At 61.6% G+C, this 56,292-nt stretch carries 55 protein-coding genes (1 of these 55 cut by a window edge); 34 read left to right on the forward strand and 21 right to left on the reverse strand.

Translation table 11 applies throughout. From position 1 onward, the window contains the following. Window positions 1-438 (forward strand): hypothetical protein, encoded by a 438-nt coding sequence (locus ACSQ83_RS07060; protein WP_436227640.1) that lies wholly within the window; start codon window positions 1-3, stop codon window positions 436-438. Window positions 439-1,020: 582 nt separating this feature from the next. Here ACSQ83_RS07060 and ACSQ83_RS07065 read toward each other — a convergent pair. Both ACSQ83_RS07065 and ACSQ83_RS07070 read right to left on the reverse strand, forming a co-directional pair. After that, complete coding sequence (locus tag ACSQ83_RS07065; protein WP_436227641.1) at window positions 1,021-1,512, reverse strand: hypothetical protein; 492 nt, start codon at window positions 1,510-1,512, stop codon at window positions 1,021-1,023. 314 nt (window positions 1,513-1,826) lie between these two features. After that, the gene (locus ACSQ83_RS07070; protein ID WP_436227642.1) at window positions 1,827-2,507 is read right to left on the reverse strand and encodes a TetR/AcrR family transcriptional regulator; all 681 of its coding nucleotides are present in this window, start codon (window positions 2,505-2,507) and stop codon (window positions 1,827-1,829) included. Here ACSQ83_RS07070 and ACSQ83_RS07075 point away from each other — a divergent pair. The 5 genes from ACSQ83_RS07075 to ACSQ83_RS07095 all read left to right on the forward strand — a co-directional run bounded on the left by ACSQ83_RS07075 (window position 2,506) and on the right by ACSQ83_RS07095 (window position 6,567). Further along, window positions 2,506-3,750: an FAD-dependent oxidoreductase gene (locus ACSQ83_RS07075; protein ID WP_436227643.1), complete on the forward strand. Its 1,245-nt coding sequence runs from the start codon at window positions 2,506-2,508 to the stop codon at window positions 3,748-3,750. The genes ACSQ83_RS07070 and ACSQ83_RS07075 overlap by 2 nt on opposite strands. Window positions 3,751-4,022: 272 nt before the next feature. Then, window positions 4,023-4,334 (forward strand): BufA1 family periplasmic bufferin-type metallophore, encoded by a 312-nt coding sequence (locus tag ACSQ83_RS07080; protein WP_414966607.1) that lies wholly within the window; start codon window positions 4,023-4,025, stop codon window positions 4,332-4,334. A 32-nt stretch (window positions 4,335-4,366) separates the two neighbouring features. Beyond that, window positions 4,367-5,290 (forward strand): MNIO family bufferin maturase, encoded by a 924-nt coding sequence (bufB, locus tag ACSQ83_RS07085; protein ID WP_436227644.1) that lies wholly within the window; start codon window positions 4,367-4,369, stop codon window positions 5,288-5,290. After that, window positions 5,280-6,071, forward strand: a complete 792-nt coding sequence (locus tag ACSQ83_RS07090) for an HvfC/BufC family peptide modification chaperone (RefSeq protein WP_436227645.1) — start codon at window positions 5,280-5,282, stop codon at window positions 6,069-6,071. The genes bufB and ACSQ83_RS07090 overlap by 11 nt, the downstream gene beginning before the upstream one ends. Next, window positions 6,064-6,567 (forward strand): DoxX family protein, encoded by a 504-nt coding sequence (locus tag ACSQ83_RS07095; protein WP_436227646.1) that lies wholly within the window; start codon window positions 6,064-6,066, stop codon window positions 6,565-6,567. Before ACSQ83_RS07090 ends, ACSQ83_RS07095 begins: the two co-directional genes overlap by 8 nt. Window positions 6,568-6,589: 22 nt before the next feature. Here the strand turns inward: ACSQ83_RS07095 and ACSQ83_RS07100 are convergent, their stop codons facing one another. Beyond that, window positions 6,590-6,979, reverse strand: a complete 390-nt coding sequence (locus ACSQ83_RS07100) for a VOC family protein (RefSeq protein ID WP_436227647.1) — start codon at window positions 6,977-6,979, stop codon at window positions 6,590-6,592. A gap of 411 nt (window positions 6,980-7,390) precedes the next feature. On the opposite strand from ACSQ83_RS07100, the gene ACSQ83_RS07105 reads away from it, so the two are divergent. Further along, window positions 7,391-8,044 (forward strand): hypothetical protein, encoded by a 654-nt coding sequence (locus ACSQ83_RS07105; RefSeq protein WP_436227648.1) that lies wholly within the window; start codon window positions 7,391-7,393, stop codon window positions 8,042-8,044. Between the two features lie 191 nt (window positions 8,045-8,235). On the opposite strand, the gene ACSQ83_RS07110 is transcribed toward ACSQ83_RS07105, so the two are convergent. From ACSQ83_RS07110 to ACSQ83_RS07135, 6 genes are all read right to left on the reverse strand, one after another. Then, entirely contained in the window at window positions 8,236-9,699 is a 1,464-nt protein-coding gene (locus ACSQ83_RS07110) for an amidase (RefSeq protein ID WP_436227649.1), read from the reverse strand. A gap of 122 nt (window positions 9,700-9,821) precedes the next feature. After that, entirely contained in the window at window positions 9,822-10,805 is a 984-nt protein-coding gene (locus tag ACSQ83_RS07115; protein WP_414950563.1) for a LysR family transcriptional regulator, read from the reverse strand. Window positions 10,806-10,837: 32 nt separating this feature from the next. Then, window positions 10,838-11,608 carry a hypothetical protein gene (locus ACSQ83_RS07120; protein WP_436227650.1) on the reverse strand — a complete coding sequence of 257 codons (771 nt, stop codon included), beginning with the start codon at window positions 11,606-11,608 and terminating at the stop codon, window positions 10,838-10,840. Window positions 11,609-11,622: 14 nt separating this feature from the next. Further along, window positions 11,623-12,468, reverse strand: coding sequence for a substrate-binding domain-containing protein (locus ACSQ83_RS07125; RefSeq protein ID WP_436227693.1), 846 nt, complete (start codon window positions 12,466-12,468; stop codon window positions 11,623-11,625). Window positions 12,469-12,652: 184 nt separating this feature from the next. Beyond that, the gene (locus ACSQ83_RS07130; RefSeq protein ID WP_436227651.1) at window positions 12,653-13,066 is read right to left on the reverse strand and encodes a c-type cytochrome; all 414 of its coding nucleotides are present in this window, start codon (window positions 13,064-13,066) and stop codon (window positions 12,653-12,655) included. 198 nt (window positions 13,067-13,264) lie between these two features. Then, on the reverse strand, window positions 13,265-15,073 hold the full coding sequence (locus tag ACSQ83_RS07135; protein ID WP_414950560.1) for a methanol/ethanol family PQQ-dependent dehydrogenase: 1,809 nt from the start codon (window positions 15,071-15,073) through the stop codon (window positions 13,265-13,267). A gap of 537 nt (window positions 15,074-15,610) precedes the next feature. On the opposite strand from ACSQ83_RS07135, the gene ACSQ83_RS07140 reads away from it, so the two are divergent. The 9 genes from ACSQ83_RS07140 (at window position 15,611) to ACSQ83_RS07180 (ending at window position 23,552) form a co-directional block, all read left to right on the forward strand. Next, on the forward strand, window positions 15,611-16,003 hold the full coding sequence (locus tag ACSQ83_RS07140; protein ID WP_414950559.1) for a 4a-hydroxytetrahydrobiopterin dehydratase: 393 nt from the start codon (window positions 15,611-15,613) through the stop codon (window positions 16,001-16,003). A 102-nt stretch (window positions 16,004-16,105) separates the two neighbouring features. Further along, window positions 16,106-17,203, forward strand: a complete 1,098-nt coding sequence (locus ACSQ83_RS07145; RefSeq protein ID WP_436227652.1) for a beta-ribofuranosylaminobenzene 5'-phosphate synthase family protein — start codon at window positions 16,106-16,108, stop codon at window positions 17,201-17,203. Between the two features lie 47 nt (window positions 17,204-17,250). Beyond that, the gene (locus ACSQ83_RS07150; protein ID WP_414968081.1) at window positions 17,251-18,177 is read left to right on the forward strand and encodes an NAD(P)-dependent methylenetetrahydromethanopterin dehydrogenase; all 927 of its coding nucleotides are present in this window, start codon (window positions 17,251-17,253) and stop codon (window positions 18,175-18,177) included. 14 nt (window positions 18,178-18,191) lie between these two features. Continuing rightward, complete coding sequence (locus ACSQ83_RS07155) at window positions 18,192-19,397, forward strand: ATP-grasp domain-containing protein (protein ID WP_436227653.1); 1,206 nt, start codon at window positions 18,192-18,194, stop codon at window positions 19,395-19,397. Continuing rightward, complete coding sequence (mch, locus tag ACSQ83_RS07160) at window positions 19,360-20,418, forward strand: methenyltetrahydromethanopterin cyclohydrolase (protein WP_414950556.1); 1,059 nt, start codon at window positions 19,360-19,362, stop codon at window positions 20,416-20,418. The genes ACSQ83_RS07155 and mch overlap by 38 nt, the downstream gene beginning before the upstream one ends. Beyond that, window positions 20,415-21,389, forward strand: coding sequence for an ATP-grasp domain-containing protein (locus ACSQ83_RS07165; RefSeq protein ID WP_436227654.1), 975 nt, complete (start codon window positions 20,415-20,417; stop codon window positions 21,387-21,389). Before mch ends, ACSQ83_RS07165 begins: the two co-directional genes overlap by 4 nt. Continuing rightward, on the forward strand, window positions 21,376-22,272 hold the full coding sequence (locus ACSQ83_RS07170) for a triphosphoribosyl-dephospho-CoA synthase (protein WP_436227655.1): 897 nt from the start codon (window positions 21,376-21,378) through the stop codon (window positions 22,270-22,272). Before ACSQ83_RS07165 ends, ACSQ83_RS07170 begins: the two co-directional genes overlap by 14 nt. Before the next feature lie 172 nt (window positions 22,273-22,444). Beyond that, window positions 22,445-22,954: a formaldehyde-activating enzyme gene (gene fae, locus ACSQ83_RS07175; protein ID WP_414950553.1), complete on the forward strand. Its 510-nt coding sequence runs from the start codon at window positions 22,445-22,447 to the stop codon at window positions 22,952-22,954. Window positions 22,955-23,120: 166 nt separating this feature from the next. Continuing rightward, window positions 23,121-23,552, forward strand: coding sequence for a hypothetical protein (locus ACSQ83_RS07180; RefSeq protein WP_414950552.1), 432 nt, complete (start codon window positions 23,121-23,123; stop codon window positions 23,550-23,552). Window positions 23,553-23,618: 66 nt separating this feature from the next. Here the strand turns inward: ACSQ83_RS07180 and ACSQ83_RS07185 are convergent, their stop codons facing one another. Continuing rightward, window positions 23,619-24,155, reverse strand: coding sequence for a dihydroneopterin aldolase (locus tag ACSQ83_RS07185; protein WP_414968077.1), 537 nt, complete (start codon window positions 24,153-24,155; stop codon window positions 23,619-23,621). A gap of 419 nt (window positions 24,156-24,574) precedes the next feature. On the opposite strand from ACSQ83_RS07185, the gene ACSQ83_RS07190 reads away from it, so the two are divergent. From ACSQ83_RS07190 to ACSQ83_RS07200, 3 genes are read left to right on the forward strand one after another with little or no spacing between them, the layout of a single operon-like run. Continuing rightward, window positions 24,575-26,665, forward strand: coding sequence for a sigma-54-dependent Fis family transcriptional regulator (locus tag ACSQ83_RS07190; protein WP_414968076.1), 2,091 nt, complete (start codon window positions 24,575-24,577; stop codon window positions 26,663-26,665). Further along, complete coding sequence (locus ACSQ83_RS07195; RefSeq protein ID WP_436227656.1) at window positions 26,662-27,279, forward strand: flavoprotein; 618 nt, start codon at window positions 26,662-26,664, stop codon at window positions 27,277-27,279. Before ACSQ83_RS07190 ends, ACSQ83_RS07195 begins: the two co-directional genes overlap by 4 nt. Next, window positions 27,258-28,646, forward strand: coding sequence for a DUF6513 domain-containing protein (locus tag ACSQ83_RS07200; RefSeq protein ID WP_436227657.1), 1,389 nt, complete (start codon window positions 27,258-27,260; stop codon window positions 28,644-28,646). The genes ACSQ83_RS07195 and ACSQ83_RS07200 overlap by 22 nt, the downstream gene beginning before the upstream one ends. Before the next feature lie 1,043 nt (window positions 28,647-29,689). Here ACSQ83_RS07200 and fba read toward each other — a convergent pair. From fba to ACSQ83_RS07235, 7 genes are all read right to left on the reverse strand, one after another. Further along, window positions 29,690-30,724, reverse strand: a complete 1,035-nt coding sequence (gene fba / locus ACSQ83_RS07205) for a class II fructose-bisphosphate aldolase (RefSeq protein ID WP_414950546.1) — start codon at window positions 30,722-30,724, stop codon at window positions 29,690-29,692. Between the two features lie 52 nt (window positions 30,725-30,776). Continuing rightward, entirely contained in the window at window positions 30,777-32,840 is a 2,064-nt protein-coding gene (gene tkt, locus ACSQ83_RS07210; RefSeq protein WP_436227658.1) for a transketolase, read from the reverse strand. A gap of 45 nt (window positions 32,841-32,885) precedes the next feature. Further along, window positions 32,886-33,758 (reverse strand): phosphoribulokinase, encoded by an 873-nt coding sequence (locus ACSQ83_RS07215; protein WP_436227659.1) that lies wholly within the window; start codon window positions 33,756-33,758, stop codon window positions 32,886-32,888. Between the two features lie 46 nt (window positions 33,759-33,804). Then, window positions 33,805-34,905, reverse strand: coding sequence for a class 1 fructose-bisphosphatase (locus ACSQ83_RS07220; protein ID WP_414968069.1), 1,101 nt, complete (start codon window positions 34,903-34,905; stop codon window positions 33,805-33,807). 28 nt (window positions 34,906-34,933) lie between these two features. After that, window positions 34,934-35,827: a CbbX protein gene (cbbX, locus tag ACSQ83_RS07225; protein ID WP_414950689.1), complete on the reverse strand. Its 894-nt coding sequence runs from the start codon at window positions 35,825-35,827 to the stop codon at window positions 34,934-34,936. 128 nt (window positions 35,828-35,955) lie between these two features. Next, complete coding sequence (locus tag ACSQ83_RS07230) at window positions 35,956-36,369, reverse strand: ribulose bisphosphate carboxylase small subunit (protein WP_414968068.1); 414 nt, start codon at window positions 36,367-36,369, stop codon at window positions 35,956-35,958. 48 nt (window positions 36,370-36,417) lie between these two features. Then, window positions 36,418-37,908, reverse strand: a complete 1,491-nt coding sequence (locus ACSQ83_RS07235) for a form I ribulose bisphosphate carboxylase large subunit (protein WP_414950541.1) — start codon at window positions 37,906-37,908, stop codon at window positions 36,418-36,420. Between the two features lie 421 nt (window positions 37,909-38,329). Here ACSQ83_RS07235 and pqqA point away from each other — a divergent pair, with 421 nt between their 5' ends. From pqqA to ACSQ83_RS07250, 3 genes are all read left to right on the forward strand, one after another. Beyond that, the gene (gene pqqA, locus ACSQ83_RS07240) at window positions 38,330-38,404 is read left to right on the forward strand and encodes a pyrroloquinoline quinone precursor peptide PqqA (RefSeq protein WP_013342881.1); all 75 of its coding nucleotides are present in this window, start codon (window positions 38,330-38,332) and stop codon (window positions 38,402-38,404) included. A gap of 177 nt (window positions 38,405-38,581) precedes the next feature. Continuing rightward, complete coding sequence (locus ACSQ83_RS07245; RefSeq protein WP_436227660.1) at window positions 38,582-39,193, forward strand: DUF447 domain-containing protein; 612 nt, start codon at window positions 38,582-38,584, stop codon at window positions 39,191-39,193. 18 nt (window positions 39,194-39,211) lie between these two features. Then, a complete protein-coding gene (locus tag ACSQ83_RS07250) occupies window positions 39,212-39,904 on the forward strand; it encodes a (5-formylfuran-3-yl)methyl phosphate synthase (protein WP_414950539.1) in 693 nt (230 codons plus the stop codon). A 26-nt stretch (window positions 39,905-39,930) separates the two neighbouring features. Here ACSQ83_RS07250 and ACSQ83_RS07255 read toward each other — a convergent pair whose 3' ends face one another. From ACSQ83_RS07255 to ACSQ83_RS07265, 3 genes are read right to left on the reverse strand one after another with little or no spacing between them, the layout of a single operon-like run. Then, window positions 39,931-40,521 carry an amino acid kinase family protein gene (locus ACSQ83_RS07255; RefSeq protein WP_436227661.1) on the reverse strand — a complete coding sequence of 197 codons (591 nt, stop codon included), beginning with the start codon at window positions 40,519-40,521 and terminating at the stop codon, window positions 39,931-39,933. Between the two features lie 47 nt (window positions 40,522-40,568). Next, a complete protein-coding gene (locus tag ACSQ83_RS07260) occupies window positions 40,569-41,651 on the reverse strand; it encodes a hydantoinase/oxoprolinase family protein (RefSeq protein ID WP_436227662.1) in 1,083 nt (360 codons plus the stop codon). Then, a complete protein-coding gene (locus ACSQ83_RS07265; protein ID WP_436227663.1) occupies window positions 41,648-42,679 on the reverse strand; it encodes an ATP-grasp domain-containing protein in 1,032 nt (343 codons plus the stop codon). The genes ACSQ83_RS07260 and ACSQ83_RS07265 overlap by 4 nt, the downstream gene beginning before the upstream one ends. Window positions 42,680-42,699: 20 nt before the next feature. On the opposite strand from ACSQ83_RS07265, the gene ACSQ83_RS07270 reads away from it, so the two are divergent. From ACSQ83_RS07270 to ACSQ83_RS07320, 11 genes are all read left to right on the forward strand, one after another. Further along, window positions 42,700-43,467, forward strand: a complete 768-nt coding sequence (locus tag ACSQ83_RS07270) for a HisA/HisF-related TIM barrel protein (RefSeq protein WP_414968091.1) — start codon at window positions 42,700-42,702, stop codon at window positions 43,465-43,467. A 295-nt stretch (window positions 43,468-43,762) separates the two neighbouring features. Next, window positions 43,763-45,151, forward strand: coding sequence for a formylmethanofuran dehydrogenase (locus ACSQ83_RS07275; protein ID WP_436227664.1), 1,389 nt, complete (start codon window positions 43,763-43,765; stop codon window positions 45,149-45,151). Further along, window positions 45,148-46,839: a formylmethanofuran dehydrogenase subunit A gene (locus ACSQ83_RS07280; RefSeq protein ID WP_436227665.1), complete on the forward strand. Its 1,692-nt coding sequence runs from the start codon at window positions 45,148-45,150 to the stop codon at window positions 46,837-46,839. Before ACSQ83_RS07275 ends, ACSQ83_RS07280 begins: the two co-directional genes overlap by 4 nt. 68 nt (window positions 46,840-46,907) lie before the next feature. Beyond that, a complete protein-coding gene (gene fhcD, locus ACSQ83_RS07285) occupies window positions 46,908-47,849 on the forward strand; it encodes a formylmethanofuran--tetrahydromethanopterin N-formyltransferase (RefSeq protein WP_414968090.1) in 942 nt (313 codons plus the stop codon). Beyond that, the gene (locus ACSQ83_RS07290; RefSeq protein WP_436227666.1) at window positions 47,846-48,673 is read left to right on the forward strand and encodes a formylmethanofuran dehydrogenase subunit C; all 828 of its coding nucleotides are present in this window, start codon (window positions 47,846-47,848) and stop codon (window positions 48,671-48,673) included. Before fhcD ends, ACSQ83_RS07290 begins: the two co-directional genes overlap by 4 nt. Window positions 48,674-48,786: 113 nt before the next feature. Next, entirely contained in the window at window positions 48,787-49,353 is a 567-nt protein-coding gene (locus ACSQ83_RS07295; RefSeq protein ID WP_436227667.1) for a cytochrome b, read from the forward strand. A gap of 49 nt (window positions 49,354-49,402) precedes the next feature. Then, window positions 49,403-50,323: a pyrroloquinoline quinone biosynthesis protein PqqB gene (pqqB, locus tag ACSQ83_RS07300; RefSeq protein ID WP_436227668.1), complete on the forward strand. Its 921-nt coding sequence runs from the start codon at window positions 49,403-49,405 to the stop codon at window positions 50,321-50,323. A gap of 42 nt (window positions 50,324-50,365) precedes the next feature. Then, window positions 50,366-51,091, forward strand: a complete 726-nt coding sequence (gene pqqC, locus ACSQ83_RS07305) for a pyrroloquinoline-quinone synthase PqqC (RefSeq protein ID WP_436227669.1) — start codon at window positions 50,366-50,368, stop codon at window positions 51,089-51,091. Next, on the forward strand, window positions 51,088-51,363 hold the full coding sequence (gene pqqD, locus ACSQ83_RS07310) for a pyrroloquinoline quinone biosynthesis peptide chaperone PqqD (RefSeq protein WP_414950530.1): 276 nt from the start codon (window positions 51,088-51,090) through the stop codon (window positions 51,361-51,363). The genes pqqC and pqqD overlap by 4 nt, the downstream gene beginning before the upstream one ends. Then, window positions 51,360-52,568, forward strand: a complete 1,209-nt coding sequence (pqqE, locus tag ACSQ83_RS07315; RefSeq protein ID WP_436227670.1) for a pyrroloquinoline quinone biosynthesis protein PqqE — start codon at window positions 51,360-51,362, stop codon at window positions 52,566-52,568. The genes pqqD and pqqE overlap by 4 nt, the downstream gene beginning before the upstream one ends. Further along, window positions 52,565-53,263, forward strand: a complete 699-nt coding sequence (locus ACSQ83_RS07320) for a response regulator (RefSeq protein WP_414950528.1) — start codon at window positions 52,565-52,567, stop codon at window positions 53,261-53,263. Before pqqE ends, ACSQ83_RS07320 begins: the two co-directional genes overlap by 4 nt. Here ACSQ83_RS07320 and ACSQ83_RS07325 read toward each other — a convergent pair. Then, window positions 53,197-54,252: a histidine kinase gene (locus tag ACSQ83_RS07325; protein ID WP_414968059.1), complete on the reverse strand. Its 1,056-nt coding sequence runs from the start codon at window positions 54,250-54,252 to the stop codon at window positions 53,197-53,199. The two genes, ACSQ83_RS07320 and ACSQ83_RS07325, sit on opposite strands and share 67 nt — an antisense overlap. Window positions 54,253-54,459: 207 nt before the next feature. Here ACSQ83_RS07325 and ACSQ83_RS07330 point away from each other — a divergent pair, with 207 nt between their 5' ends. Continuing rightward, window positions 54,460-56,292, forward strand: the 5' portion of a protein-coding gene (locus ACSQ83_RS07330) for a TonB-dependent receptor (protein WP_436227671.1). 477 nt of this gene lie beyond the right edge of the window; only the first 1,833 of its 2,310 coding nucleotides appear in the window; the start codon lies at window positions 54,460-54,462; its stop codon lies beyond the right edge, outside the window.

Consider the following 56,292-nt stretch of genomic DNA (forward strand, 5'->3'; position numbering starts at 1 on the left):
ATGTCGAAATACATCAGGTATGCCGCACCGTTCGAATCACGCGTGCAGTCGCGTGAAAGATGGCGCAGGGCCTACATGAAGGTTCGTGTCAGCAGATGGCTGCTGTTGAGCATTGCATGTGCGGTCCTACTTGCGGCCATCGCCTTGTGGGGCTGGTGGGACCGGGCACCGGCCTGGGGGTATCCCGTGGCCGTAGCGGTATTTACGTGGCTCTATCTTGCAGGGGCGATAGCGCTGTCAGGAATCCGCGGCTGGCGGTCCTATGTCTCCACCATCATGTACATGGAAGCGATTGAAGACGGCCTGTGCAAGAACAGGCCGTTCACCTGGGAGGGACGCGGCCGGTGGTACAGGGAACACGGGTCACCCTGGCGGCTGCAACCCGTGCCGCAATCCATGCGGGTGCACCGGGGCGAAGAGGACCGGCCGATCTTTTGAGGCTGGAGCGGTCACAAAAATCACACCCTGTCGCTTCGGCTGAGAGCCTGATTCGGCTTGAGTTGCTCCAGGGGGCAAACGGAGTCGCTTGAGGGGCCAACGTCAGCCTTCCCCTAGTTCTTCACGGGAACCGTTTGCGTGCCAAGCCTGTTAGCGCGCAGGCATTGTTCCGGTGCGGTTAGGCATTCTGAGACTCGGACTCTCGGTTGTTCTCGTGCCGTTGCTTCGCATACTGCTGATGATGCCATCTGTCCCTTTCGTGAGGCCCGCGCTAGCTCGCACGTCGTCACCACCGCCAACAGCCGCGGCCGCCGGCGGCGGCATGCCGCCCACACCGTTGGCGCCTTGAACGAGCGCTCCGTTCCCGACGTTTGTCATGTCAGACCCTGTTTGTGCATAGGCCCCGCCTGACATAACGATAAGCAGCATTGAAAAATAAATATTCTTTGTCGCGATCATCATTTTTCAACTCCAAAAACTCGATGCCTTACGCATGAAATGAGAGCGTCAGAAAACGCCGCGATGTACGGCAATCTCAGTCCTTTCCCGCAGGAATGGAGACGTGATTACTCGACACTATGGCTAGCGGCGTCCCCCGCCGCCGTGGAAACCACCTCCTCTAATAAAGCCGCCTCCACCGTGAAAGCCGCCCCCTCCACGAAAGCCGCCGTGCGCTCCAACGTGGACGTGATCCATATGATGGAAGTGATGGAATCGATCGACGAAGACGAACGAACCGCCAAAGCCGAATGCCAAGGATGGCGCATAAAACCACGGGTCGTAGTAGGAATAGTACGGATACGGGGGCGGCGGGGAAACGTCGTCAATATCGACGCCCGCGTCTTGCTGCTGGATCTGCCAGGTGCCGTCGGGCTGCTTGCAGGCAAGACCCGATATGTTCTGCGTGGCACCATCGATAACCGCCGTGCCGTTGACCATGCGGCATGGGGGTGACACGGCCGACGTGGTCGTCGTATCGTTCAGCGGAGCAGCCTGGCCGGGCTGGTCCGACATCGGCGCCGCGCAGGCGACACAACTGCAAAGCACCGTTCCAAGTCCAATTAAGTTGCGCATGAATCCGTCCTGCTCGACGGTCCGGCACCACGACGCGGACCACCGCATCGACACCGTAAAGACCCCATCGGTTCGCCTCGCAGAGTGCGTTGCCGGCACGTCAAGTCGCATGCGAAAAGGTGCGCGGCGACGCGGATCTGCTGCATATAAAACGCGTCGCCGCCGGACGTTATTCCGCTTTCTGGCCCCAGTTGAGGCATCGGATTATTACGTCGTATTTCCGATCAGCCCGTCGCTGATCAATGCTATTGGCTGGAAAAATGCGTAGTACTGGGAAATATCGACTTCGTCGTTACTCCGGTATCGAGTTCAGATCAGCGGCCTTGCGATGACTCGATCCCGCGCAGGATGAGATCGATCCCGGCTAGAAAATCGACGCGGTCGTCGTGTACGCGCAACTGTCCCGCTACGCTGCGCGTGAAAGGGTATGCATCCGGATCGAGCTGAGACCACATGACCGACACCTCATGCAGAAAGTTGTCCCTATCGGCGCCTAATTCCCGTGCGAGATGCGCATTCGCCGCGTTCTGCCCGCTCACGCCAAGGATGTAATTCAACAACGCGGACACCACGGACCATTGTGTATTGTCGGGCACGCCGAGCGCGCGAATCTGCTGCCCTATGCCTTCGAGAATACGCACCATAGGCAACTGTCCGGGAGCGCGAGTGAGCGCCGAGCCAACCCACGGATGGGCGTCGATGGTGTCGAACATGCCCAGCGCGAGCGCGCGAATCGCAGCCTCTGGCGTCGTGTTGATCACCGGCGCGCTCATCGTGCGAGCGATGACGGCGTCGCACGCGGCAGTCAGCAGGTCGTTCTTGTCGTCGATGTGCCAATAGATTGCACCCGGACCGGTGGCGAGCCGCTCAGCGAGAGCGCGGAACGTCAGGCCGCGCTCGCCGCTGCTGTCTAGGAGCGCAATAGATTCGTCAATGATCCGATCCCGCGAGAGCGAATCCTCCCGCCGTTGAGGGGTTTTTGCTTTTTTTGCCATGGCTCTTCTTGACACTCCTCTTGACACTCATGGAACGTTGTTCCAATATTATCATGGAACGACGTTCCATTACGTCACTGACTATAGCGACGCCCGAACCAAGGAGCAGGATGAATACTTCAGTTGCGATCATCGGTGCGGGGCTCGGGGGGCTGACGCTTGCCGGGTTCTCCACGTCCACGGCATTGCCGCGACCATTTACGAAGCGGAAACTTCGCCGAACGCGAGAACGCAGGGAGGCATGCTCGATATCCACGAAAACAACGGGCAGATCGCCCTCAAAGCCGCCGGGCTCTTCGATCAGTTCCTGGAGATCATCCACGTTGGCGGCCAGGCAACGCGGATTCTCGCCAAGGACGGCCAAGTCCACTTCGAAGATCACGACGACGGCACAGGCGGCCGGCCTGAGGTCCCTCGCGGAGCGCTTCGCCGCATTCTGCTCGACTCGCTTCCTGCCGGCGCCGTCCGCTGGGGACACAAGCTCACAGACGCGTCCGCACTCGGAGATGGACAGCACGTGTTGACCTTTGCCGACGGCTCGACCGTGACCGCTGGCCTCCTCGTTGGCGCCGACGGCGCCTGGTCGAAAGTTCGACCGCTTCTTTCCGGGGCGAAGCCGGTGTATGTGGGTACATCGTTCATCGAGTCATATCTGTTCAACGCTGACACTCGTCACATCCCAAGTGCGCAAGCAGTCGGCGGCGGCGCACTGTTTGCGCTCGCGCCGGGAAAAGGCATCCTCGCGCATCGCGAGCCTGATGGCACGCTGCACACCTATGTGGAGTTGAACAAGCCGCGCGACTGGATTGACAGCATCGACTTCTCCGACCCAGTAGCGGCAAAAGATAGGATCGCTAATGAATTCGAAGGCTGGGCTCCGGCACTGACAGCGCTCATCACCGACGGTGAAACGGACCCTGTGCCGCGTCCCATTCATGCGCTTCCGGTCGGGCACCGATGGGCACGCGTGCCCGGGGTGACACTCCTCGGCGATGCAGCGCATCTGATGATCCCGTCTGGCGAAGGAGCCAACCTCGCCATGTTCGACGGGGCCGAACTCGCGCAGGCTATCGCCGCCCACCCCGGCGACATTGAAGCCGCACTGAGCGCTTATGAAAAGGAATTGTTCCCTCGCAGCGCGGCTGAGGCGGCGGCGGCGGAAGGAATACTCGACCTGTGTCTAGGGCCCGACGCGCCGCAAAGCCTGGTGGATTTCTTTACTTATAACCAGCCCGCGGAATGAGCGACCTGCACGCCGGCAGATTTCGTTTCGATGACTGCTGGTTGATTTCCATGGTCTTGCAACCGTACGCGAGCACGTTGCAGTTCGTATTGCCGGCGTGCGAATAGATACCGCCGTTCGTGCTGCGCAACTCCTCTTGACACATCAGTGACGTCGCCGGGAAAGCCGCTCAAAAAATAACGCGCGCCCGGTGTAACCGTATCTCGGCAGTTGGCGAAATAGAGTATGTACCCGCTGCGGGTACCGACTACCTCAACCACTGGAGAGATTCAATGTCCGCAAAAACCACTGTTAGCGCCACCCTTCTCGCTGCTGTTGTCACGAGCCTGTTTGCATCGGTTGCCCAGGCAGCGCCGCTTACAAAGGGCGAAGAAAGCGCAGCCATTGCTGCTCATAAAGAGAAGTGCTATGGCGTCGCGCTGAAGGGCCAAAACGACTGCGCCGCCGGTCCCGGCACGACGTGTCAAGGTACGTCGACAATGGATTTCCAGCACAACTCGTGGAAGTTCGTTCAGGGTGGAACGTGCACCAGCATCCAGGTGCCGGGTGGCGATCACGGCTCGCTGGCGCCGATGGCGTCCTGATACTGCAACCACGAAGAGAACGGGGAGCGATCATGGACGATTCCACGAAAACACCCGCGGCGCGTAGCGCAGACCGCTCCTTTCACGCGTCTTCTGACGCCAGAAAGCTGACCGGCACCAGTTTCAAGCACGGTCATCTTTCTGCGATTCTCGCGGATGAACCAAGCGATGGCTTCTTCGAGGTCCACGCTGAAAACTATATGGGCGCGGGCGGCCCTCCGCATCGGATGCTTGCAGCCATTCGCGAGAACTATCCCGTTTCCCTTCATGGCGTATGCATGTCCATTGGCGGCCCAGACGCGCTGGACGATGTTCATCTCGCACGCTTCGGGGATGTCGTGAACCGATACGAACCCGCTCTTGTCTCGGAGCATCTCGCATGGTCGTCGCATGGCGGGACGTTCTTCAACGACCTCCTGCCATTGCCCTACACGAAGCAGACACTCGACCGGGTGTGTTCGCACATCAACCAGGTTCAGGACATGATCAAGCGCCCTATCCTGCTCGAGAATCCATCGACGTATGTGGCTTTCGCATCATCGACCATGAGCGAGACCGGTTTCCTTCGAGCGGTGGCGCAGCACACGGGCTGCGGTCTTCTGCTCGATATCAATAACGTTTTTGTATCGGCGAATAATCACGGCTTTTCTGCTGCGGCGTATCTGGCTGACTTTCCGCTTGAACAGGTCGGCGAGATTCATCTCGCGGGGTACAGCGAGCAAATGGATGACGAGGATGAATTGCTTCTCATCGATAGCCACGACCGGGCCGTCGCCGATCCTGTCTGGAAGCTGTACGCAGACCTCGTGTCGCGCATCGGGCCAATGCCAACGTTGATCGAATGGGACAGCAATCTTCCCGAGTGGCACGTGTTGCGCGCTCAGGCATCAATGGCCCGGCAAGTCATGGAAGAACGCGCGATGTCACTCGCCGGGGAGCTCAGTCATGAACGCTGAGAACTTCACGAACGAATACGCAACCACGTTCGCACCCGGCCTGACGGACCCGGAAATTGTCGCGCCGCAGGACGTAGTCGCAAGCGCGAGCAAGGGCGTGATCAAACGCTACAACGTTTATCGCAACAACGTCACGGTGAGCTTGATCGATGCGCTTGCCGCCATCTACCCCGCGATCCAGCGCATTACCGGCGTCGATTTTTTCAGGGCGATGGCGCGTTTCCATGTGCGTGAAACGCCTCCCGCATCGCCATTGTTGTTCGAGTACGGCTGCGATTTCCCGGCGTTTATCGAGTCGTACGAGTACGCACGCGACATGCCGTGGCTCGCGGATACGGCGCGTATCGAGCGTGCCTGGCTGGATGCTTATCACGCGGCTGACTGTGCTGTGCTTGCGGCTGAAGCGCTGGCGGCGGTCGATCCCGAACTGCTGGCCGAGGTGCGTTTCAAAGCGCATCCCGCCACGCGGATTGTGCGATCGCCCTATCCCGCCGTTGCGATCTTCGCGATGAACCGTGCCGACGACCCCGTTTCGCCTCTTCGTTCCAGCGATCGCGAAGACGCGCTCGTGACGCGGCCGGATCAGGACGTGATCGTTTCGCGCCTTCCGCCGGGCGGAGCGGCGTTCCTCATCTGTCTTCTCGATGGCACTTCCCTCGGCGAGGCAATCACCACCGCATTGGAAGAAGCCCCTTCCTTCGATATCCACGCCAACCTGGCAGGAATGATCTCAGCCGGCGTGTTCACTGCCGTTCAACTTGGAGACACCCAAAATGTCTGACCGACACGATGTTGCACTTCCCATCCCTGCCGCAGTTGTTTCGGTAATTTGCGCGGCGAAGCGGCTGGTTGAGCGCCTCGCGCAACCATGGCTTGTCCAGTTCGTTCTGCGGCTCGCGCTGGCCGTGCCGTTCTTCAAGTCGGGCATACTCAAATGGAGCGGCTTCCTTCAACTCAATGACACGGCTATTGATTTGTTTACCGAAGAGTTCAAGCTGCATCTGCCGGGCGGTCCCTACGCGTTTCCTCATCCTGCCGTTTTCGCTTTTCTGTCGGGATGCGGCGAGGTCATGTTTCCGGTTTTGCTCGTGCTTGGATTCGGAACGCGATTCGCGGCGGTCGGCTTGATATTGATGACGTGCATCATCGAGTTGACCGTGCCGGAAGGCTGGCCGATCCACCTGACCTGGCTCGCGATGGCGCTTGCAATTGCAGCCTGGGGACCAGGACGGATATCCATCGATTATCTGCTGGGTGACAAAACATATAGGACCTGATCAGGGATTCTATAGCGACGCGTCAACCCGACCACCGGGCATTTTGCAAGACGATCCGGTACCCATCGAGATCCTCGAATGTTCGACCCAATACGTCCCAATAGGGATTGAACGACTTCACCTGAACGAAACCGTTTTCGATAAAGCGTTCACACGCTGACTGCCAGGCTTCTCGATCTTGAATGTAGAAAACCAGCAAATCCTCCGGTGTCGGAGTGGGCGATACCGGGTGTTCGCGACACTGGGTGAACTCGAAGTGATAGTCCATTCCGGCACGACCGAGCATCACGCCATCAAAGCCTTGATGATCCTGAAATCGCGCCAGCACGACCAGGTTTAGCGCTACGAGATACATGCTCTCCAAGCGAGAAAGATCACTGACGGGTCTTGCGATTCTGAGTTGTGCTTGCATCGGATGGTGTTGTCACGGTGGTGGTTGATGGTCTAAAAACATCTTGCCTGTGAGCGTGGACATTTGCTCTCGCGACACCTATGTCGTGTTTAACGCGCGGGAACAGCTATTCACTCTGATAGCAGGATATCCAATAATATGGCGAAGCCCCTGTCATACAGATGACGCCATGGCTAAAGCCGAAGACCTTTTACGAAAAGCTCCTGCTATTGCCAATCGACATCAGGCCGCTTGTCAGGGTGACGTATTGGAAATTCGGAATGAGGAAGCCATGCAATCCGCCTCGGCCGCCGCGAACCGCCGAACTTTTCCTCCCGGTTTTCCGGGCTCGAATAGTGCTGATTCAATCGGGTAGCGTTTTACCACGGCATCGAATGAATGCGTTGGTTTCCAAGCCACCATGCGTGCGGCATGAATGCGGCATGCACCACCCCGAGAGACGAGAACATGGTCAGGAAGACAGAAAACGATCCGGTAAAACTAGGCATTGCTTTAATCGAGCAGCAGTTGCTTGCCCTCTTGCTGTACGCCGGCGCGGTCGCTGACCGGACCGGTCACGAGAAACCATTGCCCGATCTTGCCACCGCCTACGGGCTGCTCAGGCGCAAGCTTTTACCCACTGAACCCCAACCACATGTAGAGGATGGGACGCCCGGCGTTGAACGGAAGGCGCTCGGGCTTGAGTCGTCCTGGAACGCGCTTCATCAAGACCCGCAGCGTTTATTGGCGGTGACGAGGCTGGCGAGTACGAACGCGATCCTGGCCGTAGCGGGATTTTTCGAGGCGCATGATTTCTCCGAGTTGCGGACTCCGGAGGTGCAGTTCCTGATGCGTATTCGCGACGCTGTCGCGAACGGCAACATGTTCCAGATCGAGGACGAGCGAATTCCCACCGCGTCTTTCAATGGTCTGATTATTACAAGCCAGTTGAACGGCTCCCCCCTTTTCGACGATGGCGTGACGACGGGCTCCATCGATTCCGGAGATGTTGCAGCCCTAATGCGCTATCTGATCGATCACCTGAGTGGCGCACAAACTTTAATCAGCGCCGGCGATGCGGGCTAGAGGGACAGAGCTTGCGGTGGCACTCCGAACGTGTAGGAGTTCTGGGTAATCCATCCGATAACGTTGGCACCATCCACGCTGATTCGTGTCATCCGAGTAGCCGCAGTCGAAAAATCTGCCACGCCTTCACGTGAACCGATGTGTCCCAAAACACGAGCTGGTGAGCGTTGCGCACCCGCGCAACTTGCGGCTCAGAAATCTGACGGTGGAACGAAGCCGCCGAATTCGGCTTCTATCAATTGGGCCAGCTTGAGCGGCGTGCGATCTTCGAACGCCGGTCCGATGATCTGGACGCCAATTGGAAGATTCTCCGCCGACATGCCGATGGGAATGGACGTCGCCGGCAGGCCCGAAAGCGTGGCGACGCCCGGCCAGATGAGCTGATCGCCGTAGGGATAACGCTGACCATCGATCACTATTCGCCGTGTTTCCCTATCCGAGTGATCGTGCGGGAACGCAGTCACGGGCGAGACGGGACAGACCAGTGCGTCGAATGTTTTGAAAAACTCACGCCATTGGGCACGCAGTTGAGAACGGGCGTTGTTTGCGATGATCCAGTCGCGGTGGCTCAGCACCGCGCCGCGAACCCGTTCGGCGTCCAGGCCGGAGGCCTCCATGGGCAATGCTGCAGCCTGCTTCTGAAGATTCGCATAGACATCCGCGGGCCAGTTCAGTGACAGGAGGGACATCAGCATCCGCATATAGAGCCGCGCACCCTCTTCGAGATTCGGAAGGAGTTCGCTTTCTTGGGCAACCCGAACGCCCGCTTCCCCAAGGCTTCGAGCAAGCGATTCGATAGCGGTCCGCACGGCGCCGCCGGTCGGCAGCAGCGGATGCGCGTCGAGGATCAACACGCGGAAGTCGCTCAACCGCTCGTGTCGCGGAGCCGGCAGGTCGAGCCTGTAGGCGATCCCCGTATCGATCTCGTCCGGCCCGGCCATGACGTCCAAAAGGAGCGCAAGGTCCTCCGCGCAACGCGCCATCGGCCCGATCACCGCGAGATCGACTGTATCGGGTAGAGGTGGGTAAGGCGGCGGGACATGTCCGCGTGCGGGCACGATCCCGTGCGTGGGCTTGTGGGCATGGACACCGCAGAAATGCGCAGGCATCCGCAGCGATCCGCCGAGGTCGGAGCCGAGCGCGAGCGGCACAAAACCTGCTGCAAGCGCGGCCGCCGACCCGCCCGACGAGCCGCCAGGAGAGCGGCTCACGTCGAAGGGATTGTTAGTTATCCCGTAGATATCGTTATAGCTCTGCCAATCTCCAAGGCCGAGCGGAACGTTCGTTTTACCGAGGACAACGCCGCCAGCCGCCTTGATACGCGCGACAGGCAACGCGTCCTCTGTCGGAACGAAATCCTTGTGCTGCGGAAAGCCCCATGTCGTGGGCAGGCCCGCGACATTGAAGGATTCCTTGACGAGCAGCGGAATGCCCAGGAGGGGTCGCCGCTCTCCCTTCACCAACGCATCATCGGCGGCGCGCGCTGCATCGAGCGCACGATCGAAGTCGCGTACACAGACTGCATTCAGCTTCGGGTCGAGGCTTTCAATTCGGGCGATGGCAGCTTCCGCCAGTTCGCAAGCCGAAATCTCCCTGGCCGCCAGCGCCGCCGTCAGTTCCCGGACAGACTTGTATTTCCATTCGATGTTCGTCATGTGTACAACCGCTCCCAATGCCAGGCAATGCGGTCCCGCCCGACTTGAGCTGACGGCCGCGATCCACTCCGCGGCGATGTTAACACGTGCGAAAGCTGGGATCGGACCGGGGTACTTTGTGACTATTCGCCCCGCCTCGCCTCGGCCGCCTCGCCCCCCGCCTCCCGCGCCCGCAACGCGAATCCCGCGTATTCACGCTCGAGAAACGGTGCGGCATGTTCGAGCAAGAAACGCCGGAACGCGATGCAAGTCGGCGACAACTTCTTCGAGCGAAGATGAACGATTTGCCACGTGCGCTCGACCGGCGTGCCATTGACGTCGAGCAACGCAAGCTCCTGCGAACGCAATTCGAGCGCAAGCGTATGCAACGAGATCAGGCTCACGCCCATGCCGGCCATCACAGCTTGCTTGATCGATTCGTTGCTGCCCAGCGTCACGCTGCGCGCCGGCGTGAACAAGTGCTGCTTGAACATTTGCTCGGACACCGCGCGCGTTCCCGATCCCGGTTCGCGCAGCAGGAAAGTATCGCCCGCGAGTTCCTGAAGGTCGAACCGGCGCGCATCCCGCAGCGGATGATCGACAGGCCCAATCAATACATGAGGGTGATAAGCCAATGGCTCCGCCGTCGTGCCGAGCTCGGGCGGCGGGCGGCCCATGATGGCGAGATCGGTGGCATTGTCCTGTAGCTGGCGCAGGAGGATCTCGCGATTTCCCACCGAAAAGCGCACGTCCACGCGCGGATATTTCCGCGAATAGGCAGCAAGCAGTTTCGGCGCAAAATAGGTGGCAGAACTGACGATACTCACCGAGATGGAACCACTATCGGCCAGCGACAGCGAAGACATGGCGTCCTCGGCGTCCTTGATCTCGCCGAGTATCCGGCTCGCATGGTGCGACAAGCGTTCGCCCGCTTCGGTCAACGTGAGCTTGCGGGCGACGCGCTCGAACAGCGGCAGCCCAACAGCTTCCTCCAGTTGCCGGATCTGCATGGAGATTGCGGGCTGCGTCAGGTGCAGTTCCTCAGCGGCGCGCGCAAAGCTCGGATACCGGCAGGCGACCACGAAGATCTGCAACTGTCGCAAGGTCAGCGAGCGAATAAAGTTCACTGTAGACGGCCATCCGCGAAGAAAGAACTGTTTCAGCGGCTCGCACGAGGCGCGTTCGCGGCCTTATCCGGTGTCTTCTTGCCGGGCAGCGGAGACAAGGACCGCAGCGCGCCCTGATAACTCAGCGTTTCACTCTGTACCGGATGCGCAAAATCATTGTTCGAACCCGGTACGTCCGTGCGAATCAGCAGCACCTGTCCCGGTACCTCGTCCGACATGACGAAGGTATAGCGTTTGCCGATGTACTGAGGAAAGCGCGCGCCATTCGGATCGCCGAGATAAGGCTGGATTACGATCTGCTTCGCCGGGACCTTCTTGCCCTGCGCGTCGCGCATCACCGGCGTGATCGCCGGGCTAGCGGCGAGCGCCAGGCGGACACGGCGCTGGAAATAGCGGCGCTGTCCGCCCGTCAACTGCTCCATCTCCGCAATGTCACGCTCCAGGAAATACAGGATCACGGGATTGCACGGCATGCCTTCACCGGGCAGCTCCACCTTGCCGGCATGGTCACTCACCAGCGCGTCGCCGTTGGCATTGTCGGCGCTGACTACCAGGACCTTGACCGTATCTTTCTCCTTCGCCGGTGGACCGGTCCGCTCAACAGCGTAGTCGAGTTCCGTCTGAGGCTGAACGCCCTTCAGGTGCGTCGATAGAAAAAGAAGCCGCTCAGCCGGCGCGATCTCGGGACTGGCGCTGCTTGCCGGGTTTGCCGCGCTGGCAGCATCGGCCGCAAACGCTGGGCCGGAAGCAGCCAGCAAGACACTGGCCGCGGCGGCGACCCACCCTGTCCGCAGTTTTGCCATACGCGTCCACGCTCTCATTTCGCGTTGGCCTGTGCGGCGGGGGGCTCGCTGATAGCGAGCAACGGGACCTCATAATTCGTCAGTATCTTGTCGATCTTGGGCTGGTTTGCGCCGATCCACTGATCGACCTTCGTCTTCCACGGGCCTTCGCCATAACGCACGCCCATCGATATTTCATAGTCGAAGCGCACCCCCGGCGTTGGCGGGAAAGGAACCAGCTTGACCTTGTCGCCGGCTTGCTTCGCAAAATAACCGGCTATGGGACCCCACAAGAAAACGACATCCACATTACCCGCCGACATGTCGCGCTGGATCATCTCGCCCGGGAATTCCGCAGGGTCGCCGCTTTGCACCTTGTACGATACGGCTTGCTCGATCAGGTTGTTGCCAAGCAGCCAGTCGACAGCGGGTGTGTTTGAAAAGATCCCGAGACGCAGTTTATGCAACTGGTCGGGCGGCAGCTTGAGCAGATCGGACGGTGTTGTGATGGACGCGAATTCCGGCCGGTTCGGGAACACCATCGCGTAAGTGGAGTGGAGCCAGGGACGCGTGGTCGACGTCATGTCGTAGCCCTTCGGCACGCCGATCACCAGATCGCACTTGTAGTCGTCCGTGTCGGGTATCTTCTCGCGCAGCGTGTGCCGGATGAAACCCATGCGCTGCGGAAAATACGTGTATTCGATCTTGTAGCCAAAGTCGCTCGCCATCTGCGCCGCGATCCTGTTTTCGAACCCCTCTCCCTTGTCATTCGAGAGCGGCATGTTGTTCGGATCGGCGCATACACGCAGCACGCCGTCGGCTCCGTCGTTGTGAGGCAGCGCGGGACCGTCGGCATGCGCGGTACTGAACCCAAGCACCATGCACGCTGCCACGAGCGCCGTGCGCGCGAACGCGCCAGGCTTGCGATAAGTTCCGTGAGCTACACAAACGCCATAAACAACATAAGCGTCAGACATCAGTCCTCCGGTAAAGCGTGATACAGGCGGCGTGATACAGGCGCCAACGTCGGCGCCGCTCGGGCAGCGCGGATGTCCAGTGCGGGGCTTATTTCGCATCGATCACCTGCAGGTCGCCCGGCTTGATCTTGCCGTCGGAGCGCCCCTTCAGATACGCAAACAAGTTCTGCCAATTCTTCTGCATCATGTTGCTGGAGCTGAAGTCGGGCATACCCTTGTCAAGACGTCCGCCGAACACTGTCCGATGAAACTCCGCTGGATCGATGGTCTTGAACGCATCGATCAGCGACGGCCCCACCATGCCCTGCTGCTGCGCGCCGTGACAACGTTCGCAGGCAAGCGCGCGCCAGGTTCGCCAGCCTTGCAACGTGTTGTTATCCACCTTGTTGCCATCGACAACCTGGTAGGCAACCGGCTTCATTTGCGCCGGATCGGTCTGGGCGTATGAAGCGGGTAACGTCGCCAAGGCTATCGCCAGCGGCAAGAGTATTCGGCCTTTCATTGCACGTGTCTCCTTCGGTTTGAACGTGCTGCGTCATGCGTCTTGCACGCAAAGAGCGCAGGGTTGAAACGATGTGTGCCGTGTCCCGGGTCCGGGACACGCCCGGCCGCCTCGGTCATGCAAGGCCGGCCGGTACGTGTCGTCAAGCTTTCCCGGAGCTCGACGACCGACTGGAAGAGGCTGAAGCTGCGCCCCCCGTCAACTCGGGATGGCAAACACAAACAGCGTGCCGCCAAGTGCCGTGTACTTCGCGAGTTCGCGGTAACCGCCAACCGCGCCCAGACCTTCCGTGGACTTCTCAAGGCCTGCCGCCATGCCGATACCCGCCCATCCGCCAATGCCGGAATAGACACCGACGAACTGCTTGCCCTGGTACTCATACGTGAACACGTTGCCGATGATTCCGGAAGGTGTCTTGAACTTCCAAAGCTCCTTGCCATCCGAGATGCGAACAGCTTTCAGGTAGCCTTCGAGCGTGCCGTAGAAGGCAATGCCGCCCGCGGTCGCCAGCGCACCTGACCATACCGAGAATTTCTCCGGCTTGGACCATGCGATTTTTCCCTTGCTGGCGTCCCAGGCAATGAAGTTGCCCATCGCGCCCTTCTCGTTCGGGCCCGGGTACATCGACAAGGTCGCGCCCACGTATGGCTGACCGGACACGTATTCAACCTCGAACGGTTCGTAGTCCATACACACGTGATTGGTCGGGACGAGGAACAGGTTGCTCTTCGGATCGAACGCAGCCGGTTGCTGGTCTTTCGAACCCAACGCCGCCGGACAGATGCCCTTCACGTTATGGTCCGGACCTGCTGCCTGAGTCGAATAAGCCGCGTTGCGAATCGGCAGGCCGCTCTTCAGGTCCACGCGGTCAGCCCAGTTCACCGCCGGGTCGTACTTGTCGGCAACCAGCAACTGTCCTGTTTCGCGATTGAGCGTGTAGCCAAAACCGTTGCGGTCGAAGTGGACGATGGCTGGCACTTTCTTGCCGTTCATGGGCAGGTCGGCAAGAATCATTTCGTTCACGCCGTCATAGTCCCACTCGTCGTGAGGCGTCATCTGGTAGACCCATTTCGCTTGTCCCGTGTTCAGGTCGCGGGCGAAGATGGACATCGACCATTTGTTGTCGCCGGGCCGTTGCGTCGGATTCCAGGTGCCGGGGTTGCCCGTGCCGTAGTACACAAGATTCAGCTTCGGATCCCATGCATACCAGCCCCAGGTCGTGCCGCCTCCTGTCTTCCACTGATCGCCCTTCCAGCTCTTGAGCGATGAGTCCGCGCCAACCGGCACCATCTTGCCGTCGGCCCAGGTCATGGTCTTGTCGGGGTCGAGCAGCATTTCGTTGTCCGGACCGGTGCTGAAAGCGGTCCAGACCGGCTTGCCGGTCTTGATGTCGTAGGCAATCAGCCGCCCGCGTACGCCGAACTCGCCGCCTGAAATGCCGGTGATCACCTTGTCGCCGAATACGTGCGGCGCGTTGGTGTTGGTTTCACCCGCCTTCGCGTTGCCGTTTTGCGCGGTCCATTTCACGTCGCCGGTTTTTGCATCCAGCGCAACGAGTTTCGTGTCGGCTTGCTGAAGAAAGATCTTGCCGTCACCGTAGGCAAGCCCGCGATTGACCGTGTCGCAACACATCACCGACACCACTTGCGCGTCCTGCTTCGGTTCGTATTGCCAGATGAACGTCTGGTCTTTCAGGTTGATCGCAATAACCTTGTTGGGAAATGGCGAGTGGATATACATCGTGTCGCCGATGACAAGCGGCGAACCCTCATGACCGCGCAACACGCCGGTCGACATGGTCCAGGCGACCTGCAGCTTCGCCACGTTACTTTCATTGATCTGCTTAAGGGGGCTATAGCGGTGATTGGAATAATCACCTGCTTGAGCGGCCCAGTTCGATGAGTTCTTCATCAGGGCGTCGAGCTGCGAATCGGCCTGTGCAACAAAAGAGTTGAGGGCCGTTACCGCAACCACCGCCAGTCCGAGAACCAGGGTGCGTAATTTCATGTCTCCTCCAGAATGTGTTGCCGTCCGACTCAGGGATGACCCCACCGCCTATGCCCCGGGCGCGCCTTCACCGGTGCGGGCAGCGAGCTGAAGTTCCGCCCGGTCAAATGCCGGGCTGCTGTTTGCGAAGACGAATTGCATATTCCATGCCGGAATTTCTCCCGTTGTCGAATCTGCCGTTGGAGAGCGACTGAGATTGACGGAGATCGGCAGGGCGTGGCACCGATTGCTGCGGGCGTCCATGCGAAGGGAAAACCCCGAGGGGACGAATAGCATCACGATGGCGCGAGGATGAGACGCTTCATTCGGATTACGACACATACTGTGTCAAATCCGCGATACACACTCCAATCTGAAAGGCGCTGCAAGCCCAGTGCTCCCAGCAGCGGGCGGTGCGCTGCAGCAAGGGCCGTGGCGCGAGGCTGTTATTCAAAGTGCGAGGCCCGGTCTTCATGCAGGCTGGCGCGGTGTTTGCAAAGCATCTCCAAGTTGAACCCCGGTTGAGGTTCGCTACGAACGAGCGTGGGAGGGATCGCCATGACCAGCACACAACCCGAGAGGGTCTACTCCGACGATGAGATCCAGCAGCGTCTCACCGGCCCGCTCCAGCACTGGTATATGGAGGACGGCTGGCTGCGCCGCAAGATCAAGACGGAAGGATGGAAAGGCACGCTGATGGTGGTGAATACCGTCGGGCACCTCGCGGAAGCGGCGTGGCACCACCCGGACCTGACGGTGTCGTATGCGTTCGTCACCGTGAAGCTGAAGACGCATTCGGCCAAAGGCATCACCGATAAAGATATCGCGCTCGCGACCAAGATCGAGGAAGTGATCCAGTGGCAACCCGGGCTGGAAGGAGGAGCGCTGGAAGGCACCCCGCGCGACGACCAGCGTTTCCGCTATATCAAGTACGACGCACCGAAGGCCTGAGCAAGGTCGCGAATCCGTTGGTACGGCTCTTGCCTTGAAGGCCACGCACCCGGCTTCACGGCCACGGCTTTGACCACGACATCGAACCCAGGGACACTCGCGATGCAGCTTCGCCTGGATCATGAATCGGACCAACGAACGGACCACGAATCGGACACCGCGTCGCCGCTTTCGACTGTAACGGTCGACGCCCCCGCGCGCCTGCACCTGGGTTTTCTCGACCCAAGCGGGTCACTGGGACGCGCGTTCGGCAGCGTCGGATTGACGATAGATGCACCCGGTACGCGGATCACCGCGCAATATATCGATCATGCCGATCATGCCGGCGAGACGCAGGTGACCGGTGCCCACGCCGACGCACAACGCGAGCGCATCACGCACTATCTGGGCTTGCTGCACGACGCTTACGGCGGCCCGCCAGTTCGGATCGATGTCCGGCGTGCTCCCCGCGCACACGCGGGCCTCGGCTCGGGCACGCAGCTCGCGCTGGGGGTCGGTACGGCGTTCGTCAGGTTGCTTGGGCGGACCGCCTCCACAGCAGAACTCGCGCGGCTGCTCGGACGCGGCGCGCGCTCCGGCATCGGCACGCTCGGTTTCGATCACGGCGGATTGATCGTGGACAGCGGGTCCTCTGCTCGCTCCGGGGCGCATCATGAACCTCACGTTCCATCGATCCTGACCCGCCTGCCGTTTCCCGACGCATGGCGCATCCTGCTCGTCGACGACACCCGTCAGGAAGGCCTTCACGGCAACGAGGAACGGCGAGCGCTCGCGACCCTTGCTCCCTTCCCGAAAGAGCTTGCCGCGCACCTGTGTCACCTCGTGCTGATGCTCGTGCTGCCCGGCATTGCAGAACATGATTTCGATGCGTTCGCGAAAGGGATTAGCGAACTGCAGCAGACCATCGGCGAATATTTCGCGCCCGCTCAAGGCGGCGTATTCTCAAGTCCCACGGTCGCCGCGGCGATCAACGCCGCCAAAGCCGCCACGCAGCACCGCGCGGGCATCGGCCAGACGTCGTGGGGACCCACCGGTTTCGCGTTCGTGCAGAACGCCCAGGATGCCGAACGCGCGCTGGCCGCCGCGACGGACGTCACGCGCGGCATAGCCGGCGTCGTGTGTTCGGTAGCGGCGGGAAGCAATCGCGGCGCGTCCATCCATGCCGTCGGCCTGCAACGCTGCCACAGCGGTCCCGCTTAAGCGCCGCGCGAATCGAGCCACTAACCACCGGAAACGAGTCCATTCCCATGCCCGAAGCCACAGAACGGCCCTACATCCTGCACATGTTGACGGCCACGCCGCAGATGAGTCCCTTCGACGTCAACATGGCCGCCGATGCCGGTTATCAGGTCATCGTTCCCTATTGCAATGTCGGTGCGAACGACGTCGTCACGCTGACTCAGGACGCGATTTTTTCGCGCGGTCCGAAAGGCGTGTCGCGCACGGGGATCTTCATCGGCGGACGTGACGTCATGCTCGCCGCCGATATGCTCGACACCGCGCGCCACGCCATGGTGCCGCCCTTCGAAGTATCGGTATTCGCCGATCCGAGCGGCTCGTACACGACCGCCGCCGCGCTCGTTGCGCTCGTCGAACGTCATCTGAAAGCAGCCCACGGCGCGGAGCTCGGCGGCAAGCGCGTGCTGATTCTTGGCGGCACCGGCGCGGTGGGACGCGTGGCGGCCGCCATGGCTGCATCGCTGGGCGCGCAGGTCCTGATAGCGAGCCATTCGGACATCGCCCGCGCGACCCGCGTGAGCGACGAAGTCAACCAGCGTTTCGATATCGCGACCACCGGCGTTTCGGTCCACACGCGCGATGAATTGCATCACGCGCTCGCGAGCGCCGAGGTCGTGATGGCAACGGCCGTCGCGGGCGTACAGGTCATGAGCGCAGCCGACGTCGCGGTCGCCAAACACCTGCTGATCGCCGCCGATGTCAACGCCGTGCCGCCCGAAGGTATCGCGGGCGTGCATGTCATGGACGATGGCAAACCGCTTGCCGGCGCGGTTCGCGAGGACGCGCTCGCAATCGGGGCGCTCGCGATCGGCAACGTCAAATACCAGGTCGAACATCGGCTGTTCCTGCGGATGCGCACCGGCGTCAAGCCGGTCTATCTCGGCTTTCCCGAAGCGTTCGACGAGGCTCGCGCGATTGTTGGCGACACCACCTGATGGATCGTTCGTTCATGACGCCCGGCACCCGTTCCGCGCAAGCTCCGTACATCGCGGCCGTCGGCTTGTCAGCGCGCATGCTTGCCCAGTCCGCGCGTCGCGCGGGGCTGAACGTGGCCGCGCTGGATATCTTCGGCGACCGCGATACACGGCGTTATGCGCCGCTATGGTTCGATATCGGCGGCGAGGGTTTGTCGATCGACGCTCAGCGTCTCTTCGATGCACTCGAACGTACGGCTCGGTTGCCACGCATGCTCGGCTTCGTGATGGGCAGCGGGCTTGAGCCGCTGATGCAGGATTTGTGCAGTGCACTGCGATTGCCGCGCCTGATAGGGAATAGCGCCGGCGCAAGCGCTGCCGTGCGCGAGCCGCGCCGGTTTTTTGCGCTGCTGGATCGGCTGGGCATCGCGCATCCGGAGGTCTGCCACGCGGCTCCATTGGATCCCGCCGGCTGGCTTTTCAAACGCGCCGACGGCTGCGGCGGGACACATATAGAAGCACTCGATTCGACATCGAACACGCCGGCGGCTAACGGCTATTTCCAGCGCATGAGCGCAGGACGTTCGATGTCCGCGCTGTTTGTCGCGGCACGGAGAAAAGCGTCCGTGATCGGCTTTGCAGAGCAGCTCAGCGAGTCCGTGGGCAACCGGCCGTTCCTGCACACCGGGTCGATCGGGCCCGCCGACATCCCGCCGCAAATCATGGACGACGTCACGACGGCAATCAGCGCGATCGTGGCGAACACGGGTCTCGTGGGGCTGAACAGTATCGACTTCCTGCTGGACGGCGACACGTTCCAGGTCCTCGAAATCAACGCGCGCCCTTCATCGACGATGACACTCTACGAAACCGCCGCGCCCGAAGCATGGCCGCGTGGCCTGATCGCGTGCCACCTCGATGCGTGTCTCGAAGGACGTCTGCCAACGCGAACATCTCCCGCTTCGACTCGATCCAAAGCCGGTCAGCGCGTGGTGTTCGCGCCGCGCAGTCTTATCGTCTCCGGCCCCTTCAGCGACGCCTGCCTGACCGACCCCGCGTGCCACGACGTACCGCATCCAGGCATGCGAATCGGCGCGGGCGAGCCGGTCTGCACGCTCGTCGTCACGCAGCCCTCCACCTCCACCGTCCGAGACGAACTCGGGCGCCGCGAAGCGCTCGTTTTGCAACGCATCGAAACCTGTCATGAGCACACTGATGCCGTCATCTCTTCCTCCGCCTGAACTCAGCGTCAACGCCCTGAGCGAACGGCTTGCCACCCGGCTCGTCGACCACGCCGCGCGGCTGCGCATAGCCGTTTCGCGCACGCCCCACGGCACGACAATTGTCGACGCGGGTATCGACGCAATGGGCGGCATCGAAGCGGGCGTGCTGATCGCGCGGCTGTGCATGGGCGGTCTCGGACGGGTCGCCGTGCGCTCGAGTCTTGACGCAAATCCGCCCTGGCCGAGCATGATCGAGGTCCATACATCGTCACCCGTGCTCGCCTGCCTTGGTAGCCAGTACGCGGGGTGGAGCTTGTCGGCGACGAAGGAGCAAACCGGCGGCAAGAAATTTTTCTCGCTCGGCTCAGGCCCGGCGCGCGCGCTCGCGGGCAAGGAAACACTCTTCGATGAACTCGGCTATCGCGACCGCCACGATCGCGGTGCGCTCGTGCTCGAAGTGGACCGCTTGCCGCCGCCCGTCGTGATTGAAAAAATCCTGCGCGACTGTGCATTGGCGCCCGACAAACTCACGCTGGTCGTGACGCCGACACACTCTGTCGCGGGAACGGTGCAGGTCGTCGCGCGGGTGGTCGAAGTTGCACTGCACAAGACGCATGTGCTTGGCGTGGACCTCAACGAGATCATCGAGGGCAGCGGCACGGCCCCGTTGCCACCGCCCGCGCCCGACGGAATCCAGGCGATGGGCCGCACCAACGACGCCATTCTCTACGGCGGCCGTGTGCACCTGACCGTGAAAAGCGATGCCGTCGCGCAACGGCTCGCGGCAGAATTGCCGTCATCGAATGCGCGTGATTACGGGCGTCCTTTCGCCGATATCTTCACATCGTTCAACTACGATTTTTATCAGATCGACGCCGCGTTGTTCGCGCCCGCCGAAGTGTGGGTCGGCAGCCTCGAAAGCGGCTTGACCTATCACGGCGGCAAGCTCGACATGGCGCTGCTAGACGCCCAATGGAGCGGTACTTCAGGCACTTCGGGCACATCAACGCCGCAATCCGGCGCGGGGCAGACGCCATGAGCCCGGGGCTTCGGGTCGCCATCATGACCGACGAAACCGGCTGGCACACCGGGCGCCTGAAGAAAGCATTTCTCGCGCGTGGCGTGGAGGCGCGCTGCGTGGATCTGGCGCAATGCCGCATCGATACCACGTGGGCGCCGCACGGTCTCGCGATCCCGGGCTTTGGTCACGCGCTGCCCGATGCGGTATTCGTACGCGGCATCGCGGGCGGGACGTTCGAGCAGGTCACGCTGCGGCTCGGCATCTTGCACGCGCTGCGCGAATGCGGCGTGCCGGTATATAACGACGCACGCGCGATCGAGCGCAGCGTCGATAAGTCGATGACGAGTTTCCTGCTCAACCTGCATGGTGTGCCAACGCCCGCCACATGGGCGGGAGAATCGGCGGCCTTCGCGCAGCGGGTGCTGATGCGCGAGGCGGCCGCGAACCGCCGGGTCGTGCTCAAGCCGCTGTTCGGATCGCAGGGCAAGGGGTTGCGACGGCTGGGCGCCAACCGTCGCGACGGGTCGCTCGCCCCGTTGCCGTCGTTGCGGACATCGGGGCAAGTCGCTTATCTGCAGCGCTACGTGGAAACCGCGCGGCCGGGCTTCGACTGGCGTGTCCTCGTGATCGGCGGCCGGGCGGTCGCGGCCATGCGGCGCGTGGGCGGCAAAGGCTGGATTCACAACTTCGCGCGAGGCGCGAAATGCGAGCGCGCGCCGCTCGATCCCGTCCTGGCCGACACGGCCGAGCGGGCGACCCGTGCACTCGGCCTCGACTACGCGGGCGTCGACCTGATTCTTCCTCAGCGCGCGTCCAGCAACTGCGGCGATGCACATCGCCCCCTGGTGCTCGAAGTCAACGGCGTGGCGGCGTGGCGCGGCTTGCAATCGGTGACGGATGTTGACATAGCCGCCGCGCTCGTTGACGACCTGCTAGCGCGCAGGCTCGCGGCGCACGCGCCTCTGAAGACCGCCGATGCCCCCACATAGCCCCCTCCCTCTCGCAACGGCAAGAGCAGCCTTTTTAAGGGCTTGCCGGCTCGATGTGGAGACCGCAAAGCCGGGCAATGTGAGCATCGACGACCCCGGTCACGGCATGACGGCGTCGCAATTCATCGCGAGCGCGGACGTCGCGGCGGATGCGCTGTTCGCACCCGCCGCGACGGTCGGCACGCGGATTCTCGATGCCGTCAGCCGCACCCGCGAGACGGCTGGCTGCAACACCAACCTCGGCATCGTTTTGCTGGTCGCCCCACTCGCCGCGGCGCTTGAAATCCACGGCACCGACGCGAATGTCACCGCGTACCGCACTGCAACGGAACAGGTGCTGCAAAAGCTCGATATCGACGATACCCGCGCCGCTTATCGCGCAATTGCGCTCGCGAATCCCGGCGGTTTGGGCGACGCGCCCGAACAATCGGTCCACGACTTGCCGAGCGTCGATCTTCGCACTGCGATGGCGCTCGCTGCCGATCGCGACAGCATCGCGCGTCAATACGCGAACGGATTTCGCGACGTGTTCGAAACGGGCCTGGAAACCGTACGCCGCGATCATCGTTCGGGACATTCGCAATCCGCCACGGCGATCACGCTCGAGGTGTTCCTGGTCTTCCTGAGCGGCTGGCCCGATTCACACATTGTGCGCAAGCACGGCCTGCTCGTGGCGCAGAGTGTCACGCGCGAGGCGCGCGCGCGCCAGGACGCGATACACCGCGCTCGGGCCCGCGGCGGCGTCGCAAATGAACTGCATGCCCTCAGGGAGTGGGACGCTGAACTCAAGGCACAAGGCATCAATCCGGGCACGAGCGCGGATCTCACGGTCGCTACGCTGTTTGTCGCAGGTGTCGTGGACGGCATTCCGGACGGCATCTGAGCGCACTGAGGCACGCGGTGCCGCCCAACGCTGCGACGGTAACCCGCCATTGGCACGGAACATGATAGGAACAGCCATGGTTCTCAACCGGCTCCGGGCGGCGTCGATTCACGCCGTTCGCGGGCTGACCGCCAAGCGGGCACATTCAATATCCAATCACTGGAGGAACAGCATGGCCAAAATCAACCGCGTCATGGTAGGCGAGTCGCTAGTCGGCGACGGCAACGAGGTCGCTCATATCGACTTGCTGATTGGACCGCGCGGCTCTGCTGTCGAGACCGCGTTCTGCAATGCCCTGACTAATAACAAGGACGGCTTTACGTCGCTTCTGGCGGTCGTCGCGCCTAATCTCATCACCCGTCCGAATACGGTGATGTTCAACAAGGTAACCATCAAGGGCGCAAAGCAGGCCGTGCAGATGTTCGGTCCTGCCCAGCACGCCGTCGCGCTCGCCGTAGCGGATAGCGTTGAAGACGGCACGATTCCGAAGGACGAAGCCGACGATGTTTTTGTTTGCGTGGGCGTGTTCATTCACTGGGAAGCCGAAGACGACAAGAAGATCCAGGAATACAACTACAAGGCTACCCGCGAAGCGATCCAGCGCGCGGTTGCCGGAGAACCGAGCGCAGCCGATGTAGTCGCGAAGAAAGCTTCCGTCGCGCATCCGTTCGCGGCCAACTGAAGCGCGGCGCGGTTCTATGGCGTGGTGTAAAAAATCGGGTCTGGACGCGGCCGCTCAAGATATTCGTGCGTTACTCATGCGTTATTCATGAGTCGTTCACGACAACAAGCGGCCCGTCCAGTCCTTCATTCAACCGAGGAATGACTTTTTTTGGAGAGGCTCCGGCATGACCTCCAGATGTCGCACGCGGCTGCTGATTGCCTGTCTCGTGCTCGCACCGTCACTTGCATCGCCGCTTGCATGGGCGGCGGACCCGTCGACCGATCCCGTTGTTCCGGCCGCCGGCAATCCGGCACAAGGCCACGATTACCCCACTCAGGGCCGCGTGGAATACGTGCTCGGCTGCATGGATGACAACGGTCACGACTTCGCCAACGTATATAAGTGTTCTTGCGCGATCGACCATATCGCGGCGGTTCTTCCCTACGACGACTACGTCGAGCAAATGACCTTCTCGAAATATTCGACGCTCGGCGGCGAAGGCGGCAACGAGTTTCGCGTGGATCGGGCCAAAGCCCAAACGAAGAACTTTCGTTCGATTCAGACCGACGCTTTTCGCGCGTGTGGCGTGACAAAGTCCGCTGCCGCAACCAAGTGAAGCACCCGTAGAGTGGCGAGCACTTCAAAGCGCGAAGCTTCGCGCGTCCCTTAAGCGTCCTGACGATCAGTTCGGGATAAGCCCTTTCCCGAGGAAAGCGCAGGTGACGGCCTGCGCGCTGACCGGCTGACGCCTGCGTTCAATTAGAACCCCGACCGATTCCACATCGGGAAACTTTGCAGGCTTCGCAAGCGATACCCGGACCCAATGCGCCCCGAAATCGGCAATCACCAACTGAGCAATTTTCTCGGCAAGACGTTCGAGCAACTGCACGCCGTGCGAGGCCAGCAATTGATGCAGTGCATCGTGGACGGCCGCATAATTTACTGTGTCCTCGATACGATCCGTCGCACAGGCGCGGATCGACGGCACGCCAATGGTGAGGCTGATACGCACGGGTTGCGGGTCCCGCAATTCGCTGACGTCGATACCGATCACCGTACTCCCGGTAAACCCTTTGATGTAGACGATGTCCATGGGCACATCGGTGGCAGCTTGTGGTGCGGTATCGATGGAGGGAAAGTGGGGAATCACATCCGTTTGCGCGCTCTGCAGCGTGCCCGGCGAAGAACGTGTGGGTCGAACCGCATCGAAAAGCTCCATGAATAACCTCCGTTGGCGATTGCAGGGAAAGGGCTGTGGGCGTGCCATTGACGAACAGATAGCCGCAGCAATGAGTGTCGCGGAATCGATACAGCGTGTGAGCGTTTTGTACCGCCTGGCATGAGGCTTTCCGTCAGGCGCTCACACGCATGCACACGCGGGCCTGTTGCCGCGGTTTCTGCAAGTCGCAAGCAAAAATCGGGCGCAGCGGCTAACACTTACGCGACTACTTATTGAACCCTGGCGCCATAGGAGGTAAAGTTTTGCCGACGCGGTTAAGTTCATAAAACGTCAATACGTATCGCTTCGCGCGCATGCGGACCCAGAAAAACGCAGCGCAGGGGAACACCATAGATACGGCGCCGCAGTGACCTGCGAATTCTCGCGGGCACGAACCGGACGCCCCGGAGACAAGCCCCATGTCGTCGTTTGCAGACAGTAACGTGCACGTCCGGGAAGTACTGAACATCGTCAATAATCAGTTGCCGACTCGCCCGACAAGCGACTCCGTTGCGCAATCGTGGACGCGTTGCCTGAAGGAGTTCAGGCTCGATCCGGCGCGTTTCGTGATGCCGCCGGTGCTGACCCAGCCCGAACTCACCGCGCGGCGCGAAGCGGCCAGCGACCTGATCGCATGCTCGAAACTCGAGATGACGACGCTCTACCAGCAACTCGCCGACCCGGAACTCGCCGTTGTACTCGTCGATGCCGACGGTGTGATCGTGCATCAGGTGGCGTCGGTGCCGTTCGGGGAAGCCATCGCCGCCGACGGGCTGCGCGTAGGTGCGTTATGGAGCGAGCGTGAAGCCGGCACCAACGGCATGGGAACGTGCCTCGCCGAGCGCGAATGCATCGCGGTCTACCAACACGAGCATTTCTATCCGCGCTATACATCGCTGACTTGCTCGGCCGCGCCCATCTTCAATGATCGCGGTGAAGTGGCCGGCGTGCTGGACGTAACCAGCCGTTCGAAACTGCTGCAGCAGCATTCGCTGGTGCTGGTGGGCATGTCGAGACAGATGATCGAGAATCGCCTGATCGACGCGCGGTATCGGCACGCGAACATGATCCACTTCCATAGTCGGCCCGAATTTGTCGGCACGCTGCATGCCGGAAAACTTGCCGTCAGCGATGACGGTGTCGTGCTCGCGGCCAGCCGCAGCGCGCTGTTCCAGCTCGACTTCCGCTCGCATGCGGAGCTGTGCGGCAAACGCATCGAGGAAGCGTTCAACGTGTCGCTCGAGGACATGATTGCCCGCAGTATCCGCGGCTCGTTCCATCCGGTGACCGTCTATAGCGCCAGCGCAAACAACCGTTTTTTCCTGATCGCCCAGACCCCGCGCGATGCAGCGACCAGCGCGACCCGCATCTTCATGAACGACCCCACGAGCCGCGCGGTGTCTACCGCCGCGCGTGCCGCCCGGCCCGCGCGAACAGCCAGGGAAGTGCCCGGCCAGGCGGGGCGGCTGGAGAAACTCTCGCACCTTGAGTTCGGCGATCCGCGCATGGCGTCGCAGATCCAGCTTGCTGTGCGGGTAATCCAGCGCAAGATCCCGATCATCCTGCGGGGCCAGACCGGCACCGGCAAGGAAGTCTTTGCCAATGCACTCCATAGCATCAGCCCGAATAGCGGCGGCAGCTTTGTTGCGGTGAACTGCGCGTCGTTACCGGAGAACCTGATCGAGAGCGAATTGTTCGGCTATCGCGCGGGAGCGTTCACGGGTGCGCAGCGTGAAGGACGGCGGGGCAAGATCGTGCAGGCGAACGCGGGAACGCTCTTTCTCGATGAAATCGGCGACATGCCGATGGCATTACAAGCGCGGCTCCTGCGCGTGCTGGAAGAGCATGAAGTCACCCCGCTCGGCGCTGAAACCACGGTCAAGGTGGATTTCCAGTTGATTAGTGCAAGCCACCGCAACCTGCTGGAACTGGTGCAGAGCGGCGCGTTCCGCGAAGACTTGTATTACCGGCTCAACGGCATCGAGATCAACTTGCCGCCGCTGCGCGAACGGGCCGACGCGCTCGCGTTGATCCATCATTTGCTTGCCAATGAATCGGACCCGGATGAGCCGCCGGCGCTTAGCGCCGAGGCGCGGCATGCGCTGTTGAACTATGCATGGCCCGGCAACATCCGCCAGTTGCGCCACGTGCTGCAAATGGCGATAGCGCTGTGCGACGGGCCGGAGATCGACTGCTCGCATCTGCCGCCCGAGGTCGTGCAATATGCGGGCACAACGCCTGCCGCGCGCCTGGGACTGGCGACCGGCATGAGCGGCACGCCCGTGACCGGACCGTTCCCGCATGGCGCCGACGATGCCGACACCTCCGAGCTCAACGCGATCCAGGTCAAGGAGCGCGAGACCGTACTGGAACTGCTGGATGAGCATCGGTGGAACGTCAGCAGCGTAGCGAAAGGGCTCGGTATCAGCCGTAATACGCTGTATCGGAAGATGCATCGCCTGCATATCCGGTTATCGCATGACGGGTCCGCCACACCGTGGAATTCATGAGCGCGGGTTCGGGTTCGCCCTCGCCTTTGCCCGCTCGCAGGCTTGACCAGTTCAAACCCGACGCGGGTTTTGCGTGGTGCGTGACCGGCTCGGGGCACATGATCGAGGAATCCGTCGAGCTTGCCTGCAAGCTGCCGGGCGTGGACCTGTTTTTGTCGTCGGCCGGAGAGGAAGTGTTGCCGCTGTATGGATGGCCGCTGCCGAAGCTACGCGAGCACTTTCGGGTATTTCGCGACAACAGTGCGAGCGGGGTTCCCGTCGGCATGCTCTATGAAGGCAAATATCATACGGTCGTGATCGCGCCCGCGACGAGCAACACGGTCGCCAAATGTGTGTTGGGGATTTCCGACACGCTGCCCACCAATTTGTATGCGCAAGCGGGCAAACAGTGCATACCGGGCATTGTTTTCGCATGTGACACGGCGCCGAGCGTGATCACCCAGAGCCCGCATGAATGGGTCGAGGTGCGGCCGCGCAGTGTCGAGCTCCGGCATGTGGAGCAACTGGCGCTGATCGAATACACGACGGTGGCGCGCTCGCTCGATGAGTTGAAGGCAGCGCTCGATCAACGGCTGTCGACGCTCGGGCTCGCATGGACCACATCGTCTTCCTGACTGGCAGGCTTGCTGAACACAGTTTGCAACGGGTGCTCGAGGGCATGGCGCCCACGCCGTTCACGTGGGAGATCCGTGAGATCGGACTTCAGGTAGCCGCGCTGATGACCGCCGACATGATCCGCCGGCGCGTCCCTGTGCCGCTTGCAGCCACGCGGATGATCGTGCCGGGACGATGCCGTGGCGATCTCGACGCGTTGAGCGCGCACTTCGGCGTGCCGGTCGAACGCGGTCCGGAGGAGGTTAAGGATTTGCCGCAGTTCTTCGGGCGTGAGGCGCGCCACTTCGATTTGTCCCGATACGAGACCGAGATTTTCGCTGAGATCGTCGATGCGCCGCGACTCGATATCGACGGCATTGTCGCGCGGGCTGCCGTGTATGCGTCTCAAGGAGCCGATGTCATCGATGTCGGCTGCCTGCCTGAAACACCCTTTCCGCATCTGGGAGACGCGGTGCGTGCGCTGAAGGAACGTGGGTATCGGGTGAGCGTGGATTCCATGCGCACCGAGGAGCTTGTGCGGGGCGGCCGTGCCGGTGCGGACTACCTGATGAGTCTTAATCTGGATACCCTATGGATTGCTGATGAAGTTCCCGCCGTGCCAATTCTCGTGGCGCGGGAGCCGGGCGATCCAGGCTCGCTCGATGCAGCGATCGATGTGCTTCTGGCTCGTGGGCGATCTTTTCTCGCCGATCCCATTCTTGATCCGATTCCGTTTGGACTGGCTCAATCGATTGCGCGGTATGTCAGGTTGCGGGCGCGCTATCCGGAGATCGGCATCATGATGGGCATTGGCAATGTGACGGAGCTGACCGAAGCCGATACGAGCGGAATCAATGCGGTGTTGCTGGGAATGGCTGCGGAATTGCGGGTTAGCGCGGTGCTGACTACATCGGTTAGTTTGCATGCGCGGCGCGCTGTCAAGGAGGCCGATGTTGCGCGGCGGATCATGCATGTAGCACGCGACGCGCAAGTCTTGCCGAAGGGGATTTCCAGCGACTTGTCGGCGTTGCATGCGAAGCGGCCTTTCCCTTATGACGCGGCGGAGATTGCGGTGATTGCGCAGGCGGTGCGTGATCCGAATTTTCGGGTTCAGGTCGCGGCTGATGGCATTCACGTTTATAACCGCGACGGGCATGCTGTCGAGGGAGACCCGTTCGCACTTTATCCGGGGCTTGGGCTGGAGGCCGATGGAGGGCATGCGTTTTATATGGGCGTGCAATTGGCCCGTGCGGAGATTGCCTGGAAGCTGGGGAAGCGGTTCGATCAGGATCAGGCGTTGGACTGGGGATGCCAGGTGGAGGTGGATAGATCCACTGCGGATCTTGAGTGCTGGGCGGCGCCGGGGAGTACTCGGAAGCGTTCGTGAGGGGGTTGTTTTGCTGGCGGTTTGTTTTTGGGGTTTGGGTTGGACTTGTTCTTCGCGTTAGTGGTCTGAGTCTTTTCCGGGTTGCACGGGTTCTCGCGTTGGTGGTCTGGTTCATTGCCGGGTTGCACGGGTTCTCGCGTTGGTGGTCTGGTTCATTGCTGGGTTGCACGGGTTCTCGCGTTGGTGGTCTGGTTCATTGCTGGGTTGCTGCTTTCAAGGTCTTCGCGCGTTTTATGTTGGATGTTTTCTTTATCACTATTAGCCACTGCGCGTGGCGGCGCGTCATTTCTTTGTCCAAAGCGACAAAGAAACGAAGCAAAGAAAGCGCTTTCACCTCTCTACCCTAAGTGTCCACAGCGTGCAGTTCCATTTCATTGGTGCCCCAAAAGCACGGTGCTCGCAAGAGCTTAGGATGTGTGAACCCCTCCTTCTCGCGAATCCTGACAGTAAAACGCTTCGCCCCGTACGCTCTCGGGCTAGCACTAGCGACTGAACCTGCCCAAGAAGCGCCCCGCGCTATCCGCAGAAAACCTTCCACCCAATTTGTACGCATGCCGAACCATTTTTAAACCACCTGCAGAATGCATAAGGCCTAAAACCGGCAAATAACAATGCAAACTAATAGCTAACCCGCGAAGCACCACAGCGGCAAATACGCGTGAGGCCGTGCGGGAACGTGGGGCACTGGTGCTAGCCCGAGAGCGTACGGGGCGAAGCGTTTTACTGTCAGGATTCGCGAGAAAGAGGGGTTCAAACATCCTAAGCTCTGGCGAGCACCGTGCTTTTGGGGTACCCATGAATGAAAACTGCACGCTGTGGACACTTAATTTTTAGAGAGGTGAAAGCGTTTTCTTTGCTTCGTTTCTTTGTCGCTTTGGACAAAGAAATGACGCGCCGCCACGCGCAGTGGCTAATAGTGATAAAGAAATCAGCTAACGTAAAACGCGCGAAGACCTGGAAAGCAGCAACCCGGCATTGACTCCGACCCCCACCCCCAAACCCCGACCATCCATACCCAACCGCCATCGACCACCTCCGCCCGATCAATACCTCCGTGCCATCACATCCAACCCCACTGGCCTGATCCTGTCCGCATGCCCTGCACATCCGAACGCCTCAAACCGCGCCACGCATAAATCCCTCGCCGCAGCCGTCGCTGCCTTCAACGCATGACGCGGATCGAACTCACCCTTTGCCATCGCCAGCGACCTCCGCATCGCCCCGGTCATTGCCAGCCTGATATCCGTATCGATATTCACCTTGCGCACACCATTGGCGATCCCGCGCTGAATCTCCTCCACAGGCACCCCATAAGTCACCGGTATCTCACCACCATGCTCACGAATAATCGACAACCACTCCTGCGGCACCGACGACGACCCATGCATCACCAAATGGGTATCAGGAATCAACCGGTGAATCGCCACGATCCGGTCAATAGCCAAAATATCCCCATCCGGCTGACGACTAAACTTATAAGCGCCATGCGAAGTACCAATGGCAATAGCCAGCGCATCCACACCGGTCGCTCCAACAAATTCCCTCGCCTGCCCAGGATCGGTGAGCAATTCATCATGCGACAAGCGGCCCTCCGCCCCCACGCCATCCTCCTCGCCGGCCTGACCCGTTTCGAGCGACCCCAGACACCCCAACTCCCCTTCAACCGATACCCCCACCGCGTGCGCCGCCTCCACGACCCGCCGGCTAACCTCCACGTTGTAGTCGTAATCAGCGGGAGTCTTCTGATCAGGCATCAACGATCCATCCATCATCACGGACGTGAAGCCGGACCGGATCGCCTGCTGGCACACCGACGGACTCGCCCCGTGATCCTGGTGCAGAACGACCGGCAGGTCGGGATGCGCCTCGATCGCAGCCAACACGAGATGACGCAGATACGGCTCCCCGGCATATTTGCGCGCCCCCGCCGATGCCTGCAGAATCACCGGGCTGCGCGTCATTTCCGCGGCCTGCATGATCGACTGGATCTGCTCCATATTATTCACGTTGAACGCGGGCACGCCATAGCCATGTTCCGCTGCATGATCCAGCAGCTGACGCAATGCGATAAATGACATTTCGGACTCCGTTATATTTAGGTTATGAGCAGTTCCCTAAAAACATATGTGCTCAGCGAGCAACCCTGCTTGCCTCATCGACTACTGCCTTTACCGTCAGCCCGAAATGCTCGAACAAGGCCTCGGCCGGCGCGGATTCGCCAAAACTATCGATTCCCACCACCCCGCCGTCCAGCCCAACATATTGCCGCCAAAAAGCACTCACCCCCGCTTCAATCGCGACACGCGGTACATCCCGCGGCAACACCCTGTCACGCCACGCCCGCGATTGACGGTCGAACACGGTCGTAGATGGCATCGACACCACCCGGGCAAACACGCCCTGCGCATGCAACGGCTCAACTGCCGCCAGCGCAAGCGCGATCTCCGACCCGGTCGCAATCAGCACCACGCGCTTCGACACACGACCCGCCGGCGCCGCCCAGTCGCGCAGCACATAGCCGCCATTGGCAATCGCATCGATCTGTTCTTCGTCGCGCGATACAAACGGCAAGGTCTGACGGCTCAGCAACAAACAGGAAGGACGATCGCGGTCCACCGCGCACACCCATGCCTGCGCCGTCTCCACGGTGTCGCACGGACGCCATACATCCAGACCTGGAATCATGCGAAGGGTTGCGGCATGCTCTATCGACTGGTGCGTCGGACCATCTTCGCCGAGACCAATGGAGTCGTGCGTGAACACAAACACCGTGCGAACCTTCATCAGCGCGGCCATACGCAACGCGTTACGCGAGTAGTCGGAGAACGTGAGGAAAGTCCCCCCGAAAGGCAGATATCCGCGATGCAGCGCCATACCGTTAAGCGCCGCACTCATGCCGAATTCACGCACGCCGAAGTGCACATAGTTGCCGCCCTGCGGACCGTCACGCCCGCCTTCCACCGTCACCGCTTCCTTCCAGCGCGTGAGATTCGAACCAGTGAGGTCCGCCGATCCTCCCAGCAGTTCGGGCAACGCGCGAGCCAGTCCTTCTATGGCCTGCTGCGATGCCTTGCGCGTTGCCATCGACTGGCCTGCGCGGTTGGCGTCCTGCACGAGCGTCAGCGCCGCGGAACGCCAGTGCGCTGGCAGTGCTCCGCGCGTACGTCGCTCGAACTCGGCGGCTTCGCGGGGATACTGGCGCCGGTACGCAGCGAACCGGACGGTCCAGTCCGCTTCAACCGTCTCCCCGCGCTCGCGAGCGTCCCACAGGCTCCGGATCTTCGACGGAATTTCGAAGGGCGGATAAGGCCAGTCGAGCGCACGCCGGGTCGCGGCCACCTCTTCAGCACTAAGCGGCGCACCGTGCACGTCGTGCGTCCCGGCCATCGACGGCGAGCCTTTTCCAATGACCGTCTTGCAACAGATCAGCGTCGGTTTTCCGGCAGTGCGCGCATGGCGCAATGCGCGGTCGACGGCATCGACATCATGACCATCCACCTCGCGCACTACGTGCCACCCATAGGCCTTGAAGCGCGCGGGTGTATCGTCGGCGAACCACTGGTCCACGTGGCCGTCGATGGAAATGCCGTTGTCATCGTAGAGCACCGTCAGCTTGTTCAATCCGAGCGTACCCGCCAACGAAGCGGCCTCGTGCGATATGCCTTCCATCAAGCAGCCATCGCCGACAAAAACATAGGTCCGGTGATCGACAATCACATGCCCCGGCCGGTTGAACTCTCGCGCGAGCAGCGCCTCGGCAAGCGCCATTCCAACCGCGTTCGCCAGTCCTTGCCCCAAGGGTCCGGTCGTCGTTTCAACGCCCGGCGTCAGCCCTACTTCGGGATGCCCCGGCGTCTTGCTATGCAGTTGACGGAAGCGCTTCAGTTCATCGAGCGGCAGGTCGTAGCCGCTCAGATGCAGGAGCCCATATAACAACATGGAGCCATGCCCATTCGATAACACGAACCGGTCGCGGTCTGCCCAATCGGGATTGCGCGGATTATGTTTGAGGTACCGGCTCCACAAGGCGACGGCGATCTCCGCCATTCCCATCGGCATGCCGGGATGACCGGATTTAGCCTGGCCGACCGCATCGACAGCAAGAAAACGCAACGCATTCGCCATCAAGCGAGTTTCAGCGCGGACGCCTGGCGGCGCAGACACTTCGGTGGACATATCAGTGACGGCACTCATCGCATGCCTCCTTCAATCAAAAATGAAAATAGATAAGACCGGACCTCAGGCGCGCGCACGCCGATCGAGCAACTGCAGGATCAGCGGCGTGAAGATGAGCTGCATCGCGAGCCCCATCTTTCCGCCGGGTACGACGATCACGTTCGGACGCGACATGAACGAGTCATGCAGCATGGTGAGTAAATACGGGAAGTCGATTCCCTTCGGCCGCGCGAACCGGATCACGACGAAACTCTCGTCCGCATGCGGGATCTCGCGCGCGGTGAACGGATTGGATGTGTCCACGGTCGGCACGCGCTGGAAGTTGACATGCGTGCGCGAAAACTGCGGGCAGATGTAGTTCACGTAGTCCGGCATACGCCTGAGGATGGTGTCGACCACCGCCTCGTGCGAATAGCCGCGCAAGGTCTGATCGCGATGCAGCTTCTGGATCCACTCAAGGTTGATGATCGGCACCACGCCCACCAGCAGGTCCGCGTGACGCGCGACATCGGCCTTGTCGGTGACAACCGCACCGTGCAGCCCCTCGTAAAACATCAGGTCCGTGCCGGCAGTGACGGCTTCCCATGGCGTAAATGTGCCTGAGTCCTGCTTGTAGAGCGCAGCTTCCGCGTCATCATGGACATAGTGGCGAACCTGTCCGGTACCTGTCGCGCCATAGTCCGAAAACAGTTGTGCAAGCTCTTCAAGCAGGTTGGCCTCGGGGCCGAAATGGCTGAAGTTGCGCATGCCGTCGCGCTCGCTTTGCTTGAGCGCCTCGCGCATGCCCAGCCGATCGTGCCGATGAAACGCATCGCCCTCCACAATCTGCGCGTCGATACGCTCCCGCCTGAAAATATGCGTGAAGCTTTTCATGACGGTTGTCGTGCCCGCACCGCTGGAACCGGTCACCGCGATGACCGGATGTTTGACTGACATGATGTGTCTCCTGGTTCTCGTAATCGAATTCGATCAGGCGACGCTCTCAGACCGGCGCTTCAGGCAAGAACAACGATCGCTTGTTAAAAAGTGGCGACGTGAAAGGTTTGTCTTCGCCACGGTCGTAGTCGGCGTGATAGCGGGCAATGCGCGCCACTTCATTCTTTGAACCCAGGATCACTGGCACTCGTTCATGCAACGCCCGGGGTTGCACGTCGAGGATCCGCTCGCGCCCTGTGGTCGACATGCCGCCCGCCTGCTCGATCAGGAAACTCATCGGACTGGCCTCGTATAAGAGGCGCAAGCGTCCTTGCATGGCCGGCGTCTTGAAGTCGCGCGGATACATGAACACGCCGCCACGCATCAGGATGCGGTGGACTTCGGCGACCATCGAAGCAATCCAGCGCATGTTGAAATCGCGTTCACGGCAACCACTGCGGCCGTCCTTGCATTCCTGCACATAACGGCGCACGGGCGGCTCCCAGAAGCGCTCGTTCGACGCGTTGATGGCGAACTCGCAGGTATCGTCAGGAATACGAATATCCGAATGCGTGAGCACAAAATTGCCGACCTCGCGATCCAGCGTGAAGCCATGCGTGCCATTCCCCACTGACAGAACGAGCATGGTCGAGGGACCGTACACCGCATAACCTGCCGCCACTTGCTCGTGACCGGGCCGCAAAAATGCGGCATCAATTTCACCCGGGCCGCCCTGCAACCCGGCGGGCGCGCACAGCACCGAGAAGATCGATCCGACCACACCGTTGATATCGATATTCGAGGAGCCGTCCAGCGGATCGAACGCCAGTAAATATTCCCCGCGCGGATACGCGGGCGGAATCGTGTACACGTCCTCCATCTCTTCAGACAGCATGCCCGCCAGCAGGCCGTCCCACTCGCAGTGCTGCAGGAAGATGTCGTTGGTCGCAATATCGAGTTTCTTCTGTTCCTCGCCATGCGTGTTGAGGGTCGCGGCCGAGCCATAGTTGCCGCCCAATGCCCCCTTGGTCAATTGCGCCGAGATGGTCTTGATCGACGCCGCTACGTCGACCAGCAGCGCCGACAAACCGCTGGCCTGAACCGGCGATGGATCGCGATCGAGGGTATCGATCAGGAACTTTGAAAGTGTGGTCCGTCCATCCAGCATGGCGCACTCCTGGGAGATTCAAGCGTGATCAAGCAGATCTCTGCGGCGGCGTATCGAACACGCGGCTCGCGCGAATATCGGCGGCGCATAGCAGGGTGAGCGTGGCGGTATCGGATGGACCACCGCCTTGCATCGCTTCGGCGAACAGACGGCTGGCCTGGCGCAACCGCGCACGATCGAGCGCGTTGCGCACCGAGCGCGCGTTCGCGAAATTCGGCTGGCTGATACGCCGCGCGAGATAGTCTTCGAACGCGGTACGTGCCTCTGCGTCGAGCCGGTAGTGCATCCGCGCGAGCATGCCTTCCGCAATCGCAATCAGTTCCGTGACGTCGTAATCAGGGAACGTGACGTGATGCGCAATCCGTGAGCGAAACCCTGGATTACTCTGGAAAAACGTTTCCATGCGCGACTCGTAACCGGCCAGAATGACCACCAGATCCGAGCGCTGGTTCTCCATGGTCTGCAACAGGATCTCTATGGCTTCCTGCCCGTAGTCGCGCTCGTTTTCCGGCCTGTACAGGTAATACGCTTCATCGATAAACAAAACGCCACCCATGGCGCGCTTGAGCACGTCGCGTGTCTTGGGCGCCGTGTGCCCGATGTACTGGCCGACAAGGTCGTCGCGCGTAACCGACACCAGATGCTTGCGGCGGATATACCCCAGCCTGAACAACACTTCCGCCATCCGCAACGCGACCGTTGTCTTGCCCGTGCCCGGATTGCCGGAGAAACACATATGCAATGTAGGTGCGCCGCTCGCTATGCCAAGCGTTTCACGCGCCCGTTCAACCAGCAATTGCGCCGCTATTTCGCGGATACGCGTCTTTACCGGCGTCAGCCCGACCAGATCGCGATCCAGTTCCGCCAGCACATCGCCCACCGCTGATTCGCGGAACAGCGCGACGAGATCGACACTCGGCATGTCCGGCTTGATTAGCGAATGTTCTAGCAAATGTTCAGGCGAATGTTCAGGCGATTTTTCGGCCGGCTCGTGAACCGTCGGATCCGCTTCGGCTAACGTCATCGTCGTCTCTCCAGTGGCTCAGGTGCTTAGCGGTTCGCAGGCGGCTGATCATTCGTATAAGACTTGATCGCGTAGTGCTGCACGCGGCCCTGGACGTCCTGGCGTTCCAGGCGGAAGCCCGGTTCGTCCTGCGGCCGGTTGACGATGAATGACAGCCGCATGGTCTCGAAGCCACGCACCGAATCGAACGCGTTGACCTTGATGTAGTGCTGCGGATACGTGGTTCGGCAAGCCCTGACTTCCTGCATCGCGCCGGCGGGATCCTTCAGGTCGAACATCGGCAGGCCCCACATTTCCCAATAGGTATTGCGCGGATGCGGGTCGTCAGTGAACTCGACCGAGCAGGCCCAGCCCTGTTGCAATGCGTAGTCGATCTGCAAGCCGATCTCCTCGTCGGTGAGTTCGGGAAGAAATGAAAACGTACCTTGTGTGATTCGCATGACTAACCTCTTGTCTGAAGAACCTTCTTAAGCGCCACGCACAAAACATCAAGCCGGCGTGGGCGTGGCGGCAAAGTCCGGCGTGTCGGTCGACGCGTAGTTGAACGTCACGTCGCGCCATGTATCCAGCGCCTGCTTGAGCGGCGTGCACCAGCGCGCCGCGCCCTCCAGTATTTCCGGCCCCTCGTTCGCGATGTCGCGGCCTTCGTTGCGCGCCTTCACCATGACCTCCAGCGCCACGCGGTTGGCGACAGCGCCCGCCTGGATACCGGCGGGATGGCCGATCGTGCCGCCGCCGAACTGGAGGATGCAGTCATCGCCGAAAAGGTCCAGCAACTGGTGCATCTGCCCGGCGTGAATACCGCCTGACGCTACCGGCATGACTTTTCGCAATCCCGCCCAAGGCTGATCGAAGAAGATGCCGCGCGACAAGTCCACCGGATTGCGCGACTCGCGCAACACGTTGTAATAGCCCTGTACCGAAAGCGGATCACCTTCAAGCTTGCCGACCGCCGTACCGGCATGTGCATGATCCACGCCTGCCATGCGCAGCCATTTCGCGATCACGCGAAATGAAATGCCGTGATTGCGCTGCCGTGTATAAGTGCCGTGTCCCGCACGATGCAGGTGCAGGATCATGTCGTTCCTGCGAGCCCAGGCCGCCATCGACTGGATCGCGGTCCAGCCGACCACCAGGTCGATCATCACGATGCAGGAGCCCAGCTCCTTCGCGAATTCCGCGCGTTCATACATGTCCTCCATGGTCCCGGCCGTGACGTTGAGATAGTGTCCCTTGACCTCACCGGTAGCGGCTTGCGCGCGGTTCACGGCTTCCATGGAAAACAGGAAACGGTCGCGCCAGTGCATGAACGCCTGCGAGTTGATGTTCTCGTCGTCTTTCAAGAAATCGAGACCGCCTCTCAAGCCTTCGTACACCACGCGTCCATAGTTCTTGCCCGAGAGTCCCAGCTTCGGCTTCACCGTGGCGCCAAGCAACGGACGGCCGTACTTGTCGAGCCGCTCGCGTTCGACCACGATGCCCGTCGGCGGCCCGCGAAAAGTCTTGAGGTAAGCAACAGGCATGCGCATGTCCTCGAGCCGCAGCGCTTTCAACGGTTTGAAGCCGAACACATTGCCAATGATCGATGCCGTCAGGTTTGCCACCGAACCTTCCTCGAACAGGTCCAGGTCATACGCGATATACGCAAAATACTGCGGCTCCGCGCTGCTCGAAGACGGTACGGCATCCACGCGATACGCCTTGGCGCGATACATATCGCAGGCGGTAAGGCGGTCGGTCCAGACCACGGTCCAGGTCGCCGTCGACGATTCCCCCGCCACTGCCGCCGCCGCTTCCTCCGGCTCGACGCCGGGTTGCGGCGTGATCCGGAAGAGCGCGATCACATCGGTGTCCTGCGGTACGTAGTCGGGCTGCCAGTAACCCATCTCGCGATACTTCATGACGCCCGCCGAATAGCGGGAACGCGGGGCCGACGCGGTGGATGCCGGCTCGACGGCTGCCTTGGTGAAATCGTTCATTGCGTTTGCCTCGAAAGTAAAAAACGCGCTGTACAAGCTTCAAAAAAGCGCCTCGTGACCAGGTAGTGAACCGATGACGAACTGGCCTGCGCTGTGAAATCAATGTAAGCGCCAGCGGTTCCGAAGGGAATTCACGATTTTCTTCGACAGGGTTAAGCGATCCGTTAACGTGGGGTACTCCCTAAAGCCGTGTGCCGCGGCGACGTGGGACACTTTGCTCAGGTTCCGCGACAGTCAGGCGCATTCGCCATTGCGTCACCCAGTCCGCGTGTTCCGTATGTGCTCCAGACACGGCACGTGCGTTTTGGCACGCTGCTTGCGTGAGGGTGTGCTTGCTGGCGCTGCCCGTCGTTGCGAAAGCTGCAGGAAAGGCAACGAAGGCGATACTGGCATTCCGTTGGATAACTTGATGGAGACGACTATGCAGTGGACGACACCGAGCTACACCGATATGCGTTTTGGTTTCGAAATCACGATGTATATCGCAACGCGTTAAGCGCCGGGCGCCGCCGTCGGCCCATGGTTTTTGCATGGGCAACTGACGTGCGGCTTGGCGTGATCGTCCTGCCGTACAAGCACAGGTAGCGATGGCGCCTGAGTTGGAGTGTGCTTGAGTTGTAGTTGTTTTAACCCGCCGGTTCCCAGTGCGTCGCCTTGACCAGCGTTCCCCGCCATGATTTACGAAACGATCGTCACGACCGCGGCGCACGATGGCCGGCCCCACATCGCACCCATGGGCGTCCGCTTCGAGGACGGCTTGGCAATTCTTGCGCCTTTTCGCCCCTCCACAACACTGGACAATATTCTTGCCACGCGCGCAGCCGTGATCAATTTCACGACTGACGTGCGCGTGTTCGCAGGCTGCGTGACGGGCTACGCGCGAGACTGGCCGACACTCGCCGCCACACGCGTGAAGAGCGTGCGGCTGGGAAATTCGCTCGCTCACACAGAGCTTGAGCTCGATACATTCCACGACGACCCGCAGCGTCCCGTGCTGCGCATGAGAAGCGTGCATGAGGAAACGCATGCGCCGTTCACGGGCTTTAATCGCGCGCAGGCTGCCGTGGTCGAAGGCGCGATTCTCGTCAGCCGCCTGTTCATGCTGCCGACGGAAAAAGTCGACCATGAAGTGGCTTACCTGCAAATCGCCATCGATAAAACCGCCGGCGAGCAGGAGCGTTTTGCGTGGGACTGGATCTTGGCTGCCATTGCGCGTCATCGCGCCGCTGAAGCTCCCGCGTACGCCGCGCACGCATTGAACACGCCGCTGTCCGAGCGGCACTGAATCATTCCGGAGGTTGTCATGACCGCATTGCTCGCGAGCGTCCGCTCGTCTGAAGAAGCGCTCGATGCAGCACAAGCGGGCGCCGAATTGATTGATCTGAAGGAACCGGCCGCCGGGGCGCTGGGCGGCGTGTCCCTGCACGAGATCACGCGGATCGTGACCGTGCTGCGCTCGATATACCCGGTCAAGCCGATCAGCGCGACCATCGGCGATATTGCGACTGAGGCAACGGATGAAATCGCAGCGCGTGTTATCGACGTGAGCAATACGGGGGTGGATTACGTGAAGGTCGGCGTGACACCCGGGGCCGCGGCCCGGTCATGCCTGACCGAGCTGGCGAACTTGCCCGCATCGGTCGTGCCGGTGCTTTTGTGCGATGCGGGAATGGACGTGGAACTGTCGCGCTTTGCAGCCGGGTTGGGCTTTGCGGGAATCGTCTTCGATACCGCCAACAAGGACGGGCGCACGCTCTTTGATTGCGTCGATAAAAACACGCTGGCAGCCTGCTTGCGAGCGGCCGGCGAGAACGGTTCAATGACCGGGTTAGCGGGGTCGCTAAGTTGGGAACAACTGGCGGAGATTCGCGAGTTGGCGCCGGATATAGCGGGGTTTCGCACCGCACTGTGCGAGGGAGGACGTGCAGGACGTCTGGACCCCGCAAGAGTCGCGCGATGGGCCGATGCGCTGCACCGGAGTGCAGTAGTTCATTAACAAGGACCTGATCTTCGCATCAGGTTTCAAGCCACTGGAATGTGCAACAACCTCTCCCGCATCAAACCGGCGTCGCCCTTGTTGAACATCTCGACCACGTAGTTTGCATCGGCGACGTGCTTGGCGAAGCGGGCATCGACTATCCCTTTCGACGACAAAACCTCGAACGGCGTCCCCGCTTCCACCGCGCAAGACTTCACCACCATCAGCCGCTCGGCGTTCAGCGTGGTCGACAACCATGCGGCGAGGCTATCGGACGTCGTGTCCCAGCTGGTCATTTCATCGGGCGTGTCGCGCATCAAATCGGTCGGCACCCACACGGCCACGCGGCCATCGCGCAAGGCTCGCCGGATGCGGCTCTCGTTCGATGCCAGCACGAGTTCCGGCATGACCCCTTGCATCAAGATGGCGTACTGCGCCATTGCGAGCAGGCACATGTTGTGAGCGGCCAGATCGCCAAATTGCCACTCGCTTTGATACTGGCGAACCGTGTCCGCGAAATCCGCGCCGCCTGGCACGATCACGACCCGCCCGCCGCCTACTTCCCAAAGCTGGGTAAGCCACTCGCGCAGCGACGGGTCGTGACTCAGGCTTCCCCCGATTTTCACCACCCACATGACATGTCCCTCGCTTTGATTTGCATCAACGCTGCACTAACGTTGCATCAAGCCGTGGCCGCAGGCTCGTGCAACACCTGCAACGAAAGCAACGCGACCGCTACGCCCGGCGCGCAGGTTGCTATCCATTCCGGCACGTCCGGACCCGCGGCGGGCGCATCGACCAGGCTTGTGAAATCGATAAAACTCCGTCCTTGCCGCTGCGCCAGCGCATTGGCCAGAAACCGCCCGCATCCCGCGCCCACCAGCGGCGCGCGTGCAAGTACCGGATGCGCGTCGGTCACGCGGGCAAGGTTCTCAACCAACACCTGCAACTGCTCGTCACGCCAGGTCTGCGCGAACTCCCGCCATTCGTTGTCGCTGGCGTCGCGAGCGTCGAGGCCAATCATCCGTGCAATCCGCGCGCGGCTCGCGACCTCGGTCTTCGGTCCGTTATCGGCGCTCGGATGCTGATCGTGCGCCGGCCATAATTCCCCCGTCAACCGATAGACATCCGCAGTCGTCGCGAACCATTCGTTCATCACGTTAACGCGCTCGCCACGAAACACAATTCGATGCGATACGCCGCACAACGGCGTGCGCACCACGCCGTGATACACCAGCTCGCCACTGGCAAGCCGGCTCGCGTCGTTGCATCCACCCGCCGCGATTTGCCCTCCGACAATCGGCACGATATCTGTAGTGGTACTGCCTATATCGACGAGCAGCGCATCGCTGACACGGCTTGCGGCCCATTGCGCGGTGGCACGCCAGTTCACCGATGCCACATCGCGCCAGCCATCGATGCATTCTGCGGCCGCAAGCCAGCCCGCCGCGCCCGCGAAAAACCGCGTGTCAGGTCCAAGCCGCCGCGCAAGCGTATCGACGAGAACGCTGACGCCTTCAGCGCGGTCGGCGAAGAGATCAACCATCTCGCCTGTCATGGTGACCGCATGATGCGCCCCTGCCTCGCGAGCAGCCGGCCAGCGGTCGAATACGGCATCAATCACCTTCTCCAGATGCCCGAGCCCCTGCCATAGCGGACACGCCCATTGCGCGATATCGAGCATCTGACCGGATGCCGCCACCATCGACACCTTCACGTGCGCGCCCCCCACATCCCAGCCGAACACCACGGCGGCGGTCTTCATGAACGCGCTCCCGATGTGCACGTGCCACACTCATACGGCACGCCATGCGCCTTCAGCAGATCGCCGGCCACGTTGCGCCCGAGTCGCGCCGACAACCCCGCATACGCCGCCGTCAGCCGGGGATTCACTTCGATCACCACTGGCCCTCTTTCTGCATGCCACACCAGATCGATCCCGACATACCCGCGCAAGCCATGCAACGCCGCCACGACCTTTCGCGCCAGCACTTCCAGTGCCTTCCCCTGCGCGCTGTGCCGATCAATCTGATCGACCTCCACGCCGCTGAATTCGACCACGTGCTCCTTCTTTCCCGACGCAGCCATGTCGGACAGGCCTATCACCTGCCGGTTGATGCTGACCAGTTCCACATCGTGCGCGCCACAGATAAGCGAAAGGCTCAACGGCTCGCCGTCGACCCACTCCTGAAGGACGGGATTGCGACCGGCCGCCGCGCGCGCGTCGTACTCGGTGCATGCATCGCTGAAATTGTCGTAGGCGACCGTGTCCAGACCGCCCGCGCCGTCGTCGGGCTTCACGACCCAGCGCGCGTGCGGATTGTCGCCAGTCGCCATATCGCCGGGTTCGAGCGAGGGCGTCACCGCAATTCCGTGCGCCTCCAGGCACGCCGCTGTCGCGCTCTTGCTCGACGCAATCCTGATGGCTTCCTTCGAGCATCCAAGCCAGCGCACCGAACCAACCGAGTCATGCAGATGCAGCAGCAAACCGTCGCATTCGGGCGCTATGATCCACGCCCGGTCGTGCTGCCGGGCGACACGCGCCACGAAGGCCGTGATCGATTCGCCGGGCAGCGCCTTGCAATGGCTGCGTGCCGGATCAACGGTTTCGAAACGCGAACTGGCGAACGTCACTTCCACGCCGCCGAGGTCGAGCAGATCTTTCACGAGGGCGTCACGCATCGCGCGTCCTTCCACGATGAGCGCGCTAAGATCGAGCAAGCTGGCCTCGCCGGCCAGTGCCGGATCGATGCCGCCGCCGGTGAGATACTCGTACACGAATAACTTGGTCAAGGGTCCCTTCCATGCCGGTGATGCAGGTGATTCCAGTACTCGATCTGCTCGATGGCTTCGCAGTACGCGCGGTGCGCGGCGAGCGCGCCCGCTACAAGCCGATCGAGTCCTCACTGTGCGCGACTAGCGAACCACTCGCCGTCGCGCACGCACTGTTGGCCGCGACAGGCGCCCGCACGCTCTACATAGCCGATCTCGGCGCGATCCTGAAGCAAGGCGATCACGCCAGCCACCTTGCAGCGCTACTCGATTCACTCGATGCGCTCGATGCATTTAGTCACGGCGTCGAAATTTGGCTCGACGCGGGTTTCACCGATTTCCCTTCGATGCAAACGCTCTTCGATCGCATCGACTCCATTCGTTGTGTCCATGGCATTCAGCCACCTCGCCGCGCCACGCTCGTGCCCGTCTTCGGCACCGAGACCCTGCACACTCCCCATGCCCTGCGCGAGGCCGAAGCTGCCGGTCTTGCGCCGCTGCTCTCGCTCGATCACCGCGCTGGCCGGCTGATGTCCGAGCCGTCGGCGGGCGAGCCCGGGCCGGACACATCATGGTGGCCATCGCGCGTGATCGTCATGACGCTCGATCACGTCGGTTCATACGAAGGCCCCGACCTCAACACCTTCGCGGACATTCGGGCGCAAGCCGGCGATCGTGAGCTTATCGGCGCCGGCGGTATCCGCCATGCCGCCGACTTGTCCGCCGCAGCCGAGAGTGGCGCCGCTGCATGGCTCGTGGCGTCCGCCCTTCATGACCGGCGACTCGGTCTCCCTGCCGCCAAACCCTAGGCGAATACACAATATCCATGCCAAGCGGGACGCCTTGCCTTTGCCTGTAATCGTTTGGCAAGGAACTGCAATTGCTGTGCGCGGCGGGTGACACTGTGTTCCAGCGCCGCACATACTGTGCTGCGCAGCGGGGTGCCGTTTAAGGCATGGGCGGACATGTCCGCGGCGGGATGAGTGCCGCGTTGGCTCGCCGTCCACGCCGCATGTGCATCGAATGTGCAAGGAGGCAGGCTTGCGGTGCAACCATCACGCGTGATGCTTCAAAAACCGGCATGGACTTTGCACTAACGGCTTCATGCACCTTTCGTCCGCCTCTTCGTCGAGTGTCGCTCAGCCAAGCGTGCGCGCCGCGGCTTCATCGCCGCTGTCCGCCGCTGTGCCCGCGCCCGCATCCGGCGTGCGCGACTGGACCTGCCCGTTCTGTCCCCTGCTCTGCGACGACATCACGACCATCGTGCACGCCGACGGCGCGCTCGATGCCCCCGATGTGGAATGCCCGCGGCTCACCCAAGCGTTGACGTGGTTCAGTGCGCCCGGTACAAGCCAGCCCGCTATCGATGATCAGGACACCGACCTGGAATCCGCCCTGCTGCGCGCCGCCGACATCCTCAAAGGCGCATCCCGGCCGCTCTTCGGCGGACTGGCGACCGACGTCGCCGGTGCCCGGGCGCTCTACCCGCTGGCCGCCGGCTGCGGCGCAATCCTCGATCATCTGCACGGCGATGCGATGGCGGCATCGACGGCTGCGTTGCAAGATCGCGGCGCGTTTTTCACTACGCTCTCCGAAGTGCGTTCACGCGCCGACCTGTTGATCATTTTCGATTGCCAGCCGTCGCTGCGTTATCCGCGTTTTTACGAGCGCGTGCTGGGTGGAACGGATCACTCACGCGAGCTGATCTTCGTGGGCTGCGAAGTGGATCCTGCGGCGGATAGCGTTGAAAACACGAGCACGCATTCAATCCTCAAGGATGGCGATCCATACGACATTTTGGCGATCTGGTCCGCAATAACCGAAGGCCGCACAGTGGCGTCGATTGGTGGCAATAACACCATCGCCCATGCGCTCGCGGATCTGGCCGCACGCGTAAGCGCCGCCCGGTATGCGGTAGTCGTGTATGAACCCGCCGCGTTGCCCGGTCCGCATTCGGCGTTGCTGATTGAAGCGGTGAACCGGATCGTCAAGGCCGTTAACCGGACCACGCGCGCCGGCGCACTTGCGCTTGGCGGCGACGATGGCGCGATGAGTGTCAACCAGGCCGTCACGTGGCTATCGGGGTTGCCGCTGCGCACCCGCGTCTCAATGCCCACACGCCTCGCCGATCAACCAGCGCTCGATCACGATTCCCATCGTTACAGGACGCAACGCCTGCTGGCGGCGCATGAAGCCGATGCGCTGTTATGGGTCGCGAGCTTTCAGCCCGAGCCATTGCCAACCGGTCTCGCCGACAACGTCCCAGCCATCGTGCTCGGCCATTCCGCGATGCGATCGATGCTCGGCACGCGCACCGCGCCGACAGTATTTATTCCCGTAGCCACACCCGGCGTAGATAGCAGCGGCCACCTGTTTCGCGTTGACGGTTCGGTGGTCGCCCCGCTGAGCGCCGCACGCGCCTCTGCACTTCCGACGGTCGCGGCCATCGCGGAACGCTTGACCGGCTTGCTCGATTCAAGGAGCCCGCCATGAGCCTGACGCGGCTTAAAGGCGGCACGCTCTACGATCCGGCCAACGGCATCAACGGCGAACGCCGCGACCTGACCATGCGCGACGGCCGGCTTGTCGCGGCCGATCCCGGCGTCCCCGTCGACGAGGAATTCGACGCGACCGGCATGGTCGTGATGGCGGGCGGTATCGACCTGCACTCGCACATTGGCGGCGGCAAGACTAACCTCTCACGCCTGTTGTTGCCGGAGGATCATCGCGGCGGCGCAAATGATGGCGCAACGCTGGATGCAAATGGCCGCTACTTGCGGCTGCCGTCATGCGGTACGTGCGCGCCCGGCACGCTCGCCACGGGGTATCGATACGCGGAGATGGGGTACACCGCCGCCTTCGAGCCCGCGATGATGCCGTCCAACGCGCGCCACACGCATCTGGAAATGGGGGACACGCCGATCATCGATCACGGCGCGTACGTGATGCTCGGCAACGACGAACTGTTCCTGCAGCTTCTCGCGGAGCGCGACAGCTTCGAACGCCTGCGTGATTACGTCGGCTGGACGATGCACGCAAGCAAGGCGCTCGGCGTCAAGGTCGTGAATCCCGGCGGCATCTCCGCGTTCAAGTTCAACCAGCGCTCGCTGGACGTGGACGAGCCGCATGTGCATTACGGCATCACGCCGCGCGACGTGCTGCGAACGTTATCGCGCGCGCTGACCGAGCTAAGCGTGCCGCATCCGCTGCACGTGCATGCGAGCAACCTTGGCGTTCCGGGCAACATCGAATCGACGATCGCGACCATGGATGCGGCCGACGGCCTGCCCATTCATCTGACGCATATCCAGTTTCATAGCTACGGCGTGGAAGGACCGCGCAAGTTTTCATCGGGCGCGCGCACGATTGCCGACGCCGTGAATGCGCGGCCGAACGTGTCGATCGATGTCGGTCAGATCATCTTTGGGCAGACCGTCACCGCGTCGGGCGACACCATGATGCAGTTCAGGAACGCGCCGCTTGCGACACCGAAGAAGTGGATAGCCGGTGACATCGAATGCGATGCAGGCTGCGGAATCGTGCCGTTCAAATATCGCGAGCAGAGCTACGTAAACGCATTGCAATGGATCATCGGGCTGGAGATTTTCCTGGCTGTCGACGACCCGTGGCGCGTGTCGATGACCACCGATCACCCGAACGGCGGACCGTTCACGAGTTATCCGCACCTGATTCGATTGCTGATGGACAAGCGCTTTCGCGACGAGCAACTGGCGAAGCTGAACCCCGAAGCGCAGGTCGCCAGCGCGCTGCCGGAACTCACACGCGAGTTCTCGCTGTACGACATCGCGATCATCACGCGCGCAGGCCCGGCGCGCTTGCTCGGCCTGAAGGATCGCGGCCATCTGGGCGTGGGCGCGGCGGCGGACATTGCGGTGTATCGGGATCACGCGGACAAGGAACGGATGTTCACGTCGCCGGCGTATGTGTTCAAGGACGGACAACTGGTCGCGCGCGACGGCGTGCTGGTCGCCACGCCCACAGGCGGCATCCACTACGTTTCGCCCGATTTTGATCGCGGCATCGAGAAGACCCTGCGAGCGTATAGCGCGGCGAACCTGGTCGGTAATCCGGTCCACGCGGCCATCAGCGACGACGAAATCTGCGCCTGCTGCCGCGGCGGCAGGCTATTGCCGGTTGCGTGCCTGAACGCCGGAGCGTGAGCCAAGTGAGCCAAGTGAGCCAAGTGAGCGAAGTGAGCGAAGTGAGCGAAGTGAGCGAAAAGCGCACCATGCAGATCAACGACACCCTCATCGACGACACCTTCGCGGAAGCCTTCCCGATGAAAGCGACGCGGCTCGTCATCACCGCGCACACGCCGGTCTGGGCTAACCACGCGGCGCAGTCGCTGACGGGCTTCGCCACGTCGGTTATCGGCTGCGGGTGCGAAGCGGGGATCGAACGCGAACTCGGCCCGCATGAAACACCCGATGGCCGCCCGGGCGTCGCGGTGCTGCTGTTCGCGGTATCGACGAAAGAACTGGCGAAGCAAGTCGAGCGGCGTGTCGGGCAATGCGTGCTGACCTGTCCGACGACGGCGGTCTTCAGCGGTATCGATCCGGCGACAAGCCGCGCCCCTCTCTCCGATAACGCCCCGCTCGGCAGCAGCCTGCGTTTCTTCGGCGACGGCTGGCAGATCAGCAAGATGCTCGGCGAGACGCGCTACTGGCGCGTGCCCGTGATGGATGGCGAGTTCGTCGCCGAAGAGAGCACCGTCACGGTGAAGGCCGTCGGCGGGGGCAATTTGTTGCTGCTCGCCACGGACACCGACGCGGCGCTGCGCGTGGCCGAAAGCGCGGTTCACGCAATGCGGCGCTTGCCGAACGTAATCATGCCGTTCCCCGGCGGCGTCGTGCGCTCAGGCTCTAAAGTAGGCTCGAAATATGCTGCGGCACCCGCATCGACGAACGACGCTTTTTGCCCGACGCTCATCGGCTTGTCGCCGAAAAGCGAACTGGATGCCGAGGTCGGTTGCGTGCTCGAAATCGTGATCGATGGGCTGACCGATAGCGACGTCGGCGCGGCGATGACCGCGGGAATCACGGCCGCGGCCGGACTCGGGCGAGCGGGCGGCGTGCTGCGGATATCGGCGGGAAACTACGGCGGCAAACTCGGTCCCTATCACTTTCATCTTCGCGAGCTTGCGGCCGGCGTGGACGGGAGGCGCGCATGAGCACGACTACGTTGCGGCTCAGGAGCGCGCCCGGGTTTCGTGTGGATGCTGCCGGATTGCTGCCTTCTGCGCTCACCGCGCTTTCGCCAGCGGAGATCGGACGTATCGTGCTGCCGGCGGGTAACGAGCGTTGCGAGGCTGGCGAACTGTTCGATATTTCGCGTACGGAAGGGGACGGTACGGATCGCGCCGCGCTCGTGATTGAAGGCGATGTGGCATGGCTTGACCGTCTTGGTGCGCATCTCGCTGAGGGTCGTATCGACGTCCACGGTTCCAGCGGCAGCCACACGGGTTTTCGCATGGCAGGCGGCGAATTGCGCATCGACGACGACACCGGCGACTTCACCGGCTGCCAGATGAGCGGCGGCCGCCTGACGGTAGGCGGAAATAGTGGCGACTTTACGGCCGGGCCGCTGCCCGGCGACATGGAAGGCATGACGGGCGGTACGCTGACCATCCAGGGCAACACCGGCGCGCGGCTTGGCGATCGCATGCGTCGCGGGGTTGTACTGGTCGGCGGAGACGCGGGCGAATGCGCGGCATCGCGGCTCGTGGCGGGCACGATCGGCATCGCGGGAAAGCTCGCGCCGCACTTCGGCTATGGCATGCGGCGCGGCACGCTGTTGCTGGTTCAGGCGCCCGCCAGTTTGCCGCCGACGTTCACCGCCGGCGGCAAGGGCTTCGATGTCTTCTGGTCGCTTCTCGTCCGCTCGCTTGCCGCCGAAATTGCACCATTTTCGACGCTGAAAGCCAGCTCGCTGCCGCGCCGGTTTACCGGCGATCTCGCGGTGGACGGACGCGGGGAACTGCTGCTCGTCGGATGAAACCAATCGGCGTAATGTGGAGCAACCCGTTGAGCAACCGGTGGAGCAACCGGTCGAACAACGAACGAGCTAAAGCCGGCAAGCGGCGCACATAGAACCTGAAGGAGGCGACCATGAACATTGCGCATTCATCCGCCGCGTCGCCCGACGCGAGCGCAGGCGTGCCGCGTTATTCACCCGCGCAGATCGCGCTGCATTGGGTGATCGGGCTGGCAATCATCGTCATGCTCGGCATTGGCCTTTATATGGTCGGACTGCCGAAGGGCCTCGCTTTCAAGTCGACCCTGATCAACTTCCACAAATCGCTTGGGATGACCGTTTTCCTGCTTGTGCTGATTCGCATCGTGGTTCGCCTGGTTGCAGGCCGGCCTCCGCTTCCTCCGATGCAAGCGTGGCAACGCGCCGCCGCGAGCATGACGCAGGGTCTTTTATACGTGGCAATGATCGTCATGCCGCTGACGGGTTATCTCGGCTCGTCATTCAACAAGTTCGGCACGCGCTTCTGGGGTATCTCGTTGCCCATGTGGGCGTGGGACGATCCCGGCCTGAGGAAAATCTTTTTCACGGTGCACACGGTCTCGGCCTGGATCCTGATCGCGTTGATCCTGCTGCATGTGGCCGGCGCGCTCAAACATCAGTTGATTGACCGAGACCGGCTGATGGAAAGGATGCTGCCGTGACAAGGCCTAATCGAATTTTTATAGAGGGACGCGCTCAGCGTCACGTCGCATGAAAATCAAGGTACTCGGTTCATCGGCGGGCGGTGGTTTTCCGCAATGGAACTGCAACTGCCGCAACTGTGACGGCGTGCGCAACCGTACGCTAAAGGCACAGCGGCGTACGCAGTCGTCCATTGCCGTGAGTGCGAACGGCGAGGACTGGCTGCTGATTAATGCGTCGCCGGACCTGCTGGCGCAAATCGCGGCCCATCCCGAACTCCAGCCGGCGCGACGCGTGCGCGATAGCGGCATTGCCGCCGTCATCACCATGGACGCACAGATCGATCACGTGACCGGCCTGCTGATGCTGCGCGAGCGCGACACCCCGTTGCCGCTGTATGTCACGGACGCCGTCCTGCAAGACCTGAGCACCGGCTTGCCGGTTGTATCGATACTCGCGCATTACTGCGGCGTCGAACGCCATGCTATTCCGCTCGACGGATCTTCGTTTGCCGTTCCCGCGCTGCCGGGCATCCGCATTGAAGCGCTGCCGCTGTCGAGCAAGGCGCCGCCCTTTTCGCCGCATCGCGAAGCACCGCAGCGTGGCGACAACATCGGGCTGACGTTCATCGATGAACACTCGGGCAAGCGTGCGTTCTATGCGCCGGGCCTTGGTGCGCTGGAACCGCACGTCCTCGAAGCGATGAACGCGGCCGACCTGCTGCTGGTCGACGGCACGCTTTGGACACCGGACGAAATGATCGAACTGGGGCTCTCCAAGAAGACCGCCGCCGATATGGGCCATCTCGCGCAAACCGGTGCGGGCGGCATGATCGACGTGCTCGATTCGATCGAACGTGACGGCGTGCGCAAGGTCCTCATCCACATCAACAACACGAATCCGATCCTGGTTGAGGACGGTCCCGAACGACGGCGGCTCGCAGAACACGGCATTGAAGTTGCATTCGATGGGATGGCATTCGAACTTTAAGCAGCGCTTACGGGAGGCAAGCAAGTGAACGGCCCCACTCCGATGACTAGCAACCACGCGACAGACAACAATACGGACAACACGACGGCCTGGACTCGCGAAGCGTTCGAAGCCCAGCTTCGCGCGAAGGGCACGGCGTATCACATTCATCATCCGTTCAACGTGAAGATGAACGAGGGCGGCTGTTCACGCGAGCAGATTCGCGGCTGGGTCGCGAACCGCTTCTACTATCAGATCAATATTCCGCTGAAAGATGCGGCCGTGATGTCGAATTGCCCTGATCGCGAGACGCGCCGGCGCTGGGTGCTGCGCATTCTCGATCACGACGGTTATGGCGACGACGAAGGCGGAATCGAAACATGGGCAAGGCTAGGCGATGCGGTCGGTCTCTCGCGCGACGAACTCTGGTCGCTCGAACACGTGACGCCGGGCGTGAAATTCGCCGTCGATGCCTACGTCAATTTCGCACGCCGCGCGCCATGGCAAGAGGCGGTGTGTTCATCGCTCACCGAGATCTTTGCGCCGCAGATCCACAAGGACCGGCTTGCAACGTGGCCGTCGTGTTATCCGTGGATCGAGCCCGACGGATTGACGTATTTCCGCTCGCGTATTTCGCTCGCACAACGCGATGTTGAACACGGCTTGCAGGTCACGCTCGATTACTTCAAAACCCGTGAACAGCAGGAACGCGCGCTCGAGATACTGCAGTTCAAGCTCGACATCTTGTGGTCAATGCTCGATGCCATCGAAAAGGCCTTCCCCCAATGACATCGCCACTGCTCAAGCTCAAGGGAATCTTCCGGCTGCAATGGGAACCGGCGCAGGAAGCGCATGTGCTGCTGTATCCCGAAGGCATGGTGAAGCTCAATCAAAGCGCGGGCGAGATACTCAAGCGCTGCGACGGCACGCGCGATATCGACATGTTGATCACGGACCTGCAGCAAGCCTTCAACGCGCAAGACATTGGCGATGAAGTCCGCTTGTTTGTTGCCGAAGCCGGGCGCCGCGGCTGGCTGGAAACTGCGGAGGCTGCAACATGACTGACATGAGCGACATGAACAAGATCGCGCCGCCGCTGTGGTTGCTCGCCGAGCTGACGTACCGATGCCCGCTGCATTGCGCGTTCTGCTACAACCCCGTGAACTACACCGACCACGCGAGCGAACTGTCCACCGATCAGTGGCTCAGCGTGCTGCGCGAAGCGCGTGCGCTCGGCGCGGCGCAACTCGGGTTCTCGGGCGGCGAACCGCTCGTGCGCGACGACCTGGAAATACTCGTACGCGAGGGACGCCAACTCGGTTTTTACACGAACCTGATTACGTCGGGCATCGGCTTGACGGACAAGCGCCTCGACGCGTTGAAAGACGCCGGGCTCGATCACATCCAGTTGTCGTTCCAGGACTCGACCCAGGAACTCAACGACTTCCTGAGCAGCACGCGCACCTTCGACCTCAAGAATCGCGTGGCGAAATCGATCAAGGCGCATGGTTTTCCAATGGTGCTCAACTGCGTGCTGCATCGATACAACCTGCCTCACGTCGACAAGATCATCGACATGGCGCTGGCCATGGGCGCCGAGTATCTGGAACTCGCGAACACGCAATACTACGGCTGGGCGCATGCGAACCGTGCCCAACTCATGCCGACCGCTGAACAGTTGAAAGAAGCGGAAGCCGTGGTTGAACGCTACAGAAGCGAGATCGGCGATCGCTGCAAGATCTTCTTCGTCGTGCCGGACTACTTCGAAACCCGGCCGAAGAAATGCATGAACGGCTGGGGCTCGGTGTTCCTCGGCATCGCTCCGGATGGCGCGGCGCTGCCCTGCCACACGGCGCGTTCATTGCCCGGTCTCACCTTCCCGAATGTGAAACAGACTTCGATCCGCGAGATCTGGTATGAAAGCGACGCGTTCAATCGCTTCCGCGGTTTCGACTGGATGAAGGAACCGTGCCGCAGTTGCGAGGAAAAAACCATCGACGCGGGCGGCTGCCGCTGCCAGGCCTACCTGCTGACCGGCGACCCGGCCAGTGCCGATCCAGTCTGCGATAAATCGCCTCATCACGAAGCCGTGATCAACGTGGTACGCCAGGCGGCCGCTCAACACGTTGAACCCGCTCAGCGCGAGCCAAACGAGCAGCCGATCCTGTTTCGCGACGACAGCAATTCGCGCCGGCTGGCGGCCGCGTCCGACGATCACGACCCCAACCATCGCAACGTCACCGATCTTGCGGGAGTCCACAAATGACCATCGCCAACATCAGTGTCCTTCTGGTCGATGACCACGCCGTGGTGCGCGAAGGTTACCGGCGCCTGCTCGAACTGAGTCCCGACGTGAGCGTGGCCGGTGAAGCCGCCGACGCCGCGCAGGCGTACCAGCGTTTCTGCGCATTGCGCCCGGACGTGGTCGTGATGGACCTGGCGTTGCCGGGCGCGAGCGGCATTGAAGCAATGCGTCGCATGCTCGCCCGCGAACCCGACGCCCATGTGCTGATCTTCAGCGTGCACGAAGAAACCATCTTCGTGCGCCGCGCGCTCGATGCCGGCGCGCGAGGTTACGTGACCAAGGCCAGCGCGCCCGACGTCCTTGTCGAAGCGGTCCGCGCGGTCGCGGGACGAGCACGCTACCTGAGCGCGGACGTGTCGCACGCACTCGCGCTGCGGGCCACGTTCCAGGAGGGGCCGCCGGGTCGGCATTTATCGGCGAGGGAATTCGAGGTCCTGCGTCTGCTGGTGCAGGGCTATACGCTGCCGAGCATCGCGGAAAGACTCGGCCTGAGCCAGAAGACCGTTGCCAACCATCAATCGGTGATCCGGCAGAAGTTCGGCGCGGACAATGGCGTGCAGCTTGCGCAGATGGCAAACCGCCTGGGCCTTCATTTCGCCGATTTCGCCAACTCGGCGGGTTCGCTGAGTTCGTTCAGCTCCGGCAATCCGGCCTGAACCGGCACGCGCGCGCAAAACAAGAAACCGCTGCCCGGCTGGCTGGCGATATGGAACTCACCGCCGATCGCCTCCACCCGTTCGCGCATGCCGATCAGCCCCAGACCTGCACGCGGTTTTGTCAGATCGATACCCGGACCGTCGTCGGTCATGGTCACCACGATCTCGTCACGCTGCTTGCGTTCACGTTCAGCGTGCGGATCATCCGCAGTCCGGACCAGATAGATTTCCACTCGCGACATGCGCGCGAACTTCGACACGTTCGTCAGCCCTTCCTGCACCAGCCTGTAGAGCGTGATGTTCAGCACATCCGCCAGATCCGAGAAGTCGCCGTCTACCGTCAGTGTAAACGACGCCTGCGGCAGACGTTCACGCCAGCTTTCAACGCAATGTTCGAGTGCGCTGGGCAAGCCGAATTCATCGAGTCCGATGGGCCGCAAGCGCCGGATCATGCCTCCTATCTGCCGATACACCGTGCTGGCGCTCTGCATGACCGCCAGCGACAAGCGATGGACTTCGGGCTCGCCTTGCACTGACAGATCGCGGATACGTCCCGCATCCAGCGCGATGGCGTTCAGGTACTGACCGAGTTCATCGTGCAACTCGCGCGCGAGATGGCGGCGCTCGTTTTCCTGCGCCCCGATGCTTTCGCTGGCAAGACGCCGGTTGTCGGCGAGGAGCTTTTCGGCTTGCTCTTCAAGCACGCGGCGATGCAGTAATTCCCGTTGTGATTCCCGATAGCGGCGCCAGGCAAACCACGCCAGGCCCAAGGCGAGCACGACCAGCGTGGGCGGATATTCGTCCATCTGGAAGCGTTCGAACCGGCGCGTGAGGGCGTAGGTCAGCTCGCCGACGTCCAGGCGCATGCAAACCACGGCAGCGATGACCGTAACCGCCAGCACGCAAGCGAGGTCGCGCCACACGCTCGTAGGTGAACTCGCATGAGATGCCGGCGCTGGCGCGGAGGAGTTTGTGGAATCGGGTGGCATGGCTCTCTCATTCTACTCAGCACGCGTGCTTGCGTCGCGTGCAAACCGGGCGGGTTGGGAATGCTTCCCCCTGTAATCGGGAAGACCTCCCGGTTGCACGACACGCATCTTGTGGGACGCTTTCAGTATGGCAACGGCGCGGATATTTGCTGCGCCCGAACGTTATACCGAAGTCATACCGATAACAACACCCAGCAGGAGACGATCATGAGCCAAGCACCCCATCACCCTTCTCGCAGGCCTCCATTCGCTTTGCGCGTGTGCTTCGGCAGCGCGCTTGCCGGCCTCAGCGCCGCGGCCTGGGCGCAAGATGCAGCCTCGCCGCCGGTCGCTGCGTCCGAGCCGAACCTGATCCAGCTCGCGCCGATCGTGGTGGTGGGAACCACCCCGCTGCTGGGTATCGGCACACCGCTCGAGAAGGTGCCGGCCAACGTCCAGACCATCAAGGGCAGCGCGATCGACGCGCAACATCGTTCGGTGCTCACCGACTACTTCGAGAAGAACGTGGGCAGTGTCGACATCAACGAAGCCCAGGGCAATCCGTCCCAGACCGACATCAACTATCGCGGCTTTACCGCGTCGCCGCTGCTCGGCACGCCGCAGGGATTGTCCGTGTTCCTCGACGGCGTGCGCATCAACGAGCCGTTCGGCGACGTAGTGAACTGGGACCTGATCCCGCAAGCCGCGATCAACACGATCCAGCTGATCCCCGGCTCCAACCCTACCTTCGGCCTCAACACGCTGGGCGGCGCCATTGCCGTCACGACGAAAAACGGCCGCAGCAATCCGGGCGGCGAAGCTGAAGTCTCCGGTGGTTCGTGGGGCCGCAAGACGGCGCAGATCGAGCAAGGCGGCGTGATCGGCCAGAACCTCGACTACTACTTCACCGCGAACACGACCAACGACAACGGCTGGGCCGACCACAATTCCAGCCGACTGCGCCAGGCGTTCGGCAAGCTCCGCTACACCGACGCGGACACCACGATTTCACTGTCCATGGGAGGCGCCGACAACGACCTGCAAGGCTCGCAGACCATCCCCCGCTCCTTCCTCGATAACTACAAGCAGGCCTATACATTCCCGGACCAGAACCAGAATCAGGTCGGATACCTGACGCTGTCGGGCGAGCATTATTTCAGCCCCAACCTGCAGATCAGCGGCAATGTGTATTACCGGCACTACCGGAACGTGAACACCAGCAGCAACACCAACGACGACTTCGGCCAGGTCGATGACGACGGCAATGTCGACACGGTCCAGGCGACCAACGTACAGTCCGTGATCGTCACGGACAGCTACGGCGCGAGCCTGCAAATGACGCTGCTCAACAAGCTGGCCGGGATGGAAAACCAGTTCGTCGCGGGCATGGCGGGCGACTTCGCCAACTCGCATTTCACGCAGGCTTCGCAAGACGCGCAGTTCACCGATTCACGCGCGACCATAGGCATTGGTCCCTATGAGTCTCAAACCGATGCAAAGACGCGCAACGCGAACTATGGCGTGTATTTCGAGGATACGTTGTCGATCACGCAACAGTGGTCCATGACATTGGCCGGGCGTTATAACTGGTCCAAGTCTGTTATCGGCGATGAAAGCGGTGTGCAGCCGCTGCTTGACGGCAGCCATACATTCTCCCGCTTCAACCCGGCGGTGGGCGTCAACTGGAACCCGACCTCCACGTTCACCGCCTACGCCACCTACAACGAAGGCATGCGCTCGCCGACCGCGATCGAACTCGCCTGTGCCGATCCGGCCGCACCCTGTTCCCTGCCGAACGATTTCATTGCGGACCCGTCGTTGCAACCGGTGATTTCAAAAACCTACGAGATCGGCGCGCGTGGCCAGCTCGGACATGGAACCTCATGGAGCGCGGCACTCTACCGGACCACGCTCGATAACGACATCCAGTTCGTCAGCAGCAACGGCGCAGCCAGCACGCTGGGCTTTTTCCAGAACGTGGGCAAGACGCGCCGGCAAGGAGTAGAACTGGCCGGGCACACGCAGTTCGGACCACTGGGCGTGGCAGCGAGTTATAGCTAC

The sequence above is a fragment of the Caballeronia sp. LjRoot29 genome (genome assembly GCF_964252755.1).
In the GTDB taxonomy this organism is placed as follows: domain Bacteria; phylum Pseudomonadota; class Gammaproteobacteria; order Burkholderiales; family Burkholderiaceae; genus Caballeronia.

What these genes read in the sequence shown, in the direction of transcription:
- ACSQ83_RS07220 (WP_414968069.1), bottom strand. Translation starts at nt 34,905, where the DNA reads ATGCTGGATGGACGGACCACACTTTCAAAGTTCCTGATCGATACCCTC.
- ACSQ83_RS07245 (WP_436227660.1), top strand. Translation starts at nt 38,582, where the DNA reads ATGATTTACGAAACGATCGTCACGACCGCGGCGCACGATGGCCGGCCC.
- ACSQ83_RS07200 (WP_436227657.1), top strand. Translation starts at nt 27,258, where the DNA reads ATGGACCACATCGTCTTCCTGACTGGCAGGCTTGCTGAACACAGTTTG.
- ACSQ83_RS07280 (WP_436227665.1), top strand. Translation starts at nt 45,148, where the DNA reads ATGAGCCTGACGCGGCTTAAAGGCGGCACGCTCTACGATCCGGCCAAC.
- ACSQ83_RS07125 (WP_436227693.1), bottom strand. Translation starts at nt 12,468, where the DNA reads ATGGTGCTTGGGTTCAGTACCGCGCATGCCGACGGTCCCGCGCTGCCT.
- ACSQ83_RS07250 (WP_414950539.1), top strand. Translation starts at nt 39,212, where the DNA reads ATGACCGCATTGCTCGCGAGCGTCCGCTCGTCTGAAGAAGCGCTCGAT.
- ACSQ83_RS07255 (WP_436227661.1), bottom strand. Translation starts at nt 40,521, where the DNA reads ATGTGGGTGGTGAAAATCGGGGGAAGCCTGAGTCACGACCCGTCGCTG.
- ACSQ83_RS07190 (WP_414968076.1), top strand. Translation starts at nt 24,575, where the DNA reads ATGTCGTCGTTTGCAGACAGTAACGTGCACGTCCGGGAAGTACTGAAC.
- tkt (WP_436227658.1), bottom strand. Translation starts at nt 32,840, where the DNA reads ATGAGTGCCGTCACTGATATGTCCACCGAAGTGTCTGCGCCGCCAGGC.
- ACSQ83_RS07140 (WP_414950559.1), top strand. Translation starts at nt 15,611, where the DNA reads ATGACCAGCACACAACCCGAGAGGGTCTACTCCGACGATGAGATCCAG.
- ACSQ83_RS07105 (WP_436227648.1), top strand. Translation starts at nt 7,391, where the DNA reads ATGAATGCGGCATGCACCACCCCGAGAGACGAGAACATGGTCAGGAAG.
- ACSQ83_RS07260 (WP_436227662.1), bottom strand. Translation starts at nt 41,651, where the DNA reads ATGAAGACCGCCGCCGTGGTGTTCGGCTGGGATGTGGGGGGCGCGCAC.
- mch (WP_414950556.1), top strand. Translation starts at nt 19,360, where the DNA reads ATGAGCACACTGATGCCGTCATCTCTTCCTCCGCCTGAACTCAGCGTC.
- ACSQ83_RS07195 (WP_436227656.1), top strand. Translation starts at nt 26,662, where the DNA reads ATGAGCGCGGGTTCGGGTTCGCCCTCGCCTTTGCCCGCTCGCAGGCTT.
- pqqC (WP_436227669.1), top strand. Translation starts at nt 50,366, where the DNA reads ATGACTAGCAACCACGCGACAGACAACAATACGGACAACACGACGGCC.
- ACSQ83_RS07145 (WP_436227652.1), top strand. Translation starts at nt 16,106, where the DNA reads ATGCAGCTTCGCCTGGATCATGAATCGGACCAACGAACGGACCACGAA.
- ACSQ83_RS07075 (WP_436227643.1), top strand. Translation starts at nt 2,506, where the DNA reads ATGGCTCTTCTTGACACTCCTCTTGACACTCATGGAACGTTGTTCCAA.
- ACSQ83_RS07095 (WP_436227646.1), top strand. Translation starts at nt 6,064, where the DNA reads ATGTCTGACCGACACGATGTTGCACTTCCCATCCCTGCCGCAGTTGTT.
- ACSQ83_RS07290 (WP_436227666.1), top strand. Translation starts at nt 47,846, where the DNA reads ATGAGCACGACTACGTTGCGGCTCAGGAGCGCGCCCGGGTTTCGTGTG.
- ACSQ83_RS07080 (WP_414966607.1), top strand. Translation starts at nt 4,023, where the DNA reads ATGTCCGCAAAAACCACTGTTAGCGCCACCCTTCTCGCTGCTGTTGTC.
- ACSQ83_RS07320 (WP_414950528.1), top strand. Translation starts at nt 52,565, where the DNA reads ATGACCATCGCCAACATCAGTGTCCTTCTGGTCGATGACCACGCCGTG.
- fhcD (WP_414968090.1), top strand. Translation starts at nt 46,908, where the DNA reads ATGCAGATCAACGACACCCTCATCGACGACACCTTCGCGGAAGCCTTC.
- cbbX (WP_414950689.1), bottom strand. Translation starts at nt 35,827, where the DNA reads ATGCCGAGTGTCGATCTCGTCGCGCTGTTCCGCGAATCAGCGGTGGGC.
- ACSQ83_RS07270 (WP_414968091.1), top strand. Translation starts at nt 42,700, where the DNA reads ATGCAGGTGATTCCAGTACTCGATCTGCTCGATGGCTTCGCAGTACGC.
- bufB (WP_436227644.1), top strand. Translation starts at nt 4,367, where the DNA reads ATGGACGATTCCACGAAAACACCCGCGGCGCGTAGCGCAGACCGCTCC.
- fae (WP_414950553.1), top strand. Translation starts at nt 22,445, where the DNA reads ATGGCCAAAATCAACCGCGTCATGGTAGGCGAGTCGCTAGTCGGCGAC.
- ACSQ83_RS07120 (WP_436227650.1), bottom strand. Translation starts at nt 11,608, where the DNA reads ATGGCAAAACTGCGGACAGGGTGGGTCGCCGCCGCGGCCAGTGTCTTG.
- ACSQ83_RS07100 (WP_436227647.1), bottom strand. Translation starts at nt 6,979, where the DNA reads ATGCAAGCACAACTCAGAATCGCAAGACCCGTCAGTGATCTTTCTCGC.
- pqqE (WP_436227670.1), top strand. Translation starts at nt 51,360, where the DNA reads ATGACTGACATGAGCGACATGAACAAGATCGCGCCGCCGCTGTGGTTG.
- ACSQ83_RS07170 (WP_436227655.1), top strand. Translation starts at nt 21,376, where the DNA reads ATGCCCCCACATAGCCCCCTCCCTCTCGCAACGGCAAGAGCAGCCTTT.
- ACSQ83_RS07180 (WP_414950552.1), top strand. Translation starts at nt 23,121, where the DNA reads ATGACCTCCAGATGTCGCACGCGGCTGCTGATTGCCTGTCTCGTGCTC.
- ACSQ83_RS07185 (WP_414968077.1), bottom strand. Translation starts at nt 24,155, where the DNA reads ATGGAGCTTTTCGATGCGGTTCGACCCACACGTTCTTCGCCGGGCACG.
- fba (WP_414950546.1), bottom strand. Translation starts at nt 30,724, where the DNA reads ATGTCATTTATCGCATTGCGTCAGCTGCTGGATCATGCAGCGGAACAT.
- ACSQ83_RS07230 (WP_414968068.1), bottom strand. Translation starts at nt 36,369, where the DNA reads ATGCGAATCACACAAGGTACGTTTTCATTTCTTCCCGAACTCACCGAC.
- pqqB (WP_436227668.1), top strand. Translation starts at nt 49,403, where the DNA reads ATGAAAATCAAGGTACTCGGTTCATCGGCGGGCGGTGGTTTTCCGCAA.
- ACSQ83_RS07065 (WP_436227641.1), bottom strand. Translation starts at nt 1,512, where the DNA reads ATGCGCAACTTAATTGGACTTGGAACGGTGCTTTGCAGTTGTGTCGCC.
- ACSQ83_RS07215 (WP_436227659.1), bottom strand. Translation starts at nt 33,758, where the DNA reads ATGTCAGTCAAACATCCGGTCATCGCGGTGACCGGTTCCAGCGGTGCG.
- ACSQ83_RS07150 (WP_414968081.1), top strand. Translation starts at nt 17,251, where the DNA reads ATGCCCGAAGCCACAGAACGGCCCTACATCCTGCACATGTTGACGGCC.
- ACSQ83_RS07060 (WP_436227640.1), top strand. Translation starts at nt 1, where the DNA reads ATGTCGAAATACATCAGGTATGCCGCACCGTTCGAATCACGCGTGCAG.
- ACSQ83_RS07165 (WP_436227654.1), top strand. Translation starts at nt 20,415, where the DNA reads ATGAGCCCGGGGCTTCGGGTCGCCATCATGACCGACGAAACCGGCTGG.
- ACSQ83_RS07275 (WP_436227664.1), top strand. Translation starts at nt 43,763, where the DNA reads ATGCACCTTTCGTCCGCCTCTTCGTCGAGTGTCGCTCAGCCAAGCGTG.
- ACSQ83_RS07135 (WP_414950560.1), bottom strand. Translation starts at nt 15,073, where the DNA reads ATGAAATTACGCACCCTGGTTCTCGGACTGGCGGTGGTTGCGGTAACG.
- ACSQ83_RS07110 (WP_436227649.1), bottom strand. Translation starts at nt 9,699, where the DNA reads ATGACGAACATCGAATGGAAATACAAGTCTGTCCGGGAACTGACGGCG.
- ACSQ83_RS07235 (WP_414950541.1), bottom strand. Translation starts at nt 37,908, where the DNA reads ATGAACGATTTCACCAAGGCAGCCGTCGAGCCGGCATCCACCGCGTCG.
- ACSQ83_RS07155 (WP_436227653.1), top strand. Translation starts at nt 18,192, where the DNA reads ATGACGCCCGGCACCCGTTCCGCGCAAGCTCCGTACATCGCGGCCGTC.
- ACSQ83_RS07070 (WP_436227642.1), bottom strand. Translation starts at nt 2,507, where the DNA reads ATGGCAAAAAAAGCAAAAACCCCTCAACGGCGGGAGGATTCGCTCTCG.
- ACSQ83_RS07130 (WP_436227651.1), bottom strand. Translation starts at nt 13,066, where the DNA reads ATGAAAGGCCGAATACTCTTGCCGCTGGCGATAGCCTTGGCGACGTTA.
- pqqD (WP_414950530.1), top strand. Translation starts at nt 51,088, where the DNA reads ATGACATCGCCACTGCTCAAGCTCAAGGGAATCTTCCGGCTGCAATGG.
- ACSQ83_RS07325 (WP_414968059.1), bottom strand. Translation starts at nt 54,252, where the DNA reads ATGCCACCCGATTCCACAAACTCCTCCGCGCCAGCGCCGGCATCTCAT.
- ACSQ83_RS07090 (WP_436227645.1), top strand. Translation starts at nt 5,280, where the DNA reads ATGAACGCTGAGAACTTCACGAACGAATACGCAACCACGTTCGCACCC.
- ACSQ83_RS07295 (WP_436227667.1), top strand. Translation starts at nt 48,787, where the DNA reads ATGAACATTGCGCATTCATCCGCCGCGTCGCCCGACGCGAGCGCAGGC.